The organism is Bacillus marinisedimentorum (assembly GCF_001644195.2).
GTDB classification, from domain to species: domain Bacteria; phylum Bacillota; class Bacilli; order Bacillales; family Bacillaceae_O; genus Bacillus_BL; species Bacillus_BL marinisedimentorum.
The window spans coordinates 1-54,213 of sequence record NZ_LWBL02000035.1 but is presented as its reverse complement, the minus strand read 5'-3'; the positions used below and the strand labels follow the sequence as shown (position 1 = coordinate 54,213).

At 46.6% G+C, this 54,213-nt stretch carries 59 protein-coding genes, 1 tRNA gene and 2 riboswitches; of the genes, 10 read left to right on the top strand and 50 right to left on the bottom strand.

The genetic code is table 11. The features are described from left to right. Positions 1 to 354: 354 nt before the first annotated feature. From A4U59_RS10655 to A4U59_RS10555, 21 genes are all read right to left on the bottom strand, one after another. Positions 355 to 1,239 carry a polyprenyl synthetase family protein gene (locus A4U59_RS10655; protein ID WP_070120722.1) on the bottom strand — a complete coding sequence of 295 codons (885 nt, stop codon included), beginning with the start codon at positions 1,237 to 1,239 and terminating at the stop codon, positions 355 to 357. Next, the gene (locus A4U59_RS10650; protein ID WP_070120721.1) at positions 1,239 to 1,481 is read right to left on the bottom strand and encodes an exodeoxyribonuclease VII small subunit; all 243 of its coding nucleotides are present in this window, start codon (positions 1,479 to 1,481) and stop codon (positions 1,239 to 1,241) included. The genes A4U59_RS10655 and A4U59_RS10650 overlap by 1 nt, the downstream gene beginning before the upstream one ends. After that, a complete protein-coding gene (gene xseA, locus A4U59_RS10645; protein WP_070120720.1) occupies positions 1,478 to 2,827 on the bottom strand; it encodes an exodeoxyribonuclease VII large subunit in 1,350 nt (449 codons plus the stop codon). Before xseA ends, A4U59_RS10650 begins: the two co-directional genes overlap by 4 nt. Beyond that, positions 2,827 to 3,693, bottom strand: coding sequence for a bifunctional methylenetetrahydrofolate dehydrogenase/methenyltetrahydrofolate cyclohydrolase FolD (gene folD, locus A4U59_RS10640; protein WP_070120719.1), 867 nt, complete (start codon positions 3,691 to 3,693; stop codon positions 2,827 to 2,829). The genes xseA and folD overlap by 1 nt, the downstream gene beginning before the upstream one ends. Positions 3,694 to 3,752: 59 nt before the next feature. Beyond that, positions 3,753 to 4,145, bottom strand: a complete 393-nt coding sequence (gene nusB / locus A4U59_RS10635) for a transcription antitermination factor NusB (protein WP_070120718.1) — start codon at positions 4,143 to 4,145, stop codon at positions 3,753 to 3,755. A 533-nt stretch (positions 4,146 to 4,678) separates the two neighbouring features. Continuing rightward, entirely contained in the window at positions 4,679 to 5,077 is a 399-nt protein-coding gene (locus A4U59_RS10625) for an Asp23/Gls24 family envelope stress response protein (protein ID WP_070120716.1), read from the bottom strand. A 22-nt stretch (positions 5,078 to 5,099) separates the two neighbouring features. Beyond that, positions 5,100 to 6,452: an acetyl-CoA carboxylase biotin carboxylase subunit gene (accC, locus tag A4U59_RS10620; RefSeq protein ID WP_070120715.1), complete on the bottom strand. Its 1,353-nt coding sequence runs from the start codon at positions 6,450 to 6,452 to the stop codon at positions 5,100 to 5,102. A gap of 13 nt (positions 6,453 to 6,465) precedes the next feature. Beyond that, entirely contained in the window at positions 6,466 to 6,987 is a 522-nt protein-coding gene (accB, locus tag A4U59_RS10615; RefSeq protein WP_211274925.1) for an acetyl-CoA carboxylase biotin carboxyl carrier protein, read from the bottom strand. Positions 6,988 to 7,303: 316 nt separating this feature from the next. Then, entirely contained in the window at positions 7,304 to 7,480 is a 177-nt protein-coding gene (locus A4U59_RS21355; protein ID WP_157888165.1) for a hypothetical protein, read from the bottom strand. Positions 7,481 to 7,687: 207 nt separating this feature from the next. Beyond that, positions 7,688 to 8,281 (bottom strand): SpoIIIAH-like family protein, encoded by a 594-nt coding sequence (locus A4U59_RS10610; protein ID WP_070120714.1) that lies wholly within the window; start codon positions 8,279 to 8,281, stop codon positions 7,688 to 7,690. 12 nt (positions 8,282 to 8,293) lie between these two features. After that, positions 8,294 to 8,956: a stage III sporulation protein AG gene (spoIIIAG, locus tag A4U59_RS10605; protein ID WP_070120713.1), complete on the bottom strand. Its 663-nt coding sequence runs from the start codon at positions 8,954 to 8,956 to the stop codon at positions 8,294 to 8,296. After that, entirely contained in the window at positions 8,957 to 9,586 is a 630-nt protein-coding gene (gene spoIIIAF, locus A4U59_RS10600; protein WP_070120712.1) for a stage III sporulation protein AF, read from the bottom strand. It lies immediately after the preceding gene. Positions 9,587 to 9,601: 15 nt separating this feature from the next. Beyond that, the gene (spoIIIAE, locus tag A4U59_RS10595) at positions 9,602 to 10,801 is read right to left on the bottom strand and encodes a stage III sporulation protein AE (RefSeq protein ID WP_070120711.1); all 1,200 of its coding nucleotides are present in this window, start codon (positions 10,799 to 10,801) and stop codon (positions 9,602 to 9,604) included. A 14-nt stretch (positions 10,802 to 10,815) separates the two neighbouring features. Beyond that, the gene (spoIIIAD, locus tag A4U59_RS10590) at positions 10,816 to 11,208 is read right to left on the bottom strand and encodes a stage III sporulation protein AD (protein WP_070120726.1); all 393 of its coding nucleotides are present in this window, start codon (positions 11,206 to 11,208) and stop codon (positions 10,816 to 10,818) included. A 13-nt stretch (positions 11,209 to 11,221) separates the two neighbouring features. Then, positions 11,222 to 11,428 (bottom strand): stage III sporulation protein AC, encoded by a 207-nt coding sequence (spoIIIAC, locus tag A4U59_RS10585; RefSeq protein ID WP_070120710.1) that lies wholly within the window; start codon positions 11,426 to 11,428, stop codon positions 11,222 to 11,224. Positions 11,429 to 11,447: 19 nt separating this feature from the next. Then, the gene (spoIIIAB, locus tag A4U59_RS10580) at positions 11,448 to 11,960 is read right to left on the bottom strand and encodes a stage III sporulation protein SpoIIIAB (RefSeq protein WP_070120709.1); all 513 of its coding nucleotides are present in this window, start codon (positions 11,958 to 11,960) and stop codon (positions 11,448 to 11,450) included. Continuing rightward, positions 11,957 to 12,892 carry a stage III sporulation protein AA gene (gene spoIIIAA, locus A4U59_RS10575; RefSeq protein ID WP_070120708.1) on the bottom strand — a complete coding sequence of 312 codons (936 nt, stop codon included), beginning with the start codon at positions 12,890 to 12,892 and terminating at the stop codon, positions 11,957 to 11,959. Before spoIIIAA ends, spoIIIAB begins: the two co-directional genes overlap by 4 nt. Positions 12,893 to 13,599: 707 nt before the next feature. Then, entirely contained in the window at positions 13,600 to 14,157 is a 558-nt protein-coding gene (gene efp, locus A4U59_RS10570; protein WP_070120707.1) for an elongation factor P, read from the bottom strand. A 33-nt stretch (positions 14,158 to 14,190) separates the two neighbouring features. Further along, positions 14,191 to 15,252 carry a M24 family metallopeptidase gene (locus A4U59_RS10565; protein WP_070120706.1) on the bottom strand — a complete coding sequence of 354 codons (1,062 nt, stop codon included), beginning with the start codon at positions 15,250 to 15,252 and terminating at the stop codon, positions 14,191 to 14,193. Beyond that, positions 15,239 to 15,703 carry a type II 3-dehydroquinate dehydratase gene (gene aroQ / locus A4U59_RS10560; protein WP_070120705.1) on the bottom strand — a complete coding sequence of 155 codons (465 nt, stop codon included), beginning with the start codon at positions 15,701 to 15,703 and terminating at the stop codon, positions 15,239 to 15,241. Before aroQ ends, A4U59_RS10565 begins: the two co-directional genes overlap by 14 nt. 72 nt (positions 15,704 to 15,775) lie before the next feature. Then, on the bottom strand, positions 15,776 to 16,294 hold the full coding sequence (locus A4U59_RS10555) for a YqhR family membrane protein (protein ID WP_070120704.1): 519 nt from the start codon (positions 16,292 to 16,294) through the stop codon (positions 15,776 to 15,778). Between the two features lie 384 nt (positions 16,295 to 16,678). Between A4U59_RS10555 and A4U59_RS10550 the strand changes: the two genes are divergently transcribed. Continuing rightward, positions 16,679 to 17,092, top strand: a complete 414-nt coding sequence (locus A4U59_RS10550; RefSeq protein WP_083270793.1) for an SA1362 family protein — start codon at positions 16,679 to 16,681, stop codon at positions 17,090 to 17,092. 54 nt (positions 17,093 to 17,146) lie between these two features. Beyond that, positions 17,147 to 17,944 carry a hypothetical protein gene (locus tag A4U59_RS10545; RefSeq protein ID WP_070120703.1) on the top strand — a complete coding sequence of 266 codons (798 nt, stop codon included), beginning with the start codon at positions 17,147 to 17,149 and terminating at the stop codon, positions 17,942 to 17,944. On the opposite strand, the gene A4U59_RS10540 is transcribed toward A4U59_RS10545, so the two are convergent. The 5 genes from A4U59_RS10540 to A4U59_RS10520 form a co-directional block, all read right to left on the bottom strand. Continuing rightward, on the bottom strand, positions 17,941 to 18,837 hold the full coding sequence (locus A4U59_RS10540; RefSeq protein WP_070120702.1) for a patatin-like phospholipase family protein: 897 nt from the start codon (positions 18,835 to 18,837) through the stop codon (positions 17,941 to 17,943). The two genes, A4U59_RS10545 and A4U59_RS10540, sit on opposite strands and share 4 nt — an antisense overlap. A 261-nt stretch (positions 18,838 to 19,098) precedes the next feature. Further along, entirely contained in the window at positions 19,099 to 19,533 is a 435-nt protein-coding gene (mntR, locus tag A4U59_RS10535) for a transcriptional regulator MntR (RefSeq protein ID WP_070120701.1), read from the bottom strand. A 133-nt stretch (positions 19,534 to 19,666) separates the two neighbouring features. Continuing rightward, complete coding sequence (gene splB, locus A4U59_RS10530; RefSeq protein ID WP_070120700.1) at positions 19,667 to 20,692, bottom strand: spore photoproduct lyase; 1,026 nt, start codon at positions 20,690 to 20,692, stop codon at positions 19,667 to 19,669. Between the two features lie 237 nt (positions 20,693 to 20,929). Beyond that, the gene (locus A4U59_RS10525; RefSeq protein WP_070120699.1) at positions 20,930 to 23,506 is read right to left on the bottom strand and encodes a vitamin B12-dependent ribonucleotide reductase; all 2,577 of its coding nucleotides are present in this window, start codon (positions 23,504 to 23,506) and stop codon (positions 20,930 to 20,932) included. Between the two features lie 715 nt (positions 23,507 to 24,221). Then, a complete protein-coding gene (locus A4U59_RS10520) occupies positions 24,222 to 25,058 on the bottom strand; it encodes a lipoate--protein ligase family protein (RefSeq protein WP_070120698.1) in 837 nt (278 codons plus the stop codon). 207 nt (positions 25,059 to 25,265) lie between these two features. On the opposite strand from A4U59_RS10520, the gene A4U59_RS10515 reads away from it, so the two are divergent. Further along, positions 25,266 to 25,649, top strand: a complete 384-nt coding sequence (locus tag A4U59_RS10515) for a rhodanese-like domain-containing protein (protein WP_070120697.1) — start codon at positions 25,266 to 25,268, stop codon at positions 25,647 to 25,649. Between the two features lie 171 nt (positions 25,650 to 25,820). Here A4U59_RS10515 and gcvPB read toward each other — a convergent pair whose 3' ends face one another. From gcvPB to gcvT, 3 genes are read right to left on the bottom strand one after another with little or no spacing between them, the layout of a single operon-like run. After that, entirely contained in the window at positions 25,821 to 27,278 is a 1,458-nt protein-coding gene (gene gcvPB, locus A4U59_RS10510; RefSeq protein ID WP_070120696.1) for an aminomethyl-transferring glycine dehydrogenase subunit GcvPB, read from the bottom strand. Beyond that, positions 27,271 to 28,617: an aminomethyl-transferring glycine dehydrogenase subunit GcvPA gene (gene gcvPA, locus A4U59_RS10505; protein WP_070120695.1), complete on the bottom strand. Its 1,347-nt coding sequence runs from the start codon at positions 28,615 to 28,617 to the stop codon at positions 27,271 to 27,273. Before gcvPA ends, gcvPB begins: the two co-directional genes overlap by 8 nt. 15 nt (positions 28,618 to 28,632) lie before the next feature. Then, entirely contained in the window at positions 28,633 to 29,736 is a 1,104-nt protein-coding gene (gene gcvT, locus A4U59_RS10500; protein WP_070120694.1) for a glycine cleavage system aminomethyltransferase GcvT, read from the bottom strand. Positions 29,737 to 29,853: 117 nt separating this feature from the next. Further along, positions 29,854 to 29,934, bottom strand: a riboswitch (glycine riboswitch). A gap of 3 nt (positions 29,935 to 29,937) precedes the next feature. Further along, a riboswitch (glycine riboswitch) is annotated at positions 29,938 to 30,026 on the bottom strand. A gap of 152 nt (positions 30,027 to 30,178) precedes the next feature. On the opposite strand from gcvT, the gene A4U59_RS10495 reads away from it, so the two are divergent. After that, positions 30,179 to 31,858, top strand: coding sequence for a DEAD/DEAH box helicase (locus tag A4U59_RS10495; RefSeq protein ID WP_070120693.1), 1,680 nt, complete (start codon positions 30,179 to 30,181; stop codon positions 31,856 to 31,858). After that, entirely contained in the window at positions 31,845 to 32,654 is an 810-nt protein-coding gene (locus A4U59_RS10490; protein WP_070120692.1) for a YqhG family protein, read from the top strand. The genes A4U59_RS10495 and A4U59_RS10490 overlap by 14 nt, the downstream gene beginning before the upstream one ends. A 424-nt stretch (positions 32,655 to 33,078) precedes the next feature. Here the strand turns inward: A4U59_RS10490 and moaA are convergent, their stop codons facing one another. From moaA to comGA, 10 genes are all read right to left on the bottom strand, one after another. Then, a complete protein-coding gene (gene moaA, locus A4U59_RS10485) occupies positions 33,079 to 34,098 on the bottom strand; it encodes a GTP 3',8-cyclase MoaA (RefSeq protein WP_070120691.1) in 1,020 nt (339 codons plus the stop codon). A gap of 120 nt (positions 34,099 to 34,218) precedes the next feature. Beyond that, a complete protein-coding gene (locus A4U59_RS10480) occupies positions 34,219 to 34,401 on the bottom strand; it encodes a YqzE family protein (protein WP_070120690.1) in 183 nt (60 codons plus the stop codon). Between the two features lie 37 nt (positions 34,402 to 34,438). After that, positions 34,439 to 34,939 carry a shikimate kinase gene (locus A4U59_RS10475; RefSeq protein ID WP_070120689.1) on the bottom strand — a complete coding sequence of 167 codons (501 nt, stop codon included), beginning with the start codon at positions 34,937 to 34,939 and terminating at the stop codon, positions 34,439 to 34,441. Positions 34,940 to 34,964: 25 nt separating this feature from the next. Beyond that, complete coding sequence (gene comGG, locus A4U59_RS10470) at positions 34,965 to 35,345, bottom strand: competence type IV pilus minor pilin ComGG (protein WP_070120688.1); 381 nt, start codon at positions 35,343 to 35,345, stop codon at positions 34,965 to 34,967. Next, positions 35,342 to 35,776 (bottom strand): competence type IV pilus minor pilin ComGF, encoded by a 435-nt coding sequence (gene comGF, locus A4U59_RS10465; RefSeq protein WP_070120687.1) that lies wholly within the window; start codon positions 35,774 to 35,776, stop codon positions 35,342 to 35,344. Before comGF ends, comGG begins: the two co-directional genes overlap by 4 nt. After that, positions 35,760 to 36,101, bottom strand: coding sequence for a type II secretion system protein (locus A4U59_RS10460; RefSeq protein ID WP_070120686.1), 342 nt, complete (start codon positions 36,099 to 36,101; stop codon positions 35,760 to 35,762). Before A4U59_RS10460 ends, comGF begins: the two co-directional genes overlap by 17 nt. Next, positions 36,085 to 36,537 carry a competence type IV pilus minor pilin ComGD gene (comGD, locus tag A4U59_RS10455; RefSeq protein WP_070120685.1) on the bottom strand — a complete coding sequence of 151 codons (453 nt, stop codon included), beginning with the start codon at positions 36,535 to 36,537 and terminating at the stop codon, positions 36,085 to 36,087. Before comGD ends, A4U59_RS10460 begins: the two co-directional genes overlap by 17 nt. Further along, entirely contained in the window at positions 36,518 to 36,814 is a 297-nt protein-coding gene (gene comGC, locus A4U59_RS10450; RefSeq protein WP_083270792.1) for a competence type IV pilus major pilin ComGC, read from the bottom strand. The genes comGD and comGC overlap by 20 nt, the downstream gene beginning before the upstream one ends. 18 nt (positions 36,815 to 36,832) lie before the next feature. Further along, positions 36,833 to 37,867 (bottom strand): competence type IV pilus assembly protein ComGB, encoded by a 1,035-nt coding sequence (comGB, locus tag A4U59_RS10445; protein ID WP_070120684.1) that lies wholly within the window; start codon positions 37,865 to 37,867, stop codon positions 36,833 to 36,835. After that, positions 37,860 to 38,909 carry a competence type IV pilus ATPase ComGA gene (gene comGA, locus A4U59_RS10440; RefSeq protein ID WP_483771152.1) on the bottom strand — a complete coding sequence of 350 codons (1,050 nt, stop codon included), beginning with the start codon at positions 38,907 to 38,909 and terminating at the stop codon, positions 37,860 to 37,862. The genes comGB and comGA overlap by 8 nt, the downstream gene beginning before the upstream one ends. Positions 38,910 to 39,025: 116 nt before the next feature. On the opposite strand from comGA, the gene A4U59_RS10435 reads away from it, so the two are divergent. The 3 genes from A4U59_RS10435 to A4U59_RS10425 all read left to right on the top strand — a co-directional run bounded on the left by A4U59_RS10435 (position 39,026) and on the right by A4U59_RS10425 (position 40,716). Beyond that, positions 39,026 to 39,097 (top strand) — tRNA-Gln (locus A4U59_RS10435). Positions 39,098 to 39,659: 562 nt separating this feature from the next. Beyond that, the gene (locus tag A4U59_RS10430) at positions 39,660 to 40,373 is read left to right on the top strand and encodes a helix-turn-helix transcriptional regulator (RefSeq protein ID WP_070120682.1); all 714 of its coding nucleotides are present in this window, start codon (positions 39,660 to 39,662) and stop codon (positions 40,371 to 40,373) included. Positions 40,374 to 40,473: 100 nt separating this feature from the next. Further along, entirely contained in the window at positions 40,474 to 40,716 is a 243-nt protein-coding gene (locus A4U59_RS10425) for a DUF2626 domain-containing protein (RefSeq protein WP_070120681.1), read from the top strand. Between the two features lie 36 nt (positions 40,717 to 40,752). Here the strand turns inward: A4U59_RS10425 and A4U59_RS10420 are convergent, their stop codons facing one another. After that, complete coding sequence (locus A4U59_RS10420; protein ID WP_070120680.1) at positions 40,753 to 41,871, bottom strand: SAM-dependent methyltransferase; 1,119 nt, start codon at positions 41,869 to 41,871, stop codon at positions 40,753 to 40,755. 353 nt (positions 41,872 to 42,224) lie between these two features. Next, positions 42,225 to 42,866, bottom strand: coding sequence for an MBL fold metallo-hydrolase (locus A4U59_RS10410; protein WP_070120678.1), 642 nt, complete (start codon positions 42,864 to 42,866; stop codon positions 42,225 to 42,227). Between the two features lie 83 nt (positions 42,867 to 42,949). Here A4U59_RS10410 and A4U59_RS10405 point away from each other — a divergent pair, with 83 nt between their 5' ends. Both A4U59_RS10405 and A4U59_RS10400 read left to right on the top strand, forming a co-directional pair. Next, positions 42,950 to 43,441: a hypothetical protein gene (locus A4U59_RS10405; RefSeq protein WP_070120677.1), complete on the top strand. Its 492-nt coding sequence runs from the start codon at positions 42,950 to 42,952 to the stop codon at positions 43,439 to 43,441. Positions 43,442 to 43,548: 107 nt separating this feature from the next. Further along, positions 43,549 to 43,731 (top strand): DUF2759 domain-containing protein, encoded by a 183-nt coding sequence (locus tag A4U59_RS10400; RefSeq protein ID WP_070120676.1) that lies wholly within the window; start codon positions 43,549 to 43,551, stop codon positions 43,729 to 43,731. A 55-nt stretch (positions 43,732 to 43,786) separates the two neighbouring features. Here the strand turns inward: A4U59_RS10400 and A4U59_RS10395 are convergent, their stop codons facing one another. The 9 genes from A4U59_RS10395 to A4U59_RS10355 all read right to left on the bottom strand — a co-directional run bounded on the left by A4U59_RS10395 (position 43,787) and on the right by A4U59_RS10355 (position 53,821). Next, positions 43,787 to 44,101 carry an MTH1187 family thiamine-binding protein gene (locus A4U59_RS10395; RefSeq protein WP_070120675.1) on the bottom strand — a complete coding sequence of 105 codons (315 nt, stop codon included), beginning with the start codon at positions 44,099 to 44,101 and terminating at the stop codon, positions 43,787 to 43,789. A 1-nt stretch (position 44,102) separates the two neighbouring features. Next, entirely contained in the window at positions 44,103 to 44,888 is a 786-nt protein-coding gene (locus A4U59_RS10390; protein ID WP_083270790.1) for an ABC transporter permease, read from the bottom strand. Positions 44,889 to 44,958: 70 nt separating this feature from the next. Continuing rightward, complete coding sequence (locus A4U59_RS10385; RefSeq protein WP_070120674.1) at positions 44,959 to 45,663, bottom strand: ABC transporter ATP-binding protein; 705 nt, start codon at positions 45,661 to 45,663, stop codon at positions 44,959 to 44,961. Positions 45,664 to 45,886: 223 nt separating this feature from the next. Next, positions 45,887 to 47,008, bottom strand: coding sequence for a YqgU-like beta propeller domain-containing protein (locus A4U59_RS10380; protein WP_342670194.1), 1,122 nt, complete (start codon positions 47,006 to 47,008; stop codon positions 45,887 to 45,889). Between the two features lie 342 nt (positions 47,009 to 47,350). Next, a complete protein-coding gene (locus A4U59_RS10375; RefSeq protein WP_070120672.1) occupies positions 47,351 to 48,541 on the bottom strand; it encodes a M14 family metallopeptidase in 1,191 nt (396 codons plus the stop codon). A gap of 151 nt (positions 48,542 to 48,692) precedes the next feature. Then, positions 48,693 to 50,558, bottom strand: a complete 1,866-nt coding sequence (locus A4U59_RS10370) for an LTA synthase family protein (protein ID WP_070120671.1) — start codon at positions 50,556 to 50,558, stop codon at positions 48,693 to 48,695. A 1,058-nt stretch (positions 50,559 to 51,616) separates the two neighbouring features. Beyond that, on the bottom strand, positions 51,617 to 52,585 hold the full coding sequence (locus A4U59_RS10365; protein WP_070120670.1) for an ROK family glucokinase: 969 nt from the start codon (positions 52,583 to 52,585) through the stop codon (positions 51,617 to 51,619). Positions 52,586 to 52,872: 287 nt separating this feature from the next. Further along, positions 52,873 to 53,625 carry an oxygen-insensitive NADPH nitroreductase gene (nfsA, locus tag A4U59_RS10360; RefSeq protein WP_070120669.1) on the bottom strand — a complete coding sequence of 251 codons (753 nt, stop codon included), beginning with the start codon at positions 53,623 to 53,625 and terminating at the stop codon, positions 52,873 to 52,875. Beyond that, positions 53,609 to 53,821: a YqgQ family protein gene (locus A4U59_RS10355; RefSeq protein WP_070120668.1), complete on the bottom strand. Its 213-nt coding sequence runs from the start codon at positions 53,819 to 53,821 to the stop codon at positions 53,609 to 53,611. Before A4U59_RS10355 ends, nfsA begins: the two co-directional genes overlap by 17 nt. Between the last annotated feature and the right edge of the window lie 392 nt (positions 53,822 to 54,213).

Genomic DNA, 54,213 nt, shown 5'->3' with positions numbered 1-54,213 from the left:
ACCCTTCCTCCCGGAGGGGATCACCGCTTATGTCGATAGCCGCTGGCGCCTGCAGCTGGACAATTGAAAAGCGGAAGGCGCCTGCTTAGCGGCGTACGCATAAGCGGGGGTACCCGCAGGGAGGTGACCTTTCCTCCCGGAGGGGGCCCTATACGATTCACTTAAAGGCCAGCCCCTCCTTATCCTCGCCTATAAATCAAGTTGTGGACTTTCCACGAGCGCTTCCCGATATGTTACTTTTTTAAATCAATTCACGCTCATCAAAGTAAGATTTCACCTTCATATTCCTCCGATTACAGGCTTCGAATTGCTCAAGTCATAATACTTATACGGCTCTCAACAAGTCTCCGCCACTCAGAACGTCCGGCTGCCGATGAAATTCGTGATTTCCTCTAACCGGCTTGTGTCCGTACCTGTTTGCAAAAGGTGATGCCGGGACTTTTCAAGATGGGTGCGGCACCTTTCTTTCGCACCGTCAAGGGTAAGGAGGCCTGGATAAGTATTTTTGGAATTGGCCTCATCGCTGCCCACAGGCTTACCGATAAGTGCTTCATCCCCTTCTATGTCCAGAATATCATCACGAATTTGGAAAGCGAGCCCCAAGTGCAATGCAAATTGGATAAAATGGTCGAGCTGGCTGGCAGTTGCCCCTGAGATGATAGCACCTGCCTCAACTGCAAATGCGAGCAGTTTTCCCGTTTTATTCCGGTGGACATTTTCAAGTTCGGCGACATTCAACACTTTTCCTTCAGCTTCCATGTCTGCAGCCTGTCCGCCGACCATCCCTTCCGGACCCGCTGCTATGGAAAGCCCCGTCATCAGCTTAACTTTTTTCTCGGCATCCAGACCTGTATCTTCACCTATCACCGCAAAGCTATGGGTAAGGAGGCCGTCACCGGCAAGGATTGCTGCTGCTTCGCCAAAAACGATATGATTTGTAGGCTTTCCCCTGCGCAAATCATCATCGTCCATCGCCGGCAAATCATCATGGATAAGTGAATAGGTATGCACCATTTCGATTGCGGCAGCTGTCCTCATTCCTGCTATTTCAGCCTTTCCAAATGCCTCCATCGTAGCAAACAGCAGAATCGGCCTCAGTCTCTTCCCTCCAGCATTTATCGAATAAAGCATCGCTTTTTTCAAATCAGCCGGTGCTTCAAGCTCTTCAATCCATTCGTTGAGACGGTGCCCGATTTCTATATTTCTTTTATCAAAGTAGTCCTTCAGCCGGGTTTCCATCAGTCCGCTGCATCCTCCTGATAAGAAAACGGATGAAGTTCCCCGTCCTCTTTTACAATCTTATCCATTTGGTTTTCAACGTTTTGCAATTTATCGTTGCACACCTTGGAAAGTTTCATGCCTTCCTGGAAATAATCAATGGCCTTTTCCAGCGGCACATCCCCTTCTTCCAGCTTATTAACGATGGATTCGAGCTGCTCCATAGCCTGTTCAAATGTCAATTCTTCCTTTTTATCGTTCATTCACCGTCACCCTCCTTTATGTCCGATACCTGGCAGCCCAGCTGACCATCATGCATCTTGATTTGAATCGAGTCGCCAGCCTTAACTGATTGAACTGATTTGACCAGCCTGTCTTCCCTGTAGACGACACTGAATCCCCGTTCCATGACACGAAGCGGATTTAAGGCGTTCAGCTGTGCAATCCCCTGCTGGAATGCAGCTTGTTTATCTTCAAAAATTCCTCTGAACTCTTTCATAAGCGACTTTCTGGTGTTTTCGTAATTCTCTCTGGCCGCCAGCACATGTTCCCGCGGGTGCTGGCGGGCCAGGCGGTTATCGAGCTGTTTGAAGTTCTCTGATTTTCGTTCGTGCACATATTTGAAAGAACGGTCCAGCCGCTCCATCATCCTGTCAAGTTCCTGCTCTTTTTGGATAAGCATTTGTCCAGGATACTTGAAGGCATAGGACTTTTGCAGCCTGTTCAACTGTTCACGGCGGTTTCCGGCCAACTCCTTGACCGAACGGAACAACCGCATTTGCCTTTCCTTTACACGTTCGGCAAGTTCATTCAGATGAGGTACGGCGAGTTCAGCGGCTGCCGTAGGAGTCGGAGCCCGGAGATCAGCGGTGAAATCGGCGATAGTAAAGTCCGTTTCATGCCCCACAGCAGAAATGACCGGAAGCCGGGATGCCGAAATTTCACGGGCGACGACCTCTTCATTGAACGCCCATAAATCCTCGATTGATCCTCCTCCCCTGCCGACGATCAGAACATCGAGAAACTCATTTTCATTCGCTTTTCTGATGGCTGAGGCAATGGAAGGTGCGGCTTCTTTACCCTGGACGAGAACAGGAAACAAGACGATTCCTGCAACAGGAAACCGTCTTTTGATCGTTGTGAATATATCCCTTACAGCTGCGCCTGTCGGGGAGGTGATCACCCCGACATATGAAGGCACAGCCGGAATGGGCTTTTTGCGTTCCGGCTTGAACAGCCCTTCGGCTTCGAGTTTCTTTTTCAATTCTTCATAAGCGAGGTACAGGCTCCCCAGGCCATCCGGCTGCATTTCTTTTACATATACCTGGTAAGACCCCATCGGTTCATATACTGATATTTGACCGCGCACCAATATTTTCATGCCGTTTTCCGGCTTGAATGCCAGCTGCCTGTTTTGACCCGCAAACATGACAGCCGCAATTCTGGACTGCTCATCTTTAATGGTGAAATACATATGACCTCTGTTATGGAGCTTGAAATTGGAAATCTCACCTTTGAACCAGATGTCTTTCAGGTGCCTGTCTGTTTCAAATTTCCGCTTGATATACCTGGTTAAAGCGGTAACGGTTAAAAAGCGCTGCTCACTCATTACTGGTCATCCTTTAAATTATGGCTCCTTCTCGCAGACTGGATAGTGTTATGCAAAAGCATCGTAATTGTCATCGGTCCAACTCCACCCGGCACCGGTGTGATATATGATGCTGACTCCTTTGCACGTTCAAAATCAACATCCCCAGTCAGTTTGCCGTTTTCCATGCGATTCACTCCTACGTCAATGACAACGGCGCCTTCTTTTATATCTTCTGCTTGTATAAGATGCATTTTTCCAGCTGCGACGACAAGGATATCAGCGCTGCGTGTGAAAGAGGACATGTCAGCTGTCCTCGAATGGCAGTATGTAACAGTTGCATTTTCATTCAGGAATAACATGCCGACAGGCTTTCCGACGATGTTGCTTCGGCCTACGACCACGACATGTTTGCCTTCGATAGGATAATCGATAGATTTTACCATTTCGACAATGCCGGCTGGCGTACAAGGGATAAATGCTTCCTGTCCCGTCATCATCCGGCCGATATTGATCGGGTGAAAACCGTCTACGTCTTTATCGGGATCAATCTTTTCAATGACTGCTGTTTCATTTATATGCGGAGGAAGCGGCAACTGCACAAGAATACCATGGATAGACTCATCATTGTTGAAGCGGTCGATTTCATCAAGCAATTCTTTTTCGGTAATGGATTCCGGCTTTTCAATGAGGACAAAATGGATGCCGGCCTCTTTGCTGGCTTTTTGTTTCCCCTTTACGTAGGAAAGAGAAGCCGGATTGTTTCCGACCAGAATAACTGCCAGGCCAGGAACGATTCCTTTTTCCTTCAGACGCCCCACTTCATTCTTCATCGCTTCCCTTTTTTCTTTTGCAAGGTCTTTTCCGCTGATTATTGTTGCTGCCATAGTGATTTCCCCCTTAGAAAGATGTTTGATTATTTATAAGCCAGATCGCCCGTAAAACTCTACTTGAGCGAGGTGGCCACTTTTGATAATACACCATTTATAAAGCGGCTGGAGTTGTCATCGCCATAAATTTTTGCCAATTCTATGGCTTCATTCATGGTGACATTCATAGGAATCTCATCAATATAGAGCATTTCATATATGCCCATTCGTAAAATGGTCCGGTCCACATTGCCAATGCGGTCCAATGACCAATTTTGGAGATGCGCTTTTATCCTTTCATCGATGGCTTCCCTGTTTTCGAGCGTGCCGCTTACAAGACTCTCCAGAAAGTCATCCGACTCTTCCTCTTCTTCAAGCACATGTTCCAGTGCTTCTTCAGGTTCTATATCACTTCGATCCACTTGAAACAAAGCCTGGATTGCTTTTTCTCTCGCTATCCTTCTTTTCATCAGTTATGACTCCTTTATAACCTGCTATAGTACTCTTATCATACATGATAATAGCATAAATATGATTTCCGCGTACAGTTTGTCCGAAATTGTTGAATTTAGAAACCCAAGGGCGCCTAGCTTGGCAGTGGATGGATGTGAAGGGCTTCGCAGGAAGGTGCCCTTTCCAGACAGAAGCCCCTCTTGCTTCAGGACCTCGTTTGGCTGCAAGGGACGGAAATCAGCGGTTTTAACTCCAGTTATCATCAGGCCGTTTTATAAATATTATTGTTATTATAAATTCCTGGAGAATATTCTCTCATCCGTCTACAGGAAAGCCCTTGCGGACACGGCTGTGATAAGGCTCGCCGCCTGCTCCGCAGCACAGAAGACACCGTGAATCCGACCGGATGCTGCATCTGTGCTGCGTGCGAAAGCGGATATCTCCAGCGGAAAATCAGCTCTCCTTTTGCAAGACACAATGGCCAGTCTTTCATTACCTATGAAACCCGCCGCAGCCAAAAACAAAAGAAAAAGGAAGGCATAGCCCTCCTTTATTCTGTCACGTCTTCTGCAAGTTTTTTGGACTCAAGCTGAACGCCGACAACATGGATGTTGATTTCTTCCACTTCAAGCGCCGTCATGTTCAGCAGGGTCTGGCGGATATTTTCCTGAATTTGTCTTGCGACTTCAGGGATGTTTACATCGAATTTCATAACAGCAAATACATCAATTGTAATGCCGTTTTCGCTGAGCTCCACTTTGACACCTTTGCCGTGGCTTTTCTTGCCGAGTCTTTCAATGACATCTGCAGCAAAGTTGCCCCGCATGGATGCAACTCCCTCAACCTCTGAAGCAGCAAGGCCTGCAATCACTTCAATAACCTCAGGAGCGATTTCCACTTTCCCGAGATCCTGTGTATTACTCATGTTTAAAAGATTTTGTTCGCTCATAGAAGCACACCTCCACTAATTTTTAGTCTTCCATCACATTATACATCTCAAGGAACTTGGTATTATAGTCCCCTTCGTTGAATTTTTTGTGATTAAGAAGACGAAGATGGAACGGAATCGTCGTATCCACGCCATCAATAAGGTATTCACTGAGTGCCCGTTTCATTCGGCTGATTGCTTCATCACGCGTGTTGCCGTATGTGATGAGTTTGGCAATCATCGAATCGTAAAACGGAGGAATCATGTAGCCTGGATATACGGCAGAATCAACCCTGACGCCAAAACCGCCAGGCGGAAGATACATGTTGATCTTCCCCGGGGAAGGCATGAAGTTCTTTTTCGGATTTTCAGCATTTATCCTGCACTCGATGGCCCACCCTGTGAATGTGATCTCATCCTGTTTATAAGGCAATTTTTCTCCGGAAGCCACAAGAATTTGTTCTTTGATGAGATCGACACCTGTTACAAGTTCAGTAACAGGATGCTCAACCTGGATCCTGGTATTCATTTCCATGAAATAAAACTTTTTATTGTTATGGTCATATATGAATTCCACAGTTCCGGCCCCTGTATATTCCACTGCTTCCGCAGCTTTTACGGCGGCCTCCCCCATCTCGGCGCGCATATCTTCATCAAGGACTGGCGACGGGGACTCTTCCACCAGCTTTTGGAGCCTGCGCTGAATCGTACAGTCCCTTTCTCCGAGATGGATTGTATTCCCATGCTTATCCGCCAACACCTGTATTTCAACGTGCCGGAAATCCTCGATATATTTTTCGATATAAACACCCGGATTGCCAAAGGCCGTAGCCGCTTCCTGTCTCGTAATATTCAACCCTTTGATCAGATCGTTTTCATCCCTTGCGACGCGGATCCCTTTGCCGCCGCCGCCGGCTGTCGCTTTGATGATGACCGGGTATCCGATTTCTTCGGCCAGTTCAACCGCTGCTTCGTTCGTTTCAACAATTCCGCGAGAGCCAGGAACGACAGGAACGCCCGCATCACGCATCGTTTCCCTGGCTACATCCTTTGTACCCATTTTTGTGATAGCTTCCGGGCTCGGACCGACAAAAGTGACATTGCATTCCCGGCAAATTTCAGCAAAATCGGCATTTTCTGCGAGAAAGCCATAGCCTGGATGAATCGCATCGACATCCCGAAGAGTTGCTACACTCATGATGTTGGTGAAATTCAAATAACTGTCCTTGGAAGCGGTTGGACCTATGCAGTATGCTTCGTCTGCCATTTGGACATGCAGGGCGTCTTTGTCCGCTTCAGAAAACACGGCTACTGTTTTGATGTCCAGTTCTTTCGCTGCGCGGATAATCCGAACAGCAATTTCTCCGCGATTGGCAATCAATAGTTTTCGTATCATATCGTTAACGCTCCTATTCAGGCTTTACTTTAAACAGCGGCTGCCCGTATTCAACAAGCTGGCCATTTTCGACAAGGATTTCTGCAATTTCGCCTTTTACTTCCGCTTCAATTTCGTTGAACAGTTTCATCGCTTCAACGATACAAACAACCGAACCTTCTTCAATGGAATCGCCTACGTTTACATATGAGTCTGCATCAGGGGACGGAGAAGCATAAAAGGTCCCGACCATCGGGGATTCAATCGTATGTAAATTTTCATCGGCTGGCTGCGGTTCAGGCTGCTTTTCCGGCTTGGCCTCCTTGGCCGGCGCTTCTGCTGGTGCTGCTGCAGGCTGAGATGGCTGAGGTGGAGCCTGCTCTTCCCCGACGGGTGCTTGTGCAGGATTGGATTCGCTTTCCGTTACAACGGTTCGGACTGCTCCGCTGTACTTTTTCATTTTAATTTTTGCTCCATCTGCTTCATACTTGAATTCATCAATGCTTGACTGGTCAATTAACCGAATCAGTTCTCTGATTTCCTGGATTTTAATCACTTTGCCCACTCCTTTTTCTCATGAAGGAAATATTATTAACAGGTATTAATAGCATATCTTACATTTTACGACAGAGTGATATGTATTTTCAATTCACCCGTTCTTCTATATACAAATCTACACGAAAACAGAATTTTTTGAAAGCACTTCAGAAATTTTCCGGGAAACCGGCCTTAGGAAAACTGGATGGGGCGCCCTTATATACAGAGATTGGGAAAAGGATCAGGCGCCAGCTTAGCGGCGTACGCATAAGCGGGGGATACCCGCAGAAAGGAGTTTTTTTCACGCCGGATGTCTGTCCATTCACGCTATACCTTCAGCTTTTCACGCCGTACACGGACAGCCGCACTCTAGCGGGTGCACTTTCACGCGGATTCCCGTTTCTTTCACGCCGAACTATAGGTGTTTCACGCACAATATCCCCGGATTCATGCCCAACAGCTCGACTTTCACGCCGGAGTGACTGTTTCGCGCCGTACATCCCCACTTTCACGCCGAAACTCCTTGTTTTTCACGCCGCAGCTAATCCGCTCCACTAGCAACACAAAAACCGCTGATTGGCGAGCCTTTAGGCGAAGACAGAGACATAGTTGCCCGTATCTATTTTCTGTAAATTTGCAGCAGCGCCGAAATATTCCCTTGTTGACAATTTCCACCAATATCGAAAAAAAAAGCGCCGGCATTGTGCCGGCACCTTCTGTCAGTTTACAGGCTGAAATTCGACAGCAACCAGTTTCCCCCCGAATTCTTCTTCCACCAGTTTCATAATATCAACCGCAGCGGTTTTTGAATGCTCTTTTGCTTTGACGATTACTCGCACCTGATCCCCTTCAGCATTTACTAGTGCGTCCTCATATCCTTTCGTGCGGATCATCGTTTCAAGAATGCTTTCTTTTGAAGCCATTGCCCTGATTTCCTGCATCTCTTCATACGCTTCATTCTTCTTTTCAACCGGCTGATCGGCCGAAGCTACAATTGCCTCCAGGTCTTCGATCACTCGAGAACGCTGAGTTTCCATTTCCAGCCGCAATGCCGTGAAGGCTTCATCCGTTGAAATTCCGCTGATGTCTACGCCTTCCGCGCTTTCCGCTGGAGCTTTGTCCGCTTCCTTCACCGTTACATCATCCACCGCTCCCGCATCAGCTTCCGCCTCTTTGGCAGCCTGCTCTTCCGCTTTTTCATCATCCATTGCAAAAGGGTCTTCCTGTTCCGGTGAAGTGATGTAGTAAACCGACAGAACAACTACCAGGCTTAGCATTGTAAGCAACCATACCGTTTGTTTCTTCAAAATCATCCACTCTCCCCCTTACTTTTTAGGCAATACACTTACTCTATGAGCCGGCACATCGAGCGCCCTTGTCACAGCTTCCACAATCCACTTTTTCACTTTTATGTTATCTGCTCCCTTTGCCACGATGACTACCCCCCGTATTTCAGGTTTCATCGTCTTTAGGATGATCGGCTCTTCACCATCGCCTTTACGTATAATGACGGTCTGTTCATCAAGTGATTGATCCTCCACTTTCCGCTTACCGCCTTCACGGTCGCTTTCATCTGTATGCTGGCTCTGGGTTGCACGATTTCTTTCAAGTATTTTTTCTTCAGTCGCATCCACATTGACCAGGACAGTGACATCACTTACGCCTGTTATTTCCTGGAGCGTCTCTTTCAGCTGGTTTTCATAGCGGTTTTCATAGTCAGTGATCGACTCCGGTTCCTTGCCGCCCCCATTGCCGAATGCCGGCTTGTCTTCAGGTTCTTTTGCTCCCAAGACCGGAAAAGGTTCTGTGTCAGCCGCATTTTCCCCGCTTTCGGATAAAAAATTCCCCGCCAGCATCAGCGCGGCTCCAACAGCTGCAATCACTAGCAAATACCGGATCGGCGAGCGCCTTGTGCCGTGTCCTTCAGCCTCCTGCCCGGGCAAGAATGCTTTCAGGCTGAACCCCCGCTTTTTCTCATTATCCCCCATTTACTTCCCCCCTTCTTTGACAAGCTCGATTTTATCTTCAGGGATGATCCATATTTGGGCCAGACTGGCAGCGATTTCATCCATTCCCTTTTCTTCAGGCGGCTTTATGCTGTTATTTGAATGTTCGATGTCAATGGAAACTGTTTCAACTTCCTTCATCTTGGATATCCCGCCGGAATCTGCCGGAGCCAGGTGAACGGTCACTTTCTGGATCCATTTTTCCGATTCCTCCAGGTCAGCTGCGGATTCGTCAAGGGCCAGATCGATACGGTCAATCTGAAATCCAAACTTTTCCATCAACTCCCCTTCCGCTTCTTTTTCGAGATGGACAGCCATCTGTTCTAAAATATATGCACGCTGGCGGGCTTGTATTTCTTTTTTCTTTTTTTCGGTTGCATTTTCTATCCCGGCATCGTTCATTGAGGATAGAACTGTAATATTGCCAACCACATCATCCGGATTCAAGGAGAGGATTTTCAGCACCGGAGCAAGAATCATCACGATCAGCAAAAGACCGATGACCATCTTGGCATATTTCTGAAACGTTGAATTGGGAAGGAGCAATTCAATGATCACTGCCAGCAGAATGAACAAAATAATGTTGGATATCCATTCGGTTAAAAAAGCCATCGTACCCTCCTCTCTTCACCTGAACATGAACATGATATTACTTGCCGCGATGACAATTGTAATCGCCAGAAAGAACATGAAGGAAACCATCAATAATGCGGCAAACACGTAGATTACACTCTTGCTGATGACATCCAGGCAGTCGATGACCGGACCGCCGCCGAGCGGCTGAAGCATAGCCGCAGCAAGCTTATAAATGAGGGCGAGAGACAGCACTTTGATCGCCGGGAACAATGCGATTCCGAGAAGCACGGCAGCACCGGCGATTCCAACGGTATTTTTCAGCAGCACGGATGCACTCAGCACTGTGTCTGTCGCTTCAGTGAAGAGCCTTCCGATGATCGGAACAAAGTTACCGGTCACAAACCGGGCAGTCCGCACCGTTATCCCATCTGTTATAGCTGTTGATGCCCCCTGTACCGAAATGACACCGAGGAATATGGTAAGCAGCACCCCGAGTGATCCCACACTCACTTTTTTCAGCAAATCGGCAAGCTGAGTCACTTTATAGTTTTCTGTCAGAGTGCTGACAATGCTGAGCAAAGCAGATAAAAACAGGAGCGGGAGCACGAAATATTGCACGACAAGGCCGCTTGTGTTAACGATGAAGATAATGATCGGGTGGAAAAATGAAGCGGATACAAATCCGCCGCTTGCCGCCATGAGTGCCAGGAGGAGCGGCAACAGACCAAGGATAAAGTGAATCATCGTATTGATAGCCTCTTCTGCATAAGTTGCGGCGACATGAAAGCTATTTAAAGCAAGAACAATCAGAACCATATAGACAATCGCATATGCGACTTTGCTGATTGAAAACTTTTCAAACGCATTTTGCATCGACTGCAGCAGGACACTGAATACTGTAAGCATGATCAAGGTGCCGAGCAGTTTCCCGTTCGCGGTCAGTTCATAAAAAAGAAATTTCAATATGCCGGTGAACCATGCGCTGAGTGAAAATTTTTTCTCCCCTTTTATGAAATCGAGCAGGCTGCCTTTCTGGCTTTCCGGCAAAAATCCCCCGTATTCATCGATAAGCCTGTCCCAAAAAACCGAAATATCTTCTACCCCGATCGTGTCTGCCTGCTGCTCCATCACGTTCTTTGCGGAGGTTCCGCCGGGCTGCTGGGCATGCGCTGCCGTGATAGGCTGGATCACGAGAAACAAAGCAACGATCAATCCAAACATCTCCGCCGTTATTCTGTTTGTCTTTCCCATCCCGTTCCCCTCCTTCATGCATCAGGCAAAAGTGATAACACGGTTTCGATCACCACCCGGATGACCGGGATGGCCATGACCATGATCAAAATCTTGCCGGCCAGCTCTATTTTTGCAGCGATGGCCCCCTGGCCTGCATCTTTCGTGATCTGGGCAGCGAACTCGGCGATATAGGCAATTCCGATAATTTTCAGGATTGTTTCAACATAATACATATTGATGTTGGCGTTGACTGCTATTTTTTCAAGCATTTGAAAGACGCTGGCAATCTGGTTCAGCAGAAGCAAAAAGATATATACGCCTGCAAAAAGAACAATAAAAAAGGAAAATGCCGGCTTCTGCTCCTTAACCACGAGGGCAAGAAAGGCGGCAACCAGGCCAATGCCGGCAATTTGGATTATTTCAATGATTGCCCCCTCCCTATCCTTGGAACAGAAATACGCTTTGAATCTTTTGGAAAAGGTCACTGATAATGTTAGCGACCATATAAAGGACAACAATAAAACCGAACAGCGTGACCCAGTGGGCGTATTCTTCCTTGCCCATCTGTTTAAGAAGTGTATGAATCATCGCAACAATGATCCCGATTCCGGCGATTTGAAAAATCATGTTCACATCATACCCCACACAACATCCCTCCAAGGTGTTACATCAGCAAGATAATGAGCAGCAGACCTGCAAGAAAACCGAGACTTTTCATCATGCTTTCGTATTTGGACTGGACAGATCGCGCTTCCACTTCTTCCCGATCCAGATGGGCAAGCGCGAGCTGTATCTGTTTTTGCTGCTGTTCCCTGTCATGGCGTCCGAGTGATTCCCCGAATTGCTTCAGTATTTCAAGCTCTCCTTTTTGGAGTGCAGTGAACGGCCTCGTTTCCTCAAGACTATCAATCCACGCCTCAGCCGCATTGTATTGCCCTGATTCAAGCCGTTTTGCGAACCGTTCAAAAAGCCAAGATAGCGGTTTTGGCGTCTGGACGGACAATGTGCGGAAAATCTCATTGAGCGGGGCATGTCCATATATGACTTCAGCCTCCATTGTCTGCAGCGCTGACTTAAGCTGCCTCAACTGTCTAGGCCTCATGCTGAGCTTTCTTGAAGCCTCGATTCCCGTCCATGTCGAGGCCAGCAAAATAAAAACCGCCCCGATCAGCTTCATGTTGCCACACCCTTTTTCCGGTACAGTTCCTGCCCATCTTTATCCAGGATGGATGAAATGCTGCCGGGACCGCATACCCTTGATAAAATGACGAACCTGTCAAAGACATCCAAATCGAACAGCGGGTGCAGACTGGGCCGTCTTCTGATTTCCTCAAGTGACGATCCATGTACGGTGATAAATAGTTTAACGCCGGCATGGACAGCTTCCATGAGCGCTTCCACATCCGCTTTCCTTCCGATCTCATCGGCCGCAAGCACATCTGGACTCATTGATCTTATGAACATCATCAACCCTTCAGCCTTTGGGCAAGCATCAAGGATATCGGTACGGATACCAACATCATGCTGCGGGATTCCTTTTGCGCTTCCGGCAATCTCAGACCTTTCGTCGACCACTCCCACTTTCATTGACGGGTAGCCTTTTTCATCGCTGCCATTGCTTACCGTTCTGATCAAATCACGGATAATGGTGGTTTTTCCTGTCTGGGGCGGGCCGATGATCATGGTGTTCAGCCATGTCCTTCTGAACAAGTAAGGCTGAATTGCTGCTGCACAGCCGATTTTTTGCCGGGCAATGCGTATATTGAAGGAGCTGATGTCACGAATCCGTTTAACCCTTCCCTTTTCTGTGATGACTTTGCCGGCCAGGCCGACCCTGTGTCCCCCCTGCAGGGTGATATATCCCTGCTTCAGTTCCTCATCAAATGCATAAAGAGAATAATCACTGAGCCTGTTCAATAAATGGATTCCGTCTTCTGCCGGCACAGCTGTATCCATTCCAGCCGGGAAGTGCGGCTGGCCATTGATGACAAACTCAAGCGGCCGTCCGATTCTGATTCGTATTTCTTCCAGGCCGTCCATCCTGCCCGGGGAAAGCCTTCTTACATGTACGGAAACAGCAGGCGGCAGCAAATCGAGAAGCACCTTCATATTAAATCCTCTCCATCTCCAGTTTTCAAACGGCACCCATTGCCTGTACACATTAAGGGCCGGTTGTTTGTCCTTGATGTCTGTTACCAATGTATGAGCCAACCGGTGAAATAAGACTCCTTTTTTGGCGGGGAGGAAACGCTGCAAAAAAGAGGAGATACCTTAATGCGTAAAGGTGACGGGTCCCGAAAGCTTACCTTTTACAGCTGGTTAACAGGATGGAGAGGCTGGCGGTAAAGCTAAAGGAAAAAGTATTGTTTTAAAGCACAATGCCGATTTTGTAATGAGAATGATTGAGCCGGCAGGTGGGAGACCCTTATGCTCTGCATTTCCATGATGCGGGGGAAAAGAGATTTTTATTCAACTTCCTGTAAGGGGGAGCGGTACAGGGGTAACAAAAATGGGGACGCCGAGAAGACTCTTTAATAGTGAGAACCGCTGTTATTGGCTGCCGTTCCATTTGCATGCGGCAATCCTGTTTTGGAGAGTGAGTGCCTTGAGCGGGTTCAATAAGGTCATTTGACAAATCCTAAAAATAAAGAAACTCGCCGGTAGCGAGCCAGGGGCGAAGACAGAGGCACGCCTGCCTTATATTCTTAAAATTGGCCGGTGCGTCGAGAACTTACCTTGCTGACCATTCACCCTTTCCTATAGGGATAAAAAAAAGCACAGGGAAAGGACCCCTGTGCCAGAAGCATTTTGTTTTATTAAGCTCTGGAAACGTATTTGCCGTCACTTGTATTGACGACAAGCACATCACCTTGATTGACAAAGAAAGGAACCTGTACAACGAGGCCTGTTTCAACCGTAGCCGGCTTCGTCCCGCCGGATGCCGTATCGCCTTTGATGCCCGGTTCTGTTTCAGTCACTTCCAATTCGACTGTGTTAGGAAGTTCGACACCAAGTGTCTCTCCTTCATACGTAACGACATGTACTTCCATGTTTTCTTTCAGAAACTTCAGTTCATACTCGATTTGTGGCGTCTGCAATTCAAGCTGTTCAAATGATTCGGTGTCCATGAAAGTGTGGGCATCCCCGCTCGAATACAAATACTGCATTTTTCGGCGCTCAATATGGGCTGTGCCGACTTTTTCCCCAGCACGGAACGTTTTCTCCTGGATAGCTCCCGTCCTCAGGTTACGCAGCTTGGAACGCACGAATGCGGCACCTTTCCCCGGTTTGACATGCTGGAAGTCGATAACTTGCCAGATGCCTCCATCCACTTCTATCGTCAAGCCTGTTTTAAAATCATTGACTGAAACCATTTCTGATTTTCCTCCGTTTCCCCAGCGGGTAAATTATAAAACAACTAATTCTTTCGATGAGTGTGATAGCCGCTCATTTCCGTTTTCGGTAATAAGCGCATCGTCTTCAATCCTTACTCCGCCGAGCCCTGAAATATAAATTCCCGGTTCGACCGTAACGACCATTCCCGGTTCAAGGATGGTGTCCGATTTGACAGAAAGTCCCGGTCCTTCGTGTACATCAAGCCCGATTCCATGCCCGGTGGAGTGGCCGAAGTAATCTCCGTATCCTTTTTCAGTGATATAATCACGTGTCAGAGCATCAGCCTGCTTACCTGTAAGACCTGGCTTTAATCCTTCCATACCGCGTTTTTGCGCTTCCAAAACAATATCATATATCTTCCTCAATTCGTCTCCCGGCTCCCCGACAGCGATTGTCCGGGTGATGTCGGAACAATACCCTTTATAGTAGGCGCCAAAGTCCAGTGTGACAAACTCCCCTTTTTCAATAACCTTGTCCGATGCTACACCATGAGGCAGAGCCGAACGGTAGCCGGAAGCGACGATAATATCAAATGATGAAGATGCAGCACCTTTTTTCCTCATGAAAAACTCGAGCTCATTCGATACTTCAAGTTCTGTCTTTCCCGGTTTGATGAAGCCGAGAATATGATCAAAGGCTGCATCTGCGATTTCTGCCGCTTCCTTCAGAATCTTAATCTCGGAATCTGTTTTAATCAATCTGATCTTTTCAATGATTCCAGAAGTCGGGACCAATTCCCCTTCAACTTGTTTCTCATATGTACGATACAGCGCGTAAGTCATATCATTTTGCTCAAACCCAAGCTTTTTGATGCCCATGGCTTTTGCCTGTTTGGCGGCCTCTTCGGAGATCGGGCCTGTATGTTGGATAATATCAAAACCTTTGGCCTGCTCTTTCGCCTGGTCCATGTAACGAAAATCGGTAATGAATTTAGCCTCATTCTTAGAAATCAGCACAACACCTGCCGTACCGGTAAATCCGGTGCTGTAGCGACGGTTTTTGCCGCTTGTGATAAGCAGTCCGTCAATGCCGTGCTCTTCAAAACCTTCTCTGATTTTGTCAAGTTTCTTCATGATTTAAACTCCCTTCTGTCCGTTCAATCAACCCTTCGAGTGCGAGCCGGTACCCCAAAAAACCGAGTCCCGCAATTTGTCCTGCCGCCTCTGGAGCGATTACCGAGCGGCTGCGGAATTCTTCCCGTGCATGGATATTGGATAAGTGGACTTCGATAACCGGCACCGGTACTGATGCGACTGCATCCCTTAGCGCATAGCTGTAATGAGTGAAAGCGCCGGGATTGAATACTGCCCCGCCGCTTTTTTCTCCGGCTTCATGAATCCAGTCAATCAGGTCGCCTTCATGGTTGGATTGTTTGAAAACAAGACCATACCCTTCACGTTCCGCATGCTCTTCCAGCATTTTTTCCAGGTCCCGAAGCGTTCCGGATCCGTAAATACCTGGCTCCCTTTTCCCCAGAAGATTCAAATTGGGGCCATTCAAAACATAATAAGTGCGGTTCGGCATGCCCAATCCTTCTTTCTTCAAAATTTTCATGATGGCCGATTACTGTCCCTAGCTCAATATTGTAACACAGGTTCACTCGTTTGAGTAGCCGGGCTGACGGCGTGCATTCATCAGTTCATTGTTCTCATAAGAAATGGAATATCCGATGAAAACCCCATATAAAAGATAAAGGGCAACTGTTGTGAACAGGGTATTCTGATCAAGTTCACCGATATTTTCAAGATTGGGGAACAATGGATTGAGGACAAAGAAAACGAGCAGAAATAGACCGGCTCCGAACAATAAACCGCCCCACATGTTTTTGATATTTTTCAGTAACGCATAATAGATGAACGCTGCAAGAATAGACAGCAGCCCGATGACAATAATGCCGATGATGTGGCCGAGCTGGCCTGTTTTCCAATCTCCTACCGCCCACGGACCAAGGACAAGGGAAGGGCTGAGCGATGTGAAATTCAGCAAATAGGCAATGTAGCCGAGCAGGCTCCAAAATATCCCTCCAAAAAGGCCTGTGACTGCCGTTCTCCCCGACAGGCTCATCTCCGGTTCCCTTTCATTTTGTTCCAGTCTTTCGCCATTATCTTCCGTCATTGCAATCACCTCGTGCTTATTATGCTCAGTTAATTGAAATTCTTGCACACTTCCCCTTCGTTTGGAGGTTAGAATAATGATTTTTAGGTAATATATAACTATAAGAAAAGTTCTCCAATCAAAAGGTTTAAAGGGGTTTTCTGTAGAATAACTATAATATAGTATGATACTCAGACAAAAAGGCCGGAATTGGAAAAATGCTGTGTGCGCCCTGTCTGACCGTATATTTTCCGCTTGCCATACTCCTTTATCGTTTCAGGTTGGTGAATCTGTTTCATAGATTGAAAGCTGAGGGTTTAAAATGAATTGGGATCACGTTTACCGAAAGGCACCAGCATATTGTGCCGGCATGTTGTTCGAAAAACTTTTAAGGAGGTGCTCCAATTGACTCGCCGCTCTTTGCATCCGGTTATTATGGCCATATTGGCCCTGGCTGTACTAGGCTTCTTCTACCAGATGTTTTACAAGCCGCAGGCACTTATGCAGCATCTGATTATGATTGCTGTTGGAGCGGCCGTGTTTTTCCTGTTATATAAGCTGATTTTTCAGCGCCGTATGGGCGGAGGGCAGGAATCCGCGGCATACAGAAAGGCAGTGAAACAATCAAAAAAGCGCATGAAGGGCCGTGAGTCGAGGCTGACTCCTATTAAAGGCGCAGCGAAAACTGCCGCAGGAAGTGCAGTGAAAGAAAAGAAACGCAAACCTTTACGGCCGTTATCCTCCGCTCAGCGCAGACGGGACCATTTGAAAGTTATTGAAGGGAAAAAGAGCAAAAAAAAGAATCGAGCACTATTTTAACGCTTGGTTCTTTTCTTTGTTTTCTTTTTACATAAGATAAAAGGTGGATGAGAAATGAGCACACCATTATTTTCACCAATTGCCCTGTTCGTCACACTATTGTTCCTGCTATCTGTTTTCATCCTCTGGACAAGTCATACAGGAATCGGGTACAAGCTGCTGTACTTATTGGTGTTCGCCCTTTACATGAATGAAACGATTATGGTGCTCATAAACGAAGCGGAGCCTGCTAACAATATTTTGGCAGAGCTTGTTCCAGATGCTTTTATACTTACGCTGACCGTAATGCTGGCGGCTCTTTATGATGATATCACTCTTAAAACGAGAAAACGCTTTTTCTGGTCAGCCGGCATCTTGCTGTTTCTGCTGGTCGGATTTGTGCTCGATGTCCCGCCGCTAACATTTATTTACAGCCTGACGCTTGGTGTTTTCATCGTATATGCAGCCTATTATTCCAGCATCTGGCTGTATCAGGCACCGGATCTGATAAGATTTGCCCTTGCCTTTTTATTCCCTGCAGCACTGTTTTTTATCAATCCTTCGCATACTTCGCTTATGTATACAGGGCTGCTTGTCGGTTTAAGTTTCGGGTTCCAGATGGAGCATTTGAAACTCCGGATAAAAATACCGAAGAACTGGACAAGAAGGGTGGTTGTCCTGCTGATCGGGTTCCCGGTGGCGATCCTGCTATTATGGCTTAGCGGGATGAGCAGCGGCAACCCGTTGTTGGCACTGCTCTTTTCCACTCTGACCGGTCTGTGGATCACATGGTTCGGTCCGGCTCTTTTTGTAAAACTTCACCTGTATGATTGTGCACATGGCCGATCGCTGCCATTTAAACACAGTTACTAATAAGACCATCTTTTTTTCAAAAATAATGAAGCTTCTTTCCTGCCAAGCTCGATAAGGGCTTGTTTTTTTTCGTCACTAAGTGTAAAGTCACCAGCCTGGACCTGATCCACTGGTAAAAAGATGATTTTGCCCCTGTGTTTGCTTGAGATATACCGGGCATCATGCGCATCTTTCATCGTTCCAAACAAAGCCTGGTAAAGTTCTAATGCATTATTGATCTTATTCGGCCGGATTTCATCTAGTTTAGCCGACAGCCGGAACCCGAGGAGCGGGCGCACCCCTTTTCCGTTCCCATTCTGAAACAGCCAGATCGGAAAATTGCTTAAAACGCCGCCATCGACGATAAAGTGTTTCTGGCCGCGGCCGTTGTACAGCTTGATGGGCTCAAAAAAATACGGCAGACTGCTGCTCATCCGCACCGCTCTAGCAATGGAAAACGACTCCGGATTGATGCCGTATAGAGGAAGGTCATCCGGCAGGACAACGAGCCTGCCGCGCGTAAGATCGGAAGCGATCACCTTGAGTGTGCCGGCCGGCAAATCGGAAAACGTTTCGACCCCTCGTTGTTTTAACAGGTCACGGAGCCACTTCTCAAACGCATCCCCTTTATATAACCCCATTTTCCAATAAAGGGTTATCCATTTATGGAAGAACCCTGCTCCGGGAACAAGCGGCCTGCGCGGATCGGCAAATTTTTTCAGGTCGACGCCCTTAATGATGTCCAGCATGTCACTGCTTGTATAACCGGCCATGACCAGCGCTGCTATGATTGCCCCCGCACTTGTTCCCGCTGCCCGGCTGAAGCGGATTCCCCGGTTTTCCGCCTCTTCGAGAGCCCCAATGATCGCCAGCGCTTTGACACCGCCCCCGGAAAAAATTGCATCTGCCTGCATGTCGCCTCACCTCTATATATTTTAATCAAAACACGGCTACGTTAGTACAGCAGGTTCATTTTCTTCACGGAAAGCCGGCCGGGAATCGAACTGATACGTTAAGAGAATAGCTTAATTACCACTATGATCAGCAAGAAAAAACCGCTCAGAATTAATCTGAGCGGTTTTGGTGTTGTCATTTACTATCCTTTTTTAACGTAAACACCCTGCCATGGAATAAGTACTTCTTATGTATGATTGCCCCAATAATTAAATACGTCTTTACTCTGTTTCACCCTGTTCGCCGTTTTGTTTCTGTATATCCCGCAATGCATCAATCCGGCTTTTGTCTTCTTCAAAGAACTGCACGAGGTCGCCGACACGATCAAGCGCTTCCCAACTGAGATGATGTTCGATGCCTTCGACATCATTATAAATTTTACTTTCATCAACACCGATCACCCGCAAAAACTGTTCGAGCAATTCATGGCGGTAGACGAGACGCTTTCCGATCTTTTTACCTTTTGAAGTCAATACGAGACCGCGATACTTTTCATAAACGAGATACTGGTCCCTGTCCAATTTTTGTACCATTTTCGTGACAGAAGAAGGATGGACCGCCAACGCTTCAGCAATATCGGATACTCTGGCATATCCTTTATCTTCGATTAACATGTATATTTGTTCAATATAATCTTCCATACTCGGTGTTGGCATGCCGTCTCCCCCAATGCATTCTTTTACCGTTCGCTTACAGCAATCATTTAAAATCATACAATAGAAAGCAGGCACTGACAAGGGTGCCTGCTGTTCCATAACGTATTGCATACTTCATTGAAACCTGCATTAATTACGTGAAATATAGGACCTCGCCTTCAGGGAAATACATTTGGATATAGTGTTCAATCGTTTCTTTCATCTCGGCTGCCTCATCCTTCGGATACACATATTTCCCGATCCCATACTTGCCGTACTTATATTTCCGTTTTGTCTCATCCATTTCCAATTTCGACTTTGGATATCGCTGTTCAATCACCCGCTTGGCCGGTTTTGTGAACCGATGCTGGATCAATTCGAAAGTCAACCTTGGCAGCGGGATGCCGGCAAGCGCTTTACTGAGGCGTTCGAACAGCTCCCTGTACCCCTCTTCCCAGCCGTCATGCCGGTATATCGGTGCTACGATGAATCCCAGGTTGTAGCCGGCAGCGGCAGCTTTCTTAGCCGCTTCGATCCGCTTTTCAAACGGTGATGTGCCGGGTTCGAAATTATCGATCACATATCGTGAATTGATGCTGAACCTGAACTCGGTTTTTCCATTATGCTCAGCGTCAAGTAAATGATCGATATGTTCGAACTTGGTTACGAACCGAAGGCGGCCATATGCCGATTTGCCAAAAAATTCGATTGCTTTTTTTAATGTATGAGTGAGATGATCAATGCCGACAATATCGGAGGTGCAAGATGCTTCAAATCGGGTGATATCCGGTTTTCGTTCATCTATATATTTCTGGGCCTGTTCGAAAATTTCTTCCACGTTCACATACGTCCGAATATACGGCTTGCTGCCCAGTGTGGTTTGTAAATAACAGTAATGACAGTGACCCATGCACCCTGTCGCAAGCGGGATCGCATACTCAGCTGAAGGCTTTGAGGTATCGAACTTAAGCGTTTTTCGCACCCCGATTACAAGTGTTGACTTGGCGATTCTGTATTTTTGCATGTCATTCTCACCCGGCAGGCTGCGGATCTGGTTATGCGATGTTGTTTCCTTTATTTCAATACCCATCCCCTCAAACTTTTTCTTCAATTCCCTGCCAAGCGGATACTCTAGTGCACGCGGTTCAATGTAAACCAGCTGCGGCATAAAAGGCTCCATGCCCGCCACCCCTTTTTTATTTTAGTATGGGTGGTTGAGAAAAAAGTATGAATAAAGATGGAACCATTTTAGTGAAGAGTTCCGATTTCCCCTGCGGGAAGGTACTATCATAGTAAATAAAATCAGAAATAAGGCGTGCCAAAACTGCTATCAGTTGGCACGCCTTTCTCTTTGCCATTTTGAATGTTGAACCTCAAAACGGAAACTTTTACCTTTTTGGGCCTATCACAATTTCTTTTAAAGTCCGCATTTCAATTGGGCATTGCAGTTCGTGCAAGTATTGCAGCCGCCGATTTCCTCGACTTTCCCTTTTCGGCAAACCGGGCATGTATTTCCTACTTCAGACCCTATTGTTACATCCGTTGAGCGGAGAGCGCTGATCGTGTCGACAAGGACGACATGGCTTTTTTCTCTTTCGCCACTTCCCGTTTTCAGCGTATCTTCTTCACCATCTTCGAAAGCATTTTCCTCCGCTTTCAAGGTAAGGACCTGCGAATCGCGGCTGCCGTCGACATATACCGTCCCGCCTTTCGCACCCCCATTGTAGAGACGCTGATAGACGTTTTCCACCTGTTCAACAGTGTACCCTTTCGGCGCATTGACCGTTTTGCTGATGGAGCTGTCAACCCAGCGCTGAATGACGCACTGGACGTCAGCATGCGCTTCCGGATCAAGATCCATTGCGGATATGAACCAGTTCGGCAGGTTTTCCGGATCAGCTTCCGGATGGCGTTCCAGGTATTCATTGACAATATCCGCTTTCACTTCGATGAATTTGCCGAGGCGGCCGCTTCTGAAGTAAGAGAAGGAGAAGTACGGTTCAAGTCCTGTTGATACACCGACCATTGTGCCCGTCGATCCAGTTGGCGCCACCGTCAGCAAGTGAGAGTTGCGGATACCGTGATCTTTAATACTTTCCCTTATTTCTTCCGGCATTCCCTGCATATAACCTGTCTGGATGAAGCTCTCCCTCAGCTTCACTGTTTCTTCCTCCGTCTCACCGGTAAGGAACGGGAAGCTACCCTTTTCCTTCGCCAAATCGACCGATGCCCTGTAGGCTGTCGTCGAAATCACTTCAAAAATCTCATCGACGAGCTTATTGCCTTCTTCAGAACCGTATTCCGTCTCACAATAAATCAGTAAATCGTGCAAGCCCATGACGCCAAGGCCGATCCGGCGTTCGCCGAGTGCCTGCTTGCGGTTATCTTCAAGGAAGTAAGGAGTTGCATCGATGACATTGTCCTGCATGCGTACGCCTGTTTCGACTGTCCGCTTCAGTTTATCGAAATCGACTGTTTTTTTGTCTTTGTCGGCCATTTCAGCAAGATTGACCGCTGCAAGATTGCAGACGCTGTATGGAGCAAGCGGCTGTTCCCCGCACGGGTTCGTCGCAACGACCTTCTGGCCGTAAGCTTTGGCATTCGTCATATCGTTGGCGTTGTCAATGAAGAAAATGCCTGGTTCGGCGGAATACGTGGCGCATATATTGATCAGGTTCCATAACTCTTTCGCCTTGATCGTCCGGTAAGTCCGGATTTTATGGCCAAGCGCTTCCCATTCGCGGACATCCCCGGATTCGTGCCATTTGCTGTTATATACATCCATTTCCTCAGCGGCGTAATTTTCAACATCCGGGAACTTCAATTCAAAGTCAGCGTCATGATCAAGGGCATCCATGAACTCCTTTGTGATGTTCACGGAAATGTTCGCGCCGGTCAGGAATTCGGGGTTATGGACCGAATATGTGCCGCCGTCACTCAGTTTCGTTTCTGCATCCTTGATGACCTTGTCCGTGAAACCACCCTGTCCCGGTATGTTTTTATAATTCACGACCCCCTGATAAAGGTCCTGTTCCGTTTCGGTAAGAGGCTTGAATTTCAGTTTCTCTTTTGCCGTCTTTTTAATATACCCGTCTTCCGTATTCTCGATAAGGAAGCGAAGGATACGCGGGTTTTGCATCTTTGAAATAATGAATTCGACGATATCCGGATGCCAGACCGCAAGCATTATCATTTGGGCACCGCGCCTTGATCCGCCCTGCTCAACGAGATGGGTCAGCTTCGCGATGTCATCGAGCCACGAAACCGAACCGGATGATTTGCCGTTTACGCCCCTCGCGAGCGTATTGCGCGGACGCAAAGTCGACCCGTTCGTGCCGACTCCTCCGCCTCGGCTCATGATTTCCATCACTTGCTTGCGGTGTTCGGATATTCCTTCACGCGAATCCTGGATGTACGGCATCACATAGCAGTTGAAATAAGTGACATCCGTTTCGGCACCTGCCCCGTAAAGAACACGGCCTGCCGGCACAAAGTTCATGCTTACGAGTTCTTCATAAAACTTCGTGAACCAGTATGTGCGCTTGTCCTCATCTTCTTCTACCTGCGCAAGACCGGTCGCATTGCGGAGGGCGACCTGCTCATAAAAGACCTCAAGCGGCTTTTCAATGACATCCAATGAGCGCGTGATCAAGCCAGTCTGCTGTTCTTCCTCCGTCTCCAGGATAGCAAGGAATTCTTCTTCAACAACCACCTCGGCGGTGTTCCGTTCCCAATCAATCGACTTTATGAAACCTGTTCCCCTTGCTGGAAACTTCGGGTCTTCTTTAACTGTCAGTACGACAAAATCCCCATTGGTGAGCGTCGTCTTTTCCGTGTCTTTGAAGGCGTAACGGTCCAGCATGACCAGCCTTGAAACACCTTTATGTGTAGTCTTCATGTCCGAGTTGATGGAATGCACCTGTGGAAACAGGCTGATATCCCTGTTAAGCCTTTCTACATCAATTTTCCATTTTTCAGTTGTCGTTTGATCCATATTTTTCACTCCTTTTTATCGAAAAGCAGCTATTATGTATATCCTGCTGTAAAGGTTATCCCTTCCCCTTTTAATTAAGGTTATCCTAACGGTACCACAGCAATACCGTTAAATCAATATATAGTGAAAAATTCAGAACGAATACACTATATATTGTTTTTTGAACAAAAAATATTTTTTTGTCAAACATGAAAACGGTCATAAACGAGGGGCAGAAAGAGGGAGGTCATCGTAAGATGGGAAATTTGGTGAAATTTAACGAATTTCCTGGATTGCAACATGTTTTGAATTTAGCTATATGACCAATCTTTGTCTCAGTGAACCCTTTTCCTATTAAGCTTAGATATCGGCTGCTTCCGTAAACATTTTGCTATCTCACAAAGGAAAATTGATTTCCGCTGCATTGCAACTGGACGCAGCAGCACTCAGCAGACCATAAGCTCCTCGGCCGTACCTGAGCTTCGGGTTTTCGGTTCGCTGGCAAATGTTAAAGTTCAATGTTGTTATTCAGCAGCAAAAGTATAACTCCCATAAATTTCTCTTCATTCAAAAGAAAACGGAAAAGGATTGTTTATTTTTATACAAACCACCGGTTGAACATGTTTATATTGTTAAACTGGATAATCTGGGAGTATCAATGGTTTCCATTCTTCTGTATTTACTCTGTTTGGCAAGAAAAAAAAAGAAAAACGGAGACAATCGTCTGCCGCCTTTCTTATTTTCGGTAATTCCATTCGTCATTTCCATACTTCTTTTTTACTAATTCATCTACATATGCTTCCTGATCCGGACTCATGGTAAATGGTATAAATTCGATATCCAGACCTTTTTCAAACCCCCGCTTGAATGCCAGCCTGGCTTCATAAAGTGTTACAGGCTTTTCTCTCAAGTCATTGATTGCAACCGCCTTCGTTTTGAACGCTTTTTGCATTCTTTCTTTAATCCGGTCGTTTTTATACTTAAAAAGGCTGAACAGCTTATCTTCTTCCAAATCGAGCAAAATGGCCCCATGCTGGAGAATGACTCCTTTTTGACGGGTCTGGGCACTTCCTGCCACCTTGCGGCCTTCAACCACAAGTTCATACCAGGAAGGTGCATCAAAACAAACGGCTGAGCGCGGCGCTTTCAGCGCGTCCCGCTGTTCTTTCGTGCGCGGCACCGCAAAATGGGCATCAAGCCCCAGATTGCGGAAGCCTTCAAGAACCCCCTGCGAAATGACCCGATACGCTTCTGTGACTGATGCCGGCATTTCAGAATGATCTTCACTGACAATGACGCTGTATGTCAGTTCATGTTCATGGAGCACTCCTCTTCCTCCCGTAGGCCTGCGCACAAAACCCAGATTATGTTTTCTGACCGCTTCCAGGTCGATTTCTTTATCAACCTGCTGGAAATACCCGATTGAAAGTGTGGCAGGATTCCATCCGTAGAAACGGACGGCAGGGGGAATGTCCCCGTTGCCGTGCCAGTCAAGAAGCGCCTCATCCAGCGCCATATTGTATGCTGGAGAACTGTTGCCGGAGTCGATAAAATACCACTTTTCTTTTCCCATATTCATCAACCTTCGTTTATTATGTAATCATAGTGAAATCTCTATTTAGTCTACCAGATGGGGGCCGATTGTCAAAAATGTTACACTTTCAGATGCAGGACCTGCAATCAATTTTTGGCTTTGATTCTTTGGCCAGCCATGTATATAATGGTAAATGTGATAATGAAACATCATGAAATGATAGAGAGAAACAGAGGGGGTTCACCTATGACAGTTTGGCAGCTTTTGCTCGCTACCCTGGTCTTTTTCATCACATACTGGGGTGTTACTGCGTTTATGAGAAGCCGCTATCTCAAAACGTTGTCAGAAGAGGAATTTAAAGAAGGCTACCGTAAAGCGCAGTTGATAGATGTCAGGGAGCAAAACGAGTATGAAAACGGCCACATTCTCGGCGCCCGCAATATACCGATGTCTCAGTTGAAAATGCGACAGGGTGAAATCCGGAAAGACAAGCCGGTCTACCTTTATTGCCAGGGCGGTTCCAGAAGCGCCAGGGCCGCATCGATGCTGAAACGTTGGGGATATCAGGACTTAAGCCAGTTAAAAGGCGGTTTCAAAAAATGGAACGGCAAAGTGAAATATAAAAAGTAATCCGCATATACTCGCCGATTGGCAAGCCTTAAGGCCAAGCAGATACGCAGTTGCCCCTATCTATATTCTTAACTTTGGCCTCTGCGTAAAATCCTTCCTTACTGGCATTTTATACTTTACTAGACGGTAAAAAAAGGTTTCGATCCGGTGATCGAAACCTTTTTTCTATCTTTATTTTTGATACCTCAGCACCGGTTTACGGGCAGCCTGCGTTTCATCGAGCCTCTTTACAGGAGTTGTGTGCGGTGCCTCCTGTACGATTTCCGGATCCTCTTCCGCTTCCTTTGCGATGCGGATCATGACATCGATGAATTCATCTAATGTTTCCTTGCTTTCCGTTTCTGTCGGTTCGATCATCATGGCCTCTTCCACGATAAGCGGGAAGTAAATTGTCGGCGGATGATATCCGAAGTCAAGGAGCCTCTTTGCCATATCGAGTGTACGTACCCCGAATTTCTTCTGCCGTTTTCCAGAGATGACGAACTCATGCTTGCAATGCTGGGTGAAAGGCAGATCGAAATGCTCGGCCAGGCGCCTCATCATGTAATTTGCATTCAGTACAGCATATTCACTGACAAGCTTAAGGCCTTCTGGACCCATCGTGCGGATATAAGCATATGCCCTCACATTGATTCCGAAGTTGCCGTAATACGGCTTCACCCGGCCAATCGCCTGCGGGCGGTCGTAATCAAAACGGTACATGTCTTCCTTCTTTACCAGGATAGGCTTCGGCAAAAATGGAATCAAATCCTCCTTAACGCCGACTGGGCCTGAACCCGGTCCGCCGCCGCCATGAGGTCCGGTGAACGTTTTGTGGAGATTGAGGTGAACGACATCGAATCCCATATCTCCAGGGCGTGCTTTGCCCATGATTGCGTTCAGGTTTGCGCCGTCATAATATATTTTTCCGCCGGCTTCATGGATAATCGTTGTCAATTCGTCAATGTGCTCCTCAAACAGTCCGAGTGTATTCGGATTCGTCAGCATCAATGCTGCCGTATCATCTCCTACCACTTTCTTAAGGTCCTCGATATCGACAAGGCCGCGTTCATCTGATTTGACCGTAATGGCCTCAAAACCGGCCACAGTAGCCGAAGCAGGATTTGTGCCGTGTGCTGAATCAGGCACTATGACCTTTGTCCGCTGATGATCGCCGTTTGCTTCATGGAACGCCCTGATCATCATCAAACCGGTCCATTCACCGTGTGCTCCTGCGGCAGGCTGCATTGTAACCGCATCCATGCCGGTGATTTCCTCAAGCATTGTCTGGAGGTTGAAGAGAAGCTCCATCGCCCCCTGGACCGTCTTTTCATCCTGATAGGGATGGATGTGTGAAAAACCTTGCAGGCGGGCAACGTCTTCATTCACTTTCGGATTGTATTTCATTGTACAGGAACCGAGTGGATAGAACCCTGAATCGACTCCATGGTTTCGGTTCGACAGCGCTGTGTAATGGCGCATAAGCTGCAATTCGGACACTTCCGGGAGATCCGCTTCTTCTGTCCGGATGAAATCAGAAGGCAGCATGTCTGCAATTTCCGTTTCCGGCACATCAAGTTCCGGAAGGTTATAACCTGCACGGCCTGGCTTGCTCATTTCAAAAATAAGCGGCTGATCCTGTTTATTCATGGTCATCCCCCAATTCTGTCACCAGATTGTCGATCTCTTCTTTTGTACGCAGTTCCGTAACAGCAACAAGCATATGATTTTCCATGCCTGCATGGCTCAATCCCAGGTCGTAGCCGCCGATGATTCCTTTTTCCATCAATCTTTCATTTACATCAGCAACCGGTTTGTTCGTTTGTATGACGAACTCATTGAAGAACGGCCCTTCATAAACTGCCTTGAGTCCTTTTTCTTCAAACCGCTTCTTCGCATAATGCGCTTTTTGAAGATTTTGGATCGCCATCTCTTTCACACCCTGTTTTCCGAGTGCCGTCATGGCAACAGAGGCGGCCAGTGCATTCAATGCCTGATTAGAGCAAATATTAGACGTCGCTTTATCTCGGCGGATATGCTGCTCGCGGGCCTGCAATGTCAACACGAATCCGCGGCGGCCGTCTTCATCTTTCGTCTGGCCTACGAGCCGGCCCGGTACTTTCCGCATCAATTTCTTTGTTACCGCAAAATAACCGCAGTGAGGCCCGCCGAATTGTGACGGGATGCCAAATGGCTGGGCGTCACCGACAACGATATCAGCACCGAAATTGCCAGGAGGTGTCAAGGCGCCAAGTGCAAGCGGATTTGATGATACGATGAATAACGCCTTTGTCTGATGGACGATTTCTTCCATTTCCTTCAGATTTTCCATTTGACCGAAAAAGTTAGGGTATTGCACAATTACACCGGCGGTATCACCATCAACAGCATTTGCCAGGGCTTCCTTATCTGTCACCCCGTCCTTGATGCCGACTATTTCGACTTCAAGATGCTGCCCGGCTGCATATGTTTTTAAAACATCAAGCGCTTCAGGGTGGACCGCTTCGGAAACGATAATCTTGTTTTTCCGCGTCTGCCCGGCACTCATCAATGCAGCTTCAGCAAGTGCGGTAATCCCGTCATACATGGAAGAGTTTGCGATATCCATCCCGGTAAGTTCGCAAATCATCGTCTGGAATTCGAACATTGCCTGAAGTTCACCCTGGGAAATTTCAGGCTGGTAAGGGGTATAAGCCGTATAAAATTCCGAACGTGAAATGACATGGTCGACAACGGATGGGATATAGTGATCATAAACGCCTGCGCCAAGGAATGAAGTATAATGTCGGGTGTCCGCATTTTTCTCGGCAAGTGCAGACATTTCTTTGACAAGCCCCGCTTCCGAAACAGGTGCGGGAATATCGATTTCTCCTTTAAAACGCACCTTTTCCGGAATGTCTCCAAATAATTGATCAACAGATTCAACACCGATTGTTTCAAGCATCGCTTTTTTATCTTCTTCTGTCATTGGCAGATAACGGTAATTCATCGCCTTCACCTTCCTTTACTTTTTCGGTCGTTTATAAAATGGAGTTGCTGCCACTTGGGCTTTCAGGCGCCGTTTCCGGACCTGCACTTCGACTTCGGTGCCCATTTCCGCAAAATCTGATTTCAAAAGGGCAAGACCTACATTTTTATTAAGTGTCGGTGACTGTGTTCCAGTTGTCACTTCTCCGATTTGTTCGTCATCTTTGTAAACTTCATAACCCGTTCGCGGTATGCCTTTATCGATCATCTCGATTCCGACAAGCTTTCTCGCAGGTCCATACTCTTTTTGCTTCTTCAGAGTATCCATTCCGAAGAAATCGATCCCTTTATCAGGCTTAACTGCAAATCCGATTCCTGCTTCAATCGGCGTAATATCCTTAGAAAGTTCCTGTCCGTACAGCGGAAGGTTTGCTTCGAATCTAAGTGTATCCCGTGCGCCCAGTCCGACAGGGACAACGCCCTCCTCCTTACCGGCTTCCAGGATACCTTTCCACAAATTCACAGCATCTTCGGCCTGGCAATAAATTTCAAATCCGTCTTCCCCAGTGTACCCGGTTCTTGAAACTAGTGCTTTGGCGCCATTAATAGAAACGTCTTCTTTAAACTTGAAAAATTTTATTTCACTCAGGTCCGTTTCAGTCAGCTTTTGGAGCACCTGTTCGGCAAGCGGACCCTGAAGTGCCAGCTGTGCAATGTCAGGTGATATGTCGGTAACGCTTACATCGCCGGATGTATGATTGTTCAGCCATTCGAAATCTTTGTCGATATTCGAGGCATTCACAACTAACAAATAATCGCCGTCGGCTTTTTTATAGATGAGCAGATCATCAACCGTGCCGCCGTTTTCATAGCACATGGCTGTATACTGCGCACCGCCGTCCTTCAGCTTGCTGACGTCATTGGTCATCATTTTTTGGAGAAATGCCAGGCTGCCTTCCCCTTTCACCGTAAATTCACCCATATGCGATACATCAAATAAACCTGCTTTTGTCCGGACGGCATGATGTTCATCCTTTATGCCTGTAAACTGCACCGGCAGGTCCCATCCGCCAAAATCAATCGTCTTGCCGCCGTATTCCGAATAAACTTCGTAAAGCGGTGTTTTCTTTAATGATGACATTACCTTTCCCCCTTAAGCGTATTTGTCACTGCTTTGAATAGCCCGTGCCTGAATCGCCTGCACCTTTCCGGCATATAAAAAGGACAGAAAATTACCATCGCAAAGGCGATCATAATTCCCTGTCCTGAAACCTGAAAGTTTACCCGCAAAAAAACGGGTTATCCTCTTGGGTGGCCCTTTTCCGGGCACTCTCCAGAGCTGCGTCCAATAAGAGTCTTTTTGCCTGAGAGATTCACAAGAATGCTTGCTCCTTCGGCGCTACGCGATGTAGTCTCTCCCCTTATTCTCATTCGCCAATATATAATTTCCTGAAACACGGGCATACTAATTCATAAATCTATTATTATCCTACCATTAATTTTGATATTCGGGCAATATTCAGTTTTTTGAAAAATCTCCTTGGCGTACCATAGAGAATATTGGGAGGAAGGGTGGAGACAGAATGACGGTTAAAATTGAATTTGACAACAGCTGGCACGATTCGTTTCTCACTCGTGCCGAAGATGACGGGCCCTGGTCCCCATGGGAAGTTTTCAAACTTGCATATGAGATAGAGGAACATACCGGAATTGAAGATTTCAACGGATTGATCGCACCGGCGCACCTTCCGCAGCTGACTCCGCTTCCACACCAGCTTGAAGCGGCGAGGACCGTAATTGAAGAGATGAACGGCAAAGGAATCCTCGCGGATGAAGTCGGGCTCGGCAAAACAATCGAAGCCGGGCTGATTTTAAAGGAATATATGATCCGTGGATTGGTCAAAAAAGTTCTGATTCTCGTGCCGGCGTCCCTTGTCTCACAATGGGGTTCCGAGCTTAACGAAAAATTTTATATACCTGCCGTTGAACAGCGGAAAAGCTATGTATGGGAACAGTGCGATATCGTTGTCTCTTCCATTGATACAGCGAAGAGGGAACCGCACCGCAGCATTGTCCTCGAACAGGACTATGATATGGTCATCATTGATGAGGCACATAAACTTAAAAATAGCAAAACGAAAAATTATCAATTTGTCCAACAGCTGAAGAAAAAATACTGCCTGTTGTTGACTGCGACACCGATCCAGAACAAGGTGGAAGAAATCTTCAATCTCGTAACCCTTTTAAAGCCCGGGCATCTCGGAAATGAAACCTATTTTTCAGAGAAATTCGCAGCCAAAAAAAGGGCATTGCAGCATGATGAACATTTAAAGGCGCTGATTAATAAAGTGATGGTGCGCAACCGCAGGGGCGATACCGGCATCGACTGGCCCAAGCGCCATATTGAAACGGTCGGCATCACGCTCTCCCCTGCTGAACGGGAACTGTATGAAACCGTGACAGTCCTGCCGGAAAAATACCCGGGGCTTGCGGCAGGAGGATTCTCCCGGTTAATACTCCAGCGGGAGGTCTGCAGCAGCAAAGAGGCCGCTTATGTGACACTGAAAAAGATGCTTGAAAGCGAAAACGCTCCTGCCTGTACGGAAGACGCCATAAAAGAAATCAGTGAAAAGCTCGGAAGCATCGAGCACAATTCAAAAGCCCAAAAAGCGGTTGAAATCATAAAAAAACTGGATGACAAAGTGATCATATTCACTGAATACCGGGCAACACAGCTTTATTTGCAATGGTTTCTACAGCAGCACGACATTACATCGGTACCGTTTCGCGGCGGCTTCAAACGGAGCAAGAAAGACTGGATGCGGCAGCTCTTCCGTGACAGGGCGCAAGTGATGATTGCCACTGAGGCGGGCGGCGAAGGGATAAACCTCCAATTTTGCCGGTATGTAATCAACTATGACCTGCCCTGGAATCCGATGCGGATCGAGCAAAGGATCGGGCGGATTCACAGGCTCGGGCAGACAGAAGATGTCCGTATATTCAATTTCGCAGCCAGAGAAACGATCGAAGAACATATTTTGAAGCTGCTCTATGAAAAAATAAATCTTTTCGAAAGGGTCATCGGCGAATTGGATGAAATCCTGACCCGCTACAACCTGGAAAACATTGAGGATCATATCCGAGATATTCTCGAAAATTCATCAAGCGAAGGGGAAATGCGCATCAAAATGGATAATCTCAGTGCGGTATTCCAGTCGGGCAGACCGGACGCCGGAAGGAGTGATCAAAGTGCAGCAACATGAAATCCATCATTTCCTGCTGAAGTTCTTTACTGTAAACGGATGTGAAATCAAACAGAATCAGCCTGGACTATTGCACATCCAGCTGACTGAGGAAATGGATAAAACACTGATGAATAGGCCCTTTTACTGGCATTACCTAAAAAAAACGGGGGGCATTCCACAGCCAATGGAATTGACCCTTATAACAGATAAACGGGCTGTACATGCAGACGATAAGCGAAGTGAAATGATCCACTTCGGCTCCCCCCGCCTCCACCAGATTTTCAAAGCAGCGAAATCCCAGGGAGCATATGCCCGTTTATTTGAAGACCGGGAAACGAACGGCAGCCAAAAGGCGCCATTGCAGCCCTGGCTTGTCCTCAATATGAATGTAGCTTATGAATGTGACAAAAAGAAAGACCGTCTCCATTCAATCGGCCTTAACTTGATCAACGGCACAATGGTCAGCAACTGCCAGCAATTTCTGCAGTCACTTAAACTTACGCCCAAAATACCTGACTACAGTTTCACGCTCACACCGATGATAAAGCCGGCAAGCGGCATCAAGCGGATACAAAAGATGGTCGAGGAACTTGTGTTCCGCGAAGACCACAGCTGGGCGGACGGCGCCAGGGAAAGATGGCAGCAGGATTTGGCCCTGCTTGAACATTTTTATGAAGGAAACGAAGAACGTCCTGAGTCTTACTATGCAGAAAAAGAGGCGCTGCAAGCCCTGTATGAACCTAAAATCTCAGTAAACATCATCAACGGCGGCCTTTTTTACCTCACCCCCTTCGCATTCCTGAAAACATCGTGATAAACAGAAATGCGGAAGGCGCCTGTTTAGCGGCGTACGCATAAGCGGGGGTACCCGCAGGGAGGTGATCGTCCCTCCCGGAGGGGACCACCGCTTATGTCGATAGCCGCTGGCGCCTGCAGCTGGACAACACGAAATGCGGAAGGCGCCTGCTTAGCGAATGTTGTCTTGCCCGCAGTTATAGTCACTGAAGCCGGCTTTGGTTCCTATAATCTCTGCATTCAGATAATTATAGTTACTGAACATTGATTCAGTGCATGTTCATACGCATAAGCAAGAATACCCGCAGGGAGACCTTTTCCTTTCGGACGGGATCATAACCTATACAAGCGGCGGAAATCTACAGCCGGGGGTTTACCAAAACAATACAAAAAACTCCCGCATCTACGGGAGTTTTTCTTCTAAAGCGGCAGCATTACAGAGGTTATCCGCCGATATAAGACATCTCAATTTTTTCCTTCGGCTCAATTCCTTTGCTGCGCAGTTCTGAATACCTGTCATGTCGGTTGAGCCAGATAGAGGCGAGGCTTTCTGCCAATTCGCTGTCCGTCATCTCGCTTCGGACAAGTTTGCGGACATCATGGCCGATTGAGGCAAACAAGCAAGTGTAAATTTTGCCGTCAGCCGAGAGCCTTGCGCGAGTGCAGGTTCCGCAAAATGCTTTTGTGACCGAAGAAATGAAGCCGATTTCTCCTTCACCGTCTGTGTAGCGATATCTTGAAGCCACTTCACCATAATAGTTCGGGTCAATCGGTTCAAGCGGCATTTCCGGATTGATCTTGTCCACCACTTCCTGCTGGGAAACGACAGAATCCATATTCCAGCCGTTCGTTGTGCCGACATCCATGAACTCGATAAAACGGAGGATGACACCTTTACCCTTGAAATAACGGGCCATTGGCAGTATTTGTGACTCGTTCAATCCCTTTTTGAGCACCGTATTGATTTTCACGCCAAGTCCAGCATCAAGTGCCGCATTAATGCCTTTAAGCACTTTATCAACTTTGACACCCTGCCCGTTCATTTTCCCGAAGATTTCATCGTCAAGTGCATCAAGGCTGATCGAGACCCGTTGGAGTCCGGCATCCTTGAGGGGCTTTGCGAATTTCGGAAGCAGGACGCCATTTGTCGTCAGGGCGATGTCTTCAATTCCTTCCACGCCGTTCAGCTGCCGCACAAGCTCTGGCAAGTCCGTCCGAAGCAGCGGTTCGCCGCCTGTCAGCCTTATTTTTTTCACTCCGAGTTTGGCGAACTGCCGGGTAACCCGCACAATTTCCTCAAAAGTCAGGAGTTCCCGCTTGGGCAAAAAAGCATAATCCGGGCCGAATATTTCTTTAGGCATGCAGTACGTGCACCTGAAATTGCATCTATCTGTAACAGAGATTCGAAGGTCTCTGAGAGGCCGTTCAAGCCTGTCTTCCACATTTGAATCTATTGAAACCATTTTAATCACTCCAATAGTGGATTGCTGTACCATATTAAGTATACTTTAACATACTGTAAATAAGAGCTTAACATGGTTTTTCTTACAATCGTGTTACAAACAGGGCTGAACGGCTTATTTTTATTTCTTTTTTTTCCTGAAAAGCATTGACAAGGCAAACGGAAGGACCCCAAACCACTTCGTCATAAATGCCTGTTTGCCGGTTTTTCTTGTTTTCCTGAGCTCTTTCCTCTGGTCCTTTGGCTTATCGAGATAGGATACCACCTGCTGTGTCATATGCCGGATATAATCGTTTCCTGCCATACACATCACCGCCGTTTTTTATATCATTATTTCCATCCTATAGCGGTTTAATCAATGAGAGCATTTCTTTTACAATTTCCCCGGCGGGCCTTCCCTCCGTTACGACTGTAATGTCGGCCTCTTCATAAAAAGCCTTTCTTTGCCGGAACAGCTCTTCCAATTTCCCTGCATTATCATCTGCCAGAAGCGGTCTCGTCTGATCCCCTTCTAGCCGCCGTCTGATTTCATCCAATCCGCATTTCAGATAGATCACTGTTCCGCTTTTCTTCATCATTTTCCGATTTTCCTGCTGGACAACCATCCCTCCGCCTGTTGTGACGATCACATCCGAATCAGGCAGCTCACCAAGGATATTCCGTTCATACTCCCTGAACGATTCTTCCCCTTCTTGTTCAAAAATCTCAGGTATTGACTTGCCTGTCTTTTCTTCAATCGCCCTGTCAGTATCAATGACCGGCAGCCCTGTTTCTTCGCCCAGCACCTTGCCGATTGTCGTTTTTCCGCTTCCCATGAATCCTGTCAAAAAAACCGCCTTCACTCCTATTCCTCCTGTCCTCTCGCCATTATTCACCTTCATGCCATTCAATCACCGATCCATCGTCTTTTTCAGCTGTGAATTGAATGTGCATCCGGCCGCCGTCATTTCCGGAAACAAAAAGAGTGATCATAATGCGTTCCGTGTCTTCACCGGTTTTCACAAACACTCCCGTTCCTTCTGGATATTGCAGGCTTCCTTCCGCTTGAAGCGAGCCCTTTTCTTTTATTTCCATCAGTATATCAGACATTGACCGCTGGACAATGACTTCTGTCGCTTGCCTTTCAGCGAGAAGTTCATAGAATTTCTTCTTGACATATAATTTTTCGGCTGACAAAGATACGGCAAGAAAAAATATGAGGACGATGAGCGCTGTAAACGGAAAGATGAATCCCGCCTGCCTTTTCATCCTCCGCTGTCCCTTCCATAAGGACGTGATATACGCCTTTCCAGCGTTTTGCCGGCTTTTGTGACCGATACATTGATGCCATTTGGCACTTCAACAAACCGAACCGCAGTTATATTTTGCAGCACTAATTCGTGCCCTTTGCCATCCACCCTCCTCCTTATCATTGTTCCATACTGTTCATAGGTGACGAGCTTACCGGTTGGACTTAGCATCAATAACGTTCCGGCCTGCACCTCCGTATCATCAGCCTCTCTTACTTCCCTGCCGAGCTGTCCGAAGAAAATTTCTGTTTCCCTAATTGCGACACCTTCATTATCCAGGAAAGATGCTGAAAGTTTGAGAATCGGCATAAGCAGGCCCGTGAGGAACATGAAAATGAAAAAGGCGAACAGCATTTCCAGCATTGTGAAACCTTTATTTTCCGACTTCATGGCATATTTCCGCCTTTCTGCCTGTCAACTCATGTTCAAATGAAACACATGCTTGATAAACCAGTTCCTCCTCCAATTCTTTCCAGGTAAACGTGTAAAGGCGGCCGTTGTTCACTACCTGCTTCTCTGCCGGCATAGTGCCCTGGTCATATAACCTGCTTTGAATTTCATCATGGAGGACAGCGGCAGCTTCTCGTTTTTGTTCAATAAAGTGATCCCCTTCCCTCATTTTAATCAAAGCAGGCAAAAAAGCAGCTGCCGCAATCAGTACTCCGAGTGACAGCAAAACCTCAAGCAGGAAATAACCTTTACAGTTTTTTAACATACATTCTCCCCTGTCCCAGCGAAAAGACGATCTGGTACCGGACGCCGCGATAATCAACAAACCATTTTCCCGCTTTCTGGTTGTTGCCGTTAGCCAGAATGACAAACCTTGGCCCCAATAAGCCGGAATCCATTGTAATACCGGAATCATACGTCCTTTTCATCAGCGGCAACGAATCCCCGTCACGAAAAATGAAATATACACTGTCCTTTGCATTCAAGTAGAGTGTCATTCTTGCATTTTCTGTAATTGCATACTGTTTTGCATAAAGGAAATCTTCTTCAAACACGCTAAAAAAAGACTCTAACTGGATTTCATGATATACATCGGCTGTTTTATAGGAAACAAGGCCTGTTGTGATTGTCAGAATAAGCAGCACTGCCATCATTTCTACGAAGGTGTAGCCGCGCTCAGTTTTATGGAGAAGATGTTTCAATTTTGCCGTCCACAAGTGAAAGTACCTGGCCATCCGGGCACTCGGCGCTTGTCAAATATCCGCCGTCCACAAGCTCCGCAATATTCGCCGGTTTGGTTTTATTCTTGATTTCAAAAGCCTGTACTTGCGCTTCTGCGACTTTAACCATCGCTTCACACCCTTTCTCCCTGACCGTCCCATTATTTTCAGTGAGATTCGGAATCGTGATCATCAATAAAATCGAAATGATCATAAGTACAATCATCATTTCAACAAGCGTAAATCCTTTTTCTCTCAATACATTTCCTCCTGACCGTTACGAAACTGTTTTGATAAATTGGAGCATCGGCAACATGACAGACGTGAACAGCAATATGATCAACATGGCCACCAGGCCAAACAGAAGCGGCTGGATGAGCGAAAACAGCCGCTCCAAGCGTTCCTCAAAATCTTCCAGCAACTGTTCACTGTATTGAATCAGTTCATCGCCAAGTGTTCCATTGGCCTGTCCGTGAATGATCAAAGCGGGGAGCGCCTTCTCATAACTGCCCCGCTCCCCGATAACTTCTTGAAATTCTTTTCCCTGCTTAAGCTCTGCCTGCAGATGGAGCCCCTCCTGCTGAAAGTAAGAAAAGTAATGCTGATCTGCAAAAACGGTCAATGCCTCTAAGTAAGAAAGTCCGCTATTAAGCAAGGTGCCGAAATGAAGGGCGAAATAGTAAGTTAGCGAAATGGATACAAGCCGGCCGATTACAGGTAAGCGCGCAGCTTTTGCTGCAAGCCTTGCTGGAGGTTCCTTCTTTCTCAAAGAGTTAAAGCGGATAACGAGCAAGCTGATCATCAAGAGGATTGCAGCCAATAAAAATGGAGCAAGTCTGATCGACATCATTGTATATCTTGTGAACACAGGGAGATCCATTCTAGCGGCATTAAAAAAATTCAGGAAAGATGGGAATAAAAAACCATAGAGGGCAATGAACATAATGATGATCACCCCAAGGAGAAAGATCGGATAACGGAGAATTTTAAACAGTTTTTTCAAGTGAGCAGCCCTTTTGGATAGTGAAGTTCCAGACACAGTCAGTACAGATCCAAGATTGCCGTGCTTTTCCGAAAAGTAAAGGGCACCTGTTATATCAGCAGGCAATCCGATATGTCGGAATGAATCCGGCAGCCGCTCACCCGCTTTCAAATCCCGGATAATCTTTTCGATCTGCCGCTGCTGCACGTCTCCTTCTGTAAGCGCTAAAAACTCCAGGCCCCGGGCCAGCGGATATCCATTATTGAAAAGAGCTCCGAGTCTTGTCAGGATGGCTGCTTTATCCTGCATGGATAACCGGTTTCTACGCATATTCATCCGCCTTGAACTCATTCAGCCGCTCAGCGGATATAAAGCCAAGCGCAAATGCTTTCCGGTGGCGATTTGCGAGGCTGCGGGTAATGGAAAGCGGGTTCCCTTGCAGGCGGAATGCGTTTTCCAGATCCTTTCCATAAAGCATTTCATAAATTCCTGCCCGTGAATATGGGCGTAACCGCCGGCAATGGACCGAACATGAGCTCCTGCACAACCGGCACTCCAGATCGACCAGTCGCTGTGCTGTAACCGCAATCAGCGTTTGTTTCAAATCCTCTTTCGGAATGCCGAAATCGATGAGCCGATTAAGGGCTCCCGCCGTGTTTTTCGTGTGCATCGTCGTCATGACCAGATGACCGGTCAGAGCTGCACGCACAGCTATTGCAGCTGTCTCAGCATCACGGATTTCACCCACCATGATTAAATCGGGATCATGGCGGAGGGCCGCTTTCAATCCGGCCGCATAGGTTATCCCGGCTTTTTCATTAATTTGAACCTGCAGGACGCCGCTTGCCTTTTTTTCGACCGGGTCTTCAAGCGTGATGATTTTCCTCATGAAATCCCTTTGTGCCTTTTCAATCAGCGTATAAAGCGTTGTTGTTTTTCCAGAACCTGTGGGGCCTGTCAATATGAGAAGACCTGCGCGTTTTCTGATAAAGCCGCCCAGCAGTTTAACATCTGCAGGAAACAGGGATAATTTCAGAAGCGGTACGAGCCTCTCCTGCATAAGACGGAGGACAATGCTCTCCCTGTATATAGAAGGAAGAGATGAGACCCGTAAGTCAAATGCCCGGTTATTTATTTCGACAGAAAAGGATCCGCTTTGCGGTCGTCTCTTTTCACCGATGTCAAGCCCGGCCAAAAACTTGAAATGAGCTGCCATTTTATCGTATTGCGCTGCCGGCAGGCATTCCTGGCTGTACATTTTGTCCGCTATTCTGAATTGGATCAGTACATCAGGTCCCTCCGGTAGAAGATGGATATCGGTCGCCCCCATTTCAGCTGCCCGCTTGATCAGTTCACGCCCTTTCTTTTCTATGATCGTAATCGTTCACCTGCCCTTCGTGGTATAGATGAAACATTCCACCTTTTTTATAGAAATCCTCGAATTTCTGTATAAACATTAACTTTTTGGTCAACATACTAAAAGAAGATTGGGCTATAGCCAAGCGGTAAGGCAACGGACTTTGACTCCGTGATGCGCTGGTTCGAATCCAGCTAGCCCAGTAAACTCCTTTTTTGCGTTACCTTCTTTTGTGCCGTTTGCACAAAAACTCGATGCGAGTATCTGAAGTGCACTTTTGAAGACCGCCTTTCTTTTCAAAGGGCGGGCTTTTTCATTTAGACTGAGCTGAAATGAGTTGTTACTTTACCCCAAGTTTAATTGGAGAGGCATGCGCTAGCTCCTCGAAAATGCACTCGCAATTTCTCCGTTCGGTGGTATTCAGCGGATGCCAATTGTCCTGCAGGAAAAGCGGACACCGGAGATCAGCAAGCGATAGTACCAGGGAGAATCCCGGACGACTTGCTGAAAGCAGGCTGTTGATGTCCGCAATATTATCAGATCCTTCATTTTGAAGACGAAAAACAAAACGTAACGCTTACGTCCCCTGCTTACTGAATTGAATATATATCGATTGGTCAACAATTGTGTATATTATATGTACATTTATACCGTTTAAATGTGAACGAATTCTTACAACTACTGTATTCGTAGTAATAACCATTTAAATGCTTAAATCCCTGTATTATAATTGAACCAACAAAACGAAATCCAGAGGTGACCATTATGGAGCAAACACTGAAAGTGACAAGTGTCCTGGCTGATCCAACACGTTTTTCCATATATCAATATATTACACGGATGCATAAAGAAGTGACCGTCCAGGAAATCGCCGATTCATTCAACATCCATCCGAATGTGGCGCGCCTGCACCTTTCAAAGCTTGAAGATGTCAGTATGCTTGTTTCAGAAACGAAGAAAACCGGAAAAGGCGGCCGTCCGAGCCGTTTATACCGTCTAAGCGATGAAGTCGTCCAGCTGAATTTCCCATTCCGTGATTATAAGCTGCTTGCTTCCATTGCGATCGACTCCCTGCTTTCTCTTGGTGAGGAAGGCCAAAATGCGCTTTACCAGACAGGCAGGCGCTTCGGCCATGAAATGGTGGAACAGGAAAGCAAATACCGCTCTAACACAAACCGTGAAGAGATGACGTTTGAGGAAAAGCTTGCACTTGTCAAAAGCGCTTCCTCCATGCAGGGCTTTTATCCTGAGTTCGAGGTTATTGAAGACGGTTCAACCATTTTCTTTACCGTATATAACTGCCCATTCAAGGAAGTTGCCGATTCCGAAAACGGCCATCCGGTTTGCACGATGCACCATTCCTTCTTCTACGGAATTTTTGAAGAGGTTTTCAAGGATGAGCCGGTTGATCTGAAGCAGCAGGAAAGAATGACAGACGGTTGTGCAGCTTGTACGTATAAAGCGGTTGTCACCAACTAATAATATTGCTGTAAAAAAAACAAAGTTAGTTTACAATCATGTTTGTTGTCCTTTATAATGTAAACATGGTGGAAAAGAGTGCACAAAGGAGGGTAAGCACATGGAAAAAATGTATCGTGTGTTAGGATTCTGGACCGGAATCATAGCGATCATGTCCTTTGTCGGCGGTATGGAAACAATGGCCATGCTGTTTTTCGGTCAAACAGGATTCTTTATCGCTCTAAGCTACTTGCATTTATCTGAACGTATGTACATTTACATCTTCGGCGCTTATCTCACCATCTTTTTTGTCGGGTTTACATATTGGACAACGTTCATGATGACTCCTGGAGCAGGACATTAAAAAACGGAGGGCAAATTGCCCTCCGTTTTTTAATTGTCACGAACCAGCCGGGAAAATATCTCTTTCCCCCTCGACAAGTCCCTTCCCCTGTATATATACATCAAAGGAACTGCTGATATCCCCATCCATCAAAAAAGAACGGATTGCACGGTTTTGCCTGCTCTTTTCCGAAAAAGGATTTGGATCATAGTTTTCCTGCAACTCTTTAAGTATACCGGCTTCAAGCAAGAAGTCACGCTGTTTCATGCGTTTGAGCAATTCCAGGCCCTGTTCCCTGCCTATTGCGGCAAATGCATCCCAATGAACGTGCGAGGTGATATCCATCGCACCGGGATTCTCATACGGCTTTGGGATTAGCATATGCTCCTTATATCCGCGCAGGCTCCCGTCCTTACGGGCAGGATGCTGCCATTCTTCCGCTGTATAGCCGTAATCGACCGTGAACACATACCCTCTTGACAGCCAAGCAGAAATGTCCGTAATCCATTTTTCCATATGGAGGGGGATTTCGATCCTCTGCCCGGCAGTCAGCGGCAAACGATGGTATTTGTCAATCCATTTGCTGTAGACGGCCGTCGCCGGGACAAGCGTTTCCGCCAAATCACCCGAACTGCCGCAGATCAGCCTCACTTCTTGAAGTCCTTCTTCGGTCTGTTTCACGACATCGACCGGAAATGCATCAAGCAGTTCATTGGAAAACACAATACCTTCAAATGCAGGAAAATGGCGTTTTGCCTCTTCCAGAGTTGAAAACACCTTTACCTTGTCAACGCCCATTCGCTCTTTGATCATGTTTCGATGATACTGACTGCGTTCAATCACAATATACTCGAGTTCATTAAACGTTTCCGGCGCTTTCTCTTTCCAGGCATTTAGCACCGCGCCGGCAAAGGTCCCCGTGCCGCCTCCGAATTCAGCAATCCTTGGAGCGATGCCATGTGATTCGATCACATTGATGAAAACAGAGGCGAACATCGCGCCGAATACCTGGTGGATGGATGGGGATGTATAAAAGTCACCGGTTTTTCCGACTTTTACTGCCGGATTGGAATAGTAGCCTAAATCCGGGTCGTAAAGGGCCGTTTCCATAAAGTCGGCATAAGAAACCGGCCGGCCGCGGTTTTCCATAAATAATTTCTTCAGCTGTTCATTCATAAATACACCTTTTCATTTTTCATTATTGACATCGTGTTAATATTTATATATAAATATCTTATAGCAGCCGTTCAACCAGGCTGCTCATCCCAACAAAGCAAGCAAATATCCCTATGCCCTTTCCATCTGGAAAGGGCCTTTTTTCACCTTAAAGGAAAGTGTAAATTGCCAGCAAGGGAATATTTCGACGCAGCGGTCAATTTTAACAATATAGACAAGGGCAACTACGCCTCTGTCTTCGCCTAAAGGCTCGCCAATCGGCGAGTTTTCTTTATTGGCATTAGCCGGGTTCTCAGTTGACAAGGAAATTTCTTTCTGGCCAAGAGCGGCTGATCCCTTGTAACAAGAGGTTTCTAAAAATCAAATCCGTTCAAAAAAGGGTTCCCGTCCATTTCATTTGCTATCGTAGTCTCAGGCCCGTGTCCAGGTGCCACTGTTGTATTCTCTGGCAAAACAAGAAGCTTCTTATGGATGCTTTCGATGAGTTGATCATGATTGCCGCCGGGAAGATCCGTCCTGCCGATGCTGCCTGCAAATAGTGCATCACCCGAAAACGCGATTCCCTCATCCGCAAAATAAAATGATACACTTCCAGGAGAATGTCCCGGTGTTTCAAACACTTGCATCGAAAAAGGACCTATTGTGATCCGGCCTTCAGCTTCAATTAAGTGATCAGCAGGATCGGCACTTACTGGATTCCCTATCATGAATAAGGCAGAGCCATTCAATTCAGGATCTGCGAGCCAATCTTTTTCCTCTTTGTGCAAGTATACCGGAATGTTGTATTCAGACCGGATTCTGCTCAATGCGCCGATATGGTCAAAATGGGCATGGGTAAGCAATACGGCAAGCGGTTTCAGGTTCTGTTCCTTTAAAAGTGCGCTCAATTTTGACCCTTCTGCCCCCGGGTCAAAAATCAGGCACTCGCCCTTTTCATTTGAAAGTACATAGGCATTCGTCTGCAGCGGTCCAAGCGGGATTTGTTCCCATTTCATAATGATCCCTCCGTTGTCAATTGCAAGTTCCATCTCCTTATTTTACACTAAAGAAAACAAACTTTAAAAGGAGGGCACCCGAGTTGCTCATTTGTTACGGTGTGGAAATGTCCGATCCGGGAGCTCTTCATGCTGGATCGATCAGCGGCATTATCAAGGAGTCTGCCGCCCGGGCCCGCGTGTTTGACAGGGATGATTTATTATTTATCGTGGAAAGCCCTGAGGAAGCCGGCCAACTTGAGGAAACCTGGCAATCCCGTAACCTGTATAATGAAACCTATACACTTATTCTGATTACGGATGGTGCGGTCACTCCCCTGTTTTTCGATTATGGCTTTGAATCACAGGCGGGCGGGCGCTACGTCTATGCCGAAATGGCCGATGGATTTCAAATTAAAGAGGGGGACAGCAAACAAATTCAGATGGCTTTGCATCAAATGCAAGAGCATTTGATTGCAAAAGATACAGACGGAGAGCATACGGTTTATCTGTATGACAGGCAGCACAAAGAGTTGATGGAACGTTTTGCGAAAGCATACAGCATCACAATCAAATTTTTAAATCTCGACAAATAAATCGAAAACGTTTAAAATAATTAAGAGTGTATCAATATTGTATACATAATTTGGTGCCTGTGATCCAACACTGGATATGATGCTATTAACCAATAGGGGGAATTATCATGGGTCTTGTCATTATTTTCGGACTGGTAACGATCATTGCATTGCTTGGTTTCTTCCGTGAAATCCGCCGTAAAAACTTCCTTGCTGTAGTATTTACGGTCCTTACAGTCGCTGTTTTCGGCTGGTTCACAATCAATACGCTGGTCAGCCTTATTACCAGCGGAGGCGGAACCTCACATTGAGAAACGACATTTGAAAGATTGAAAAGGGCAGCCGGGCGGCTGTCCTTTTTACATTTCATGATTTCAATCTGTTTTCAACGCTTTCAAGCTTTGATGTCATTGATGAAGCCTTATCGCGCCGGTCATCAATACGGATATTCGTAGCCACCCGCTTTATCCCTTTTTGAAAAGGTGCTTCATGTATCGATTGGATGACCTCAAACAGGGTCGAAAGCTCCCCTTCGATTAATGTATTCATAGGAGTAAGCCGAAAAGAGATTTTCCCTTCAGCTTCATATTGTTTCAAGATTTTCTGCAAATCTGCAACATATTCACTTACACTTGGCGTTTCAGTGCCAATTGGGATTACGGTTACATCAGCAATAGCCATTTTATCTGCCTCCCTGGTTATCTATTGAAAAATCGCGAAGCTGCATCTGCTTATTAAAGAATACACGATACATGATCAGCGTAACAAGCATGGCGCTGACTGACACGGCCGAAAAAATACTGAGGGAAATGACAATTTGATACCTTATTGCCGTCAGGGGATCAGCTCCGCCGAGAATAAGGCCTGTCATCATCCCTGGCAGCTGGACAAGCCCAATCGTTTTCAATCCGTCAATGTTCGGTATCATCGCTGCCTGCAGCGTCTTTCTAAGAATGAGCTGAGAGGCCTGCTTCGGTGTCGCGCCTAGTGACAGGGCGGCAAGGATTCTACCCTTTCCTTCCGTGAATTCATCCTGGATCCGGTCAAGGGCGAGACCCGCTGCCACCATACTGTTACCGATGACCATGCCGCTCATCGGTATGACCTGTTCCGCTGTGAATTCTGCCATCCCAAATACCAGCCACATGCCAAGTACGCCCGTTTCAATAAGGGTGATGACTCCGAATAGCGCCATTTTCACGTGCGGCAAATCCTGAGCCTTCTTCGCAGCATGAAGGCTCGCAACGGTAATCATAACCATGAGCATGATAAAGATACCGATACCCGGCGGCAAATCAAATAAGTAGGTCAAAACGAACCCGATTGCCACCAGCTGGATAGACCCTCTTATCGAAGACCAGAGGACGGCCCTTGATAAGCCAAGAGCATACCAATAGGATAACATCATCGGTATCAGAATGAAGAATACGGTGAAGGCCATGGAAAGATTGGAAATCGAATTTGACATAACATGTGCTCCTTACTGACTTGCATGTCGGCTGATGATGATTCTACAAAGTTGAGAGCCTTGCCGGTTTTCAGTCACCATTGCCGTATAAGAAAGATTTAAGCCTTTCACTCCGAGGACTGGTAAACAACTCGGCAGTCAGCCCTTCTTCAAGAATCCGGCCGTTTTCCAGAAACACCGTCCGATTTCCGAGCCGCTCAGCCTGCTCAAGGTCATGAGTTACCATAATGATCGTAGTCCCGTTTTTTTGCTGAAGCTCCATCAGGACCTCCTCAATCGCTTCTGTCGTTCTTTCGTCAAGCGCGCTCGTCGGTTCATCAAGCAACAGGACCTCCGGTTCGTTTGCAAGCGTGCGTGCCATTGCCACCCGCTGCTTTTCCCCGCCTGACAGCCTGTCAACATCTCTGTCGAGTAAGTCATTCGGCAGACGGACCTGTTGGAGAAGTCTGCTCGCCTTACCGTCGGACCAGCTTCCGGAAAGTGAAGGACCATATTTAAGGTTATCACGGACCGTGCCTGGAAAGAGGTTCGCTGATTGGAACACCATCCCCACTTTTCTCCTCAGTACGGTAATCGGATACTCATCAAGAGGCTTATCCAAATAAAAAATTTCTCCATCGGCCGGGTCATTCAGCCTGTTCAATAAAAAAAGCAAACTGCTCTTACCCGCACCCGAAGGTCCGATCAGCGTCAAAAAGTTTCCGGTTTTTACATCAAGTGAAAGGTTATGGAGTATTGGGGTTGATACATCTTTTAAGGAAAATAATGCTGCCATCTTATTCAACTCGCTTTATCACTGACTTCTCTGTTTGTCTGCAGGAAATGAACTGGCGTCTTCATCATTATAGTATAACGAGTTACTTGCATAAATAAAGAAAACTCGCAGATTGGCGAGCTTTTAGGCGAAGGCAGAGGTCCGGCTTCACTTTTCTCTATTATTAGATTTGTCCGCTGCATGAAATCAATTTATACAGCACAAAAGAAACCGGAACAGCGCCTCAGGGTTCCCTCACGATCGAGAGGATATTCATCGAATCAAGCTGAATAATGTTTTCCAGCTGATAACCAAACAAAATATGTTTCCCATCCGGAGAATGACGAAGCGGAAAGTTATCTTCAAGCTTGACGAGTTCCTCACTTTCCCCTGTTTTAAGGGAGAGTGAGGTCAGAATAAAGCCGTCGTGGTATTGGAACAAATCGCCGGACCTGGCCGGCCTGAAATAAACAAACGTATCGTGTTCACGATAGTAACTGAATTCGGGTACCCAGAAATGTTCAGAATATGTTTCAAGGACGGGGACGATTTCAGAATGGAGGAGCTCAGTGCCCCTATTATCATAAAAACGGTACGTTGAAACACCATCACCCTGAATATCAATCATAACCAGCCGGTTTTCAAATGTAAAAAAACCGACAGCCTGATTTTGTAGATTCGTTGATGTTGCTGTATCAACGTCAAATGCATAAAGGGGGGCCTCAAAAGAATCCGTTTCCTGGTCCCACTGTAAATAAGCAGCCCTTTTTTCATCGAGCCACCGGATAAATGGAACTTCGATTTCAACGGGTTTACTTTTGCCCGTATCAACATTAATATATTCCATCGTATAGCTCCAGTCCTGATGAAAGGCGGTAAGCATTAACGTATATGGAGCATATGGATTCCATACAATGTCAAGTTCACTCGCTTTCCCTTCCCACCTATAAATCGATTTCCCTTTCGCGTCAAGCACTTCTACAGCTGACTCCGTTACTGACACCGCTTTGTGGATATAGAAGAGCGAACGGTCAGGGTTTGGCTGTATGGCAACGACCGGCTGATCTGATTTATGAAAAATTTCATTTTCTCCGGTATAAATATTATACGTGTACACTTCATTGCTGGCAGTATAGTATAAAATGGTTTCAACATCATACCAGCCGGATACCGTATTGAATTCTTCCCGGCTGATTTTAAGCGGCATGATTGTTTCTTTCGCCAAAAACGAAGGCGAGATTTCTTTTTGGCGCAGAACCGGCTGCTGCCGTTCGGATAAGTCCCGGGCTGTGTTCCCATTCCATACATCCGTACACCCGGTCATTAAAGAGAGGACAAGCAATCCCGCCGCTGAAAGCCAGATCATTTTTTTCACTTAGCATCCCACCCAATCTCTATATATACGATTATGAAGGGCAGAATGTTTCAAATCAATTTAAAATTTAGGCTCTTTTAAACGCTAGTGTTGATTTCCGTTGCAGGTACTCGCTTTCACCCAAGGGCACAAGTGCGACATCCGTTTCTGCTTCCCTCCGGTCGCACTCACAGTGTCTTCTTTGCCGCGGGGCGGGCGCTGAGCCTCCTCATCGCTATCGCTCTTGCGGGGCCTCACCTGTCCCGCTAGTCCCGCCGGAGTCTCGCACCTTCCATTCCAATCAACTGGTGAAAAATCAACATTGAGCGTTAACACAGCCAAAATTTAAAACAATCACATATAGAGTGATGCAAGGAAAATGCCGAGACTTTCTTGGTATATTTCATCAAACTGGCTGAGCGGAAGCGGGTTTACGCCTTCACCGAGTTCGACAGTGTAACCCGGACGCCTCCACTCCTGGATAAACCAATCTTTATATCCTGCATAACTATCGATGAACCGGACCGGCTTATAGCCGCTTACCCGCTGGAATTCCTTTACGATCGTCTCAGCTTCCGGGGGTTCCATATTTAAATATCCCCAATAGATTTCTTCCCCCTGGGTGTGAAAAGCCAGTACCCGGCTGAAATCCCGCCGCCGTGTAAGTTCAGCCATCGCAATGGCTTCCGGTTCGGTCAACGGCGCCTCACCAGGATAATCACGCGGAGCAGGCGCGGTTGGTTTCCGTTCCTTTTCGACTTCCCAGCGGGCGGGATACTGGTTATTTAAGTCGACACCTCTTATATTCGCTTTCCAGCCGGAAAAGTCTTCACTTCCTTTATTGAGTTCGGTGACAAGCGATCGGTACGGTTCCTGTACAGGAGGACCATCCAGGACCAGATCAACACCATCGGGGTTCACCAGCGGCACTAGTGACAGCTCTGTCATTTCATAAAGCGGAAGGGTATATAATCCCCTTATTGGCGTGTTATTCGTCAGAGACAGTAAATAATCATTTAAAAAAGTCATGATTATCGGGGTAGTAATCCATTCATTTGCGTGAAAGGACCCGTTGACATGGACTTTTTTCGGTCCTGAACCGGCCCTCACTTCGGTAATATCGTTTTCAAGAACAGACTTGCCGGCTGTTTCACGGCGTAAAAACGGATAAATTTCAAGCAGGGCATTAAGATCGCGCTGCACATCACCGCTTCCATACTCCCGTTGGCCCTCCACCACCGGTTTTGTGATCCTTGATGGGAGCTGCACTTGATCGCCAGGCTGCAAATTTTCGGGACTGACTTGTTGATTGAGTAATAGCACCGCATCAAGCGGCAGCCCGCGGGATATTGCCAGTTTATACAATGTGTCCCCTCTTTTTATCGTATACTGCTGTGTTTGATAACCCGGAATCTTGATGACGCTTCCGACCGGAACTGCTTCTGGCGGCAGTTGACGGTTGGAATCCAAAATCAGGCGGATTGGAATACCGAACAATTTACTGTAGTACCAGAATGTGTCTCCCCGCCTTACTCTTATATCCATAACTTCCCCTCCCTGTACAATTCCCTATTTTCATATCTATGACTGAAGCAGAGAAGTTATTGCCAGTTATTTTCCGTTTGGGAGAAGCCTGCATATCAGGATGAATTTTTCATTAAAAAACCCCGATCCTGTATAGGACCGGGGCATTTTGTTATGGGGTGGAATTTTCTCTTTGATCATCAATAAACCTGAGCAGATCTCCATATATGATCTCATCGGAATATTGAAGCTCCTGTTTTGCTTTTGTCAGGAACGGTTCACAGTTGGCACCATCTGCTTTGTCTCCTGTCGCTTTATCATAACAAGTATTATCGGTATACACATAATCTTTTGTAATGAAGCTGCCGTCACGAAGCACCGTCAATTCCTGCTTGTTCGGCGAGAAAAGGTCTGTGCCGAGCTGGATATCATTATTCGTTTCTATCCCAAGCAAGTGCAGGATTGTAGGTTTTATATCAATCTGTCCGGAAACAGTTGAGATGGTCCTGTCGTCCTCATGGCCTGGAATGTGAATGATAAACGGCACCCGCTGAAGCTGCACACTTTCAAACGGTGTGATATCCCTGCCGAGAAACTGTCCCATTGCTGTATTATGGTTTTCAGAAATGCCGTAATGATCACCGTAAATGATGATGACCGAATCCTCATACAGCCCTTCGTCTTTCAGACGCTGGAAAAAGTGTTTCAGCGCTTCATCAGTGTATCGCACCGTCGGGAAGTAGCGGTTCAGTGTACGGCTGTTGGAGTTGAATTCATCAACCATTTTATCCTCTTCATGCAATTCAAACGGGAAGTGATTTGTCAGGCTCAGGAATTTCGTGTAAAAAGGCTGAGGAAGATCTTTCATCATTTCAACAGACTGATCAAAAAACTCTTTGTCTTTAAGACCCCAGCCAACCGAATTTTCTTCATTCACATCATAATAGCGCAGTGAAAAATATTTGTCATATCCCATTGCATTGTACATGATGTCACGGTTCCAGAAACTTTTGTTATTCGCATGGAATACCGCTGAATAGTACCCGTTATTTTTCAGGATTTCCGGTGAGGCATTATATTCATTTTGTGAATGTGTAAAGAACACCGCCCCTCGCGGCATCGGATACAGGGAATTATCAATAAGGAACTCAGCATCGGAAGTCTTTCCCTGCCCGGTCTGGTGATAAAAATTCTCGAAGTAGTAACTGTCTTCAATCAGATCATTCAAAAACGGTGTAATTTCCTCGCCGTTGATTTTATTGTTGATGACAAAGCTCTGGGTTGATTCCATGGATATAAGAATCACATTTTTCCCCTTGGCGGCGCCGAACAAGTCTTCATTCGGTTTCTTCTGATTAGCCCTTACATAGTTTTCAACTTCAGACATCTGGCTGCTGTCAGCAAAGGCCCGCTGTGCTTTCGTTTTGGACTGCAGCACGGCATCATAGATATGATAGTTATAGGTTCCGATATTTTTAACAAGGATTTCACGGTCGAACGTACGTGTCAGCAAATCTGACCGTTCTCCTTCAGACAGCGAGAGGTTGACGAAAAACATCAGGACTGCAAGGCCGACGACACCCAGTTTCACAGGAAGCTTGACATTACCTGTGGAAACCTTCCCTTTGAAAACGATGAGTGCCAGAATGATTGTATCAATAAACATCAGGATGTCGACCGGACGGATAAGCTCAAAAATGCTGCCGCCCAGATCCCCCATGTTGCTTGTCTGGAACAATACCGGAATCGTGATGAAATCAGTGAAAAAGCGGTAGTAAACGACATTGGCAAACAGGACGAACGCTGCCAGAAAACTGGCGAAAACCACAAGGCCGTTCCTCATTTTCCCGCTCGAGAACAATGCCAGCCCAATAAACAGCAGTGCTGAGCTTAGCGGGTTGATAAACAGGATAAATTCCTGCATGCCATTTTCAATCGTTATATCAAAGCTAGTTTTATAGACAATATAAGTTTTGATCCACAACATGACTATTGCTGATACGATCAACATATACTTGGACCATTTTTTCTCTTTCATGATGAACCTCCATTTAAATCTGTTTTATGGTGCCTTTTATTTACATTTTTGGAAATGTCATGTTTAGGTATTTTTATAACAAAGAATATCTTAATCCTTTTTTTACGATTTGGCAAATCCTTTTCATTCTATTTAATATCTGAACAACATTGTAATATCCTTTACAATGTTCCGCTAAACCTATTAGACGGCTTAAAAACGGAAAGGTTTCACTTATTTTTAATTTTCCCTTCTTTGACTTGTCATAATATACGAATATTGCCAGTGGAAAACGGGGGGAATGTCAAAAGATGACGAAAAAATAAGGCCCTGGTCCTTAATAATAGATTTACTTCTTCTTAAAATTTCTGATCTAAGTCAAACGAATTGTTGATTTCCGCTGCAGGTACTCGCTTTCACTATGGATATTCATGCAACATCCATTCTTGCTTCATTTCCCGTCTTCTTTGCCAAAGGATGGTGAACATCATCATAGCGGAAAACGCTTCTGAGGGGTCTCACCTGTCCCGCTGGTTCCGCCCTGGAAAACCTTCCATGAATTCTCCCCGCACAGAGGACAAGCGGAGCTTTTCGAAGATGCCGCAATTTCCGCTCCAATCAACATCGTGCAAGATCAAAAGTCTCCTTTAATACAGCCAACCTTTTAAGTATGGTTTGGTCTTAAAATGACCGGCATTAACAATCTTAAAGTTTATAGTTATTTTCATTCGTACGAGTTTTGATTGACAGGGAGACTTCCATTTCTGCAGTTCAAAAGCATTCGTCATCTTGCCGCTCACTCAACCCCCCTCGTTCGCTTCTCCCAGCAAGGACTTGTCCAGCCCGGTTTTCCCGCTGAAGTGAGGCTGATTCTACACTCTTTCACAGTCCAAAACAGAAATCCAGGAGCCATAAAGAAAACTCGCCGATCGGCGAGCTTTTAGACTAAGGCAGATGCACAGTTGCCCTTTGCTAAATGCGGCAACTCCGCAGAACCACTTCCTTGCTGAAGTTCATCCTTCTATACGGGGACAAAAAACCTTTTTGGGCATTTCTGCTCAAAAAGGTTCACCTTCTTACTATTTGGTACGGTTTTTAGCGAGGAACGCTCCGCCGATTACACCAGCATCATTCCCGAGGGTGGCGGCGGCAATTTCCGCTCCTTCATACACTCTCGGAAGCGCAAATCTCTTAAAATGCTTTTCCAGCGGATCAATTAATGCGGCACCGGCCTTTGAAACCCCGCCGCCAATTACGATTTTGCTCGGATTTATCGCGTTTGCCAGATTGGCCAGTGCAAGGCCAAGATGGAACATCACCTCATCCACCACCTCTGCCGCAAGCGCATCACCGGCTTCTGCTGCGGTAAACACATCACGGGAGGTTAACGGACTGCCGTCAGCTGTTATTTTGGCAAGCTCACTCACGGATTCTGCTTCAGCAAGCTTTTCACGCGCAACCCTGACAATTCCTGTAGCCGAAGCAATTGTTTCCAGGCAGCCCGTCTTACCGCAATTGCAGCGTGCCCCCCCCTCAGGGATGGATGTGATATGCCCGATCTCCCCGGCCATCCCGTTGGTTCCATGCAAAATCTCCCCATTGGCAATAATGCCGCCGCCGACACCGGTTCCAAGCGTGACAGCAAGCAAATCCCTCGCCCCGTCTCCGGCGCCTTTCCACATTTCGCCGATGGCAGCGATGTTGGCATCATTATCTACAGTGACAGGCAGCCCTGTCTCTATTTCAAGGCGGTCTTTAAGCGGAAAGTCTTTCCATCCGATATTGACAGCTTGATAAATGAACCCGGTTTCCATGTTGATGAAACCCGGAGCTCCCATTCCGATTCCAGCAAGCCGGCCTTTACTTTCTTTCAGTTCATCAAGCTTTTCATCTATGGTACGGGCGATGTCTTCAGTGATATTTTTACCCTGATCAGATGTATCCGTTGTTATTTCCCATTTTGTGATGATATCACCATATAGGTCCGTAAAAGCCAATTTAATTGTGGTCCCGCCCAGGTCTACACCCGCAAGCCAGTCTTTTTTCATAACTTTCCACCTTCTCTGTCTATTTATGAGGCTCAGTTTAAGCTTAATAATGACATCGATTCATGCTAACCGTCCGCTATCCGCTTATATATGACCGCGGCTTCCTCCCGTTCCCAGCTTCACATTCTCTATTCATTCGTTTTTCCACAGAAAGCCCTGATGGGTTGTTTTTAATGTTTTTAATACGGCGCTTTGAAATGCGGGTGTTGATTACCGCTATAGGTACTGCATCAACCTTCAGCACAAGTTCGACATTTTTTTAAAAAATCACAATTGAAATCCAGCCATTAATTAAAAGGAAACCCGATCCGCTTCAAAAAGGATTTTATGTATGTCCGTTTCGGCTCTGAGAACATCCCGGCCATCATGCCGCTCCACGTGTCCTTTCGTTTGCCGCCCGTTCTGGCGATGTAATAATCTTGCATTTCCCTGTCATACTGATCCAGCAGCCGAGCGGTCTTTTCCCGATCCTTCATGTATTCGTTCTCGTGATAAACAGCGGCTGCAGGAAGCCGCGGCTTCCTTCCGGGATCCTGATCTGGATAGCCGACTGCCATCCCAAAGAGCGGTGCCGTACGCTGCGGCAGACCGAGTAAATCCGCCACGCCTTCCATATCATTACGCAACCCGCCTATGTAGCATATGCCCAGCCCCATAGATTCAGCTGCCACAGCGGCGTTCTGGGCGGCAAGCGCTGCATCAATGACAGCGACCATGAACGATTCCGCTGTTTCAAGATTTCCATAAACCTCTTTTTGTTCACGTTTATCGGCAATCACTTCATGCCGGTGCAAATCCGCACAAAACACAAAAAAGTGTCCGTTTTGTTCCACATATTTCTGGCCCTTTGCAATTTCAGCAAGCTTCCTCTTTTTTGCCATGTCCGTTACACCTATAATGGAATAAGCCTGTACATGGCTTGAAGTAGAAGCTGACTGGGCAGCTTTTACGATCATCTCTACTTGGCTGTTAGATAGTTCCAGATCTTTAAACTTACGGATTGATCGGTGGTTCAACATCGTTTCAATCGTACTGTTCATTTTTTTCCCTCGCCTTCCGGGCTTCCTGGCGCAGCAGCAGAACAGCCATCTGGTAATCTTTCGTCTCGATCAGCTGCGACTTATACAATTCATGGATTTCATCTTCCATCAGTTCCAGATCGCTGGCCCGGTCACCGATATATATAATTGTCCCGTACTGTTTTAAAAATTGTTGCACGTCGTAAATCGTTTTCATTTATCATCACCTACCTGACTATTATAACAGCGGTGCTCCCGTATTAAAATAGCTTACATGTATCCTATATGTTTTGGAAGACAGCGCTCACGGCTGTTTGGGGACGGACACCCCTTGTCTACCGAAACCCTTCTCAATAAGCAATGCTTCATGCGTTTTAACATACGAATTCCATAGCGGACAATAAGTTGTGTCATCTTTCTAAAAGGCTGTGTTAAAGCTCAATGTTGATTTTTTTACTAGTTGATTGGAGTGGAAGGTGCGAGACTCCTCGAAAATAAAAACCAATTTTCTTCGTGCGGTGTCAATTCGAGGAAGCTTATTCAATGTCCTGCGGGACTAGCGGGACAGGTGAGACCCCACAGGAGCGACGAGGCCCACCGCCCGCCCGC

Bases quoted from the DNA above. Each gene is read 5' to 3' on its own strand.
- moaA (WP_070120691.1), bottom strand. From the start codon at position 34,098: ATGGTTTCAATAGATTCAAATGTGGAAGACAGGCTTGAACGGCCTCTC.
- folD (WP_070120719.1), bottom strand. From the start codon at position 3,693: ATGGCAGCAACAATAATCAGCGGAAAAGACCTTGCAAAAGAAAAAAGG.
- comGF (WP_070120687.1), bottom strand. From the start codon at position 35,776: ATGAAGTCGGAAAATAAAGGTTTCACAATGCTGGAAATGCTGTTCGCC.
- efp (WP_070120707.1), bottom strand. From the start codon at position 14,157: ATGGTTTCAGTCAATGATTTTAAAACAGGCTTGACGATAGAAGTGGAT.
- comGG (WP_070120688.1), bottom strand. From the start codon at position 35,345: ATGAAAAGGCAGGCGGGATTCATCTTTCCGTTTACAGCGCTCATCGTC.
- spoIIIAA (WP_070120708.1), bottom strand. From the start codon at position 12,892: ATGAAGGTGCTTCTCGATTTGCTGCCGCCTGCTGTTTCCGTACATGTA.
- A4U59_RS10365 (WP_070120670.1), bottom strand. From the start codon at position 52,585: ATGAAAAAAGACTGGCTTGCGGGTGTAGACCTGGGCGGGACCACAATT.
- A4U59_RS10545 (WP_070120703.1), top strand. From the start codon at position 17,147: ATGAGCACACCATTATTTTCACCAATTGCCCTGTTCGTCACACTATTG.
- comGB (WP_070120684.1), bottom strand. From the start codon at position 37,867: ATGCGTAGAAACCGGTTATCCATGCAGGATAAAGCAGCCATCCTGACA.
- A4U59_RS10355 (WP_070120668.1), bottom strand. From the start codon at position 53,821: ATGAAAACGATTTACGACGTGCAACAATTTTTAAAACAGTACGGGACA.
- accC (WP_070120715.1), bottom strand. From the start codon at position 6,452: ATGATACGAAAACTATTGATTGCCAATCGCGGAGAAATTGCTGTTCGG.
- spoIIIAG (WP_070120713.1), bottom strand. From the start codon at position 8,956: ATGGGGGATAATGAGAAAAAGCGGGGGTTCAGCCTGAAAGCATTCTTG.
- gcvT (WP_070120694.1), bottom strand. From the start codon at position 29,736: ATGTCATCATTAAAGAAAACACCGCTTTACGAAGTTTATTCGGAATAC.
- A4U59_RS10395 (WP_070120675.1), bottom strand. From the start codon at position 44,101: ATGGCTATTGCTGATGTAACCGTAATCCCAATTGGCACTGAAACGCCA.
- A4U59_RS10555 (WP_070120704.1), bottom strand. From the start codon at position 16,294: ATGACGGAAGATAATGGCGAAAGACTGGAACAAAATGAAAGGGAACCG.
- A4U59_RS10495 (WP_070120693.1), top strand. From the start codon at position 30,179: ATGACGGTTAAAATTGAATTTGACAACAGCTGGCACGATTCGTTTCTC.
- aroQ (WP_070120705.1), bottom strand. From the start codon at position 15,703: ATGCCGAACCGCACTTATTATGTTTTGAATGGCCCCAATTTGAATCTT.
- gcvPB (WP_070120696.1), bottom strand. From the start codon at position 27,278: ATGAATAAACAGGATCAGCCGCTTATTTTTGAAATGAGCAAGCCAGGC.
- A4U59_RS10650 (WP_070120721.1), bottom strand. From the start codon at position 1,481: ATGAACGATAAAAAGGAAGAATTGACATTTGAACAGGCTATGGAGCAG.
- A4U59_RS10540 (WP_070120702.1), bottom strand. From the start codon at position 18,837: ATGCAGGCAGATGCAATTTTTTCCGGGGGCGGTGTCAAAGCGCTGGCG.
- spoIIIAF (WP_070120712.1), bottom strand. From the start codon at position 9,586: ATGGCTTTTTTAACCGAATGGATATCCAACATTATTTTGTTCATTCTG.
- nfsA (WP_070120669.1), bottom strand. From the start codon at position 53,625: ATGAACAGTACGATTGAAACGATGTTGAACCACCGATCAATCCGTAAG.
- splB (WP_070120700.1), bottom strand. From the start codon at position 20,692: ATGGAGCCTTTTATGCCGCAGCTGGTTTACATTGAACCGCGTGCACTA.
- A4U59_RS10430 (WP_070120682.1), top strand. From the start codon at position 39,660: ATGGAGCAAACACTGAAAGTGACAAGTGTCCTGGCTGATCCAACACGT.
- A4U59_RS10410 (WP_070120678.1), bottom strand. From the start codon at position 42,866: ATGAAATGGGAACAAATCCCGCTTGGACCGCTGCAGACGAATGCCTAT.
- spoIIIAB (WP_070120709.1), bottom strand. From the start codon at position 11,960: ATGAAGCTGATCGGGGCGGTTTTTATTTTGCTGGCCTCGACATGGACG.
- A4U59_RS10525 (WP_070120699.1), bottom strand. From the start codon at position 23,506: ATGGATCAAACGACAACTGAAAAATGGAAAATTGATGTAGAAAGGCTT.
- A4U59_RS10390 (WP_083270790.1), bottom strand. From the start codon at position 44,888: ATGTCAAATTCGATTTCCAATCTTTCCATGGCCTTCACCGTATTCTTC.
- A4U59_RS10655 (WP_070120722.1), bottom strand. From the start codon at position 1,239: ATGGAAACCCGGCTGAAGGACTACTTTGATAAAAGAAATATAGAAATC.
- A4U59_RS10515 (WP_070120697.1), top strand. From the start codon at position 25,266: ATGACAGTTTGGCAGCTTTTGCTCGCTACCCTGGTCTTTTTCATCACA.
- nusB (WP_070120718.1), bottom strand. From the start codon at position 4,145: ATGAAAAGAAGGATAGCGAGAGAAAAAGCAATCCAGGCTTTGTTTCAA.
- A4U59_RS10400 (WP_070120676.1), top strand. From the start codon at position 43,549: ATGGGTCTTGTCATTATTTTCGGACTGGTAACGATCATTGCATTGCTT.
- xseA (WP_070120720.1), bottom strand. From the start codon at position 2,827: ATGAGTGAGCAGCGCTTTTTAACCGTTACCGCTTTAACCAGGTATATC.
- spoIIIAE (WP_070120711.1), bottom strand. From the start codon at position 10,801: ATGGGAAAGACAAACAGAATAACGGCGGAGATGTTTGGATTGATCGTT.
- mntR (WP_070120701.1), bottom strand. From the start codon at position 19,533: ATGCCAACACCGAGTATGGAAGATTATATTGAACAAATATACATGTTA.
- A4U59_RS10565 (WP_070120706.1), bottom strand. From the start codon at position 15,252: ATGAAGAAACTTGACAAAATCAGAGAAGGTTTTGAAGAGCACGGCATT.
- A4U59_RS10625 (WP_070120716.1), bottom strand. From the start codon at position 5,077: ATGAGCGAACAAAATCTTTTAAACATGAGTAATACACAGGATCTCGGG.
- A4U59_RS10520 (WP_070120698.1), bottom strand. From the start codon at position 25,058: ATGGGAAAAGAAAAGTGGTATTTTATCGACTCCGGCAACAGTTCTCCA.
- gcvPA (WP_070120695.1), bottom strand. From the start codon at position 28,617: ATGAATTACCGTTATCTGCCAATGACAGAAGAAGATAAAAAAGCGATG.
- A4U59_RS10480 (WP_070120690.1), bottom strand. From the start codon at position 34,401: ATGGCAGGAAACGATTATATCCGGCATATGACACAGCAGGTGGTATCC.
- A4U59_RS10375 (WP_070120672.1), bottom strand. From the start codon at position 48,541: ATGGATATAAGAGTAAGGCGGGGAGACACATTCTGGTACTACAGTAAA.
- A4U59_RS10460 (WP_070120686.1), bottom strand. From the start codon at position 36,101: ATGTTAAAAAACTGTAAAGGTTATTTCCTGCTTGAGGTTTTGCTGTCA.
- A4U59_RS10610 (WP_070120714.1), bottom strand. From the start codon at position 8,281: ATGATTTTGAAGAAACAAACGGTATGGTTGCTTACAATGCTAAGCCTG.
- A4U59_RS10380 (WP_342670194.1), bottom strand. From the start codon at position 47,008: ATGATCTGGCTTTCAGCGGCGGGATTGCTTGTCCTCTCTTTAATGACC.
- A4U59_RS10420 (WP_070120680.1), bottom strand. From the start codon at position 41,871: ATGAATGAACAGCTGAAGAAATTATTTATGGAAAACCGCGGCCGGCCG.
- A4U59_RS10370 (WP_070120671.1), bottom strand. From the start codon at position 50,558: ATGAAAGAGAAAAAATGGTCCAAGTATATGTTGATCGTATCAGCAATA.
- A4U59_RS10385 (WP_070120674.1), bottom strand. From the start codon at position 45,663: ATGGCAGCATTATTTTCCTTAAAAGATGTATCAACCCCAATACTCCAT.
- A4U59_RS10425 (WP_070120681.1), top strand. From the start codon at position 40,474: ATGGAAAAAATGTATCGTGTGTTAGGATTCTGGACCGGAATCATAGCG.